The organism is Pseudomonas sp. zfem003, from assembly GCF_032621675.1.
Lineage (GTDB): Bacteria > Pseudomonadota > Gammaproteobacteria > Pseudomonadales > Pseudomonadaceae > Metapseudomonas > Metapseudomonas otitidis.
The window spans coordinates 497,576-553,037 of record NZ_JAVYJG010000003.1 but is presented as its reverse complement, the minus strand read 5'-3'; the positions used below and the strand labels follow the sequence as shown (position 1 = coordinate 553,037).

Annotated in this window: 52 protein-coding genes and 1 pseudogene (2 of these 53 cut by a window edge); 29 read left to right on the top strand and 24 right to left on the bottom strand. The window is 67.9% G+C overall.

The genetic code is table 11. The features are described from left to right. Nucleotides 1-305 carry the 3' portion of a DEAD/DEAH box helicase gene (locus RTK35_RS08800; RefSeq protein WP_316907801.1) on the top strand. It extends 1,558 nt beyond the left edge of the window, so the window shows 305 of its 1,863 coding nt (coding positions 1,559-1,863); the start codon falls outside the window, past its left edge; it ends in the stop codon at nt 303-305. Nucleotides 306-431: 126 nt separating this feature from the next. On the opposite strand, the gene RTK35_RS08795 is transcribed toward RTK35_RS08800, so the two are convergent. From RTK35_RS08795 to RTK35_RS08785, 3 genes and pseudogenes are all read right to left on the bottom strand, one after another. Then, complete coding sequence (locus RTK35_RS08795) at nt 432-1,007, bottom strand: YceI family protein (protein WP_044403540.1); 576 nt, start codon at nt 1,005-1,007, stop codon at nt 432-434. A 28-nt stretch (nt 1,008-1,035) separates the two neighbouring features. After that, nucleotides 1,036-1,590, bottom strand: a complete 555-nt coding sequence (locus tag RTK35_RS08790) for a cytochrome b (RefSeq protein WP_074967218.1) — start codon at nt 1,588-1,590, stop codon at nt 1,036-1,038. Nucleotides 1,591-1,793: 203 nt separating this feature from the next. After that, a pseudogene (locus tag RTK35_RS08785) lies at nt 1,794-3,269 on the bottom strand (flavin monoamine oxidase family protein); the annotation flags it as partial. A gap of 160 nt (nt 3,270-3,429) precedes the next feature. Here RTK35_RS08785 and RTK35_RS08780 point away from each other — a divergent pair. Both RTK35_RS08780 and RTK35_RS08775 read left to right on the top strand, forming a co-directional pair. After that, entirely contained in the window at nt 3,430-4,836 is a 1,407-nt protein-coding gene (locus RTK35_RS08780; RefSeq protein WP_316907800.1) for an adenosylmethionine--8-amino-7-oxononanoate transaminase, read from the top strand. 68 nt (nt 4,837-4,904) lie between these two features. Next, entirely contained in the window at nt 4,905-5,624 is a 720-nt protein-coding gene (locus RTK35_RS08775) for a 16S rRNA (uracil(1498)-N(3))-methyltransferase (protein WP_074967214.1), read from the top strand. A gap of 22 nt (nt 5,625-5,646) precedes the next feature. On the opposite strand, the gene RTK35_RS08770 is transcribed toward RTK35_RS08775, so the two are convergent. The 8 genes from RTK35_RS08770 to pilG all read right to left on the bottom strand — a co-directional run bounded on the left by RTK35_RS08770 (nt 5,647) and on the right by pilG (nt 19,632). Further along, entirely contained in the window at nt 5,647-6,117 is a 471-nt protein-coding gene (locus tag RTK35_RS08770) for a chemotaxis protein CheW (protein WP_044403550.1), read from the bottom strand. A gap of 41 nt (nt 6,118-6,158) precedes the next feature. Next, nucleotides 6,159-7,178 (bottom strand): chemotaxis protein CheB, encoded by a 1,020-nt coding sequence (locus RTK35_RS08765; protein WP_316907799.1) that lies wholly within the window; start codon nt 7,176-7,178, stop codon nt 6,159-6,161. Continuing rightward, nucleotides 7,171-15,060: an Hpt domain-containing protein gene (locus RTK35_RS08760; protein WP_316907798.1), complete on the bottom strand. Its 7,890-nt coding sequence runs from the start codon at nt 15,058-15,060 to the stop codon at nt 7,171-7,173. The genes RTK35_RS08765 and RTK35_RS08760 overlap by 8 nt, the downstream gene beginning before the upstream one ends. 9 nt (nt 15,061-15,069) lie before the next feature. Beyond that, a complete protein-coding gene (locus tag RTK35_RS08755) occupies nt 15,070-15,930 on the bottom strand; it encodes a CheR family methyltransferase (RefSeq protein WP_044403650.1) in 861 nt (286 codons plus the stop codon). Between the two features lie 62 nt (nt 15,931-15,992). Further along, nucleotides 15,993-18,038 (bottom strand): methyl-accepting chemotaxis protein, encoded by a 2,046-nt coding sequence (locus tag RTK35_RS08750; protein WP_044403555.1) that lies wholly within the window; start codon nt 18,036-18,038, stop codon nt 15,993-15,995. A 193-nt stretch (nt 18,039-18,231) separates the two neighbouring features. After that, nucleotides 18,232-18,768: a chemotaxis protein CheW gene (locus RTK35_RS08745; RefSeq protein ID WP_044403557.1), complete on the bottom strand. Its 537-nt coding sequence runs from the start codon at nt 18,766-18,768 to the stop codon at nt 18,232-18,234. A gap of 43 nt (nt 18,769-18,811) precedes the next feature. Continuing rightward, nucleotides 18,812-19,177: a twitching motility response regulator PilH gene (gene pilH / locus RTK35_RS08740; RefSeq protein WP_003458790.1), complete on the bottom strand. Its 366-nt coding sequence runs from the start codon at nt 19,175-19,177 to the stop codon at nt 18,812-18,814. 47 nt (nt 19,178-19,224) lie between these two features. Further along, nucleotides 19,225-19,632 (bottom strand): twitching motility response regulator PilG, encoded by a 408-nt coding sequence (gene pilG / locus RTK35_RS08735; RefSeq protein WP_021218373.1) that lies wholly within the window; start codon nt 19,630-19,632, stop codon nt 19,225-19,227. A 266-nt stretch (nt 19,633-19,898) separates the two neighbouring features. On the opposite strand from pilG, the gene gshB reads away from it, so the two are divergent. The 7 genes from gshB to RTK35_RS08700 all read left to right on the top strand — a co-directional run bounded on the left by gshB (nt 19,899) and on the right by RTK35_RS08700 (nt 25,733). Next, nucleotides 19,899-20,870, top strand: a complete 972-nt coding sequence (gene gshB / locus RTK35_RS08730; RefSeq protein WP_316907797.1) for a glutathione synthase — start codon at nt 19,899-19,901, stop codon at nt 20,868-20,870. 87 nt (nt 20,871-20,957) lie between these two features. Further along, nucleotides 20,958-21,851, top strand: a complete 894-nt coding sequence (locus RTK35_RS08725) for an energy transducer TonB (protein ID WP_172432365.1) — start codon at nt 20,958-20,960, stop codon at nt 21,849-21,851. Between the two features lie 46 nt (nt 21,852-21,897). Beyond that, a complete protein-coding gene (locus RTK35_RS08720; protein WP_044403571.1) occupies nt 21,898-22,467 on the top strand; it encodes a YqgE/AlgH family protein in 570 nt (189 codons plus the stop codon). Then, nucleotides 22,467-22,910, top strand: coding sequence for a Holliday junction resolvase RuvX (ruvX, locus tag RTK35_RS08715; protein ID WP_044403573.1), 444 nt, complete (start codon nt 22,467-22,469; stop codon nt 22,908-22,910). Before RTK35_RS08720 ends, ruvX begins: the two co-directional genes overlap by 1 nt. Nucleotides 22,911-22,922: 12 nt before the next feature. Beyond that, complete coding sequence (pyrR, locus tag RTK35_RS08710; protein ID WP_044403576.1) at nt 22,923-23,432, top strand: bifunctional pyr operon transcriptional regulator/uracil phosphoribosyltransferase PyrR; 510 nt, start codon at nt 22,923-22,925, stop codon at nt 23,430-23,432. A gap of 25 nt (nt 23,433-23,457) precedes the next feature. Beyond that, nucleotides 23,458-24,462, top strand: a complete 1,005-nt coding sequence (locus tag RTK35_RS08705; RefSeq protein WP_044403578.1) for an aspartate carbamoyltransferase catalytic subunit — start codon at nt 23,458-23,460, stop codon at nt 24,460-24,462. Then, nucleotides 24,462-25,733, top strand: coding sequence for a dihydroorotase (locus tag RTK35_RS08700; protein WP_172432364.1), 1,272 nt, complete (start codon nt 24,462-24,464; stop codon nt 25,731-25,733). Before RTK35_RS08705 ends, RTK35_RS08700 begins: the two co-directional genes overlap by 1 nt. A gap of 58 nt (nt 25,734-25,791) precedes the next feature. Here RTK35_RS08700 and RTK35_RS08695 read toward each other — a convergent pair whose 3' ends face one another. Beyond that, entirely contained in the window at nt 25,792-26,187 is a 396-nt protein-coding gene (locus RTK35_RS08695) for an NINE protein (protein WP_074967204.1), read from the bottom strand. A 106-nt stretch (nt 26,188-26,293) separates the two neighbouring features. On the opposite strand from RTK35_RS08695, the gene RTK35_RS08690 reads away from it, so the two are divergent. Next, nucleotides 26,294-27,505 carry a putative DNA modification/repair radical SAM protein gene (locus tag RTK35_RS08690; RefSeq protein ID WP_069566424.1) on the top strand — a complete coding sequence of 404 codons (1,212 nt, stop codon included), beginning with the start codon at nt 26,294-26,296 and terminating at the stop codon, nt 27,503-27,505. Continuing rightward, nucleotides 27,505-28,950, top strand: a complete 1,446-nt coding sequence (locus tag RTK35_RS08685; RefSeq protein ID WP_316907796.1) for a TIGR03915 family putative DNA repair protein — start codon at nt 27,505-27,507, stop codon at nt 28,948-28,950. The genes RTK35_RS08690 and RTK35_RS08685 overlap by 1 nt, the downstream gene beginning before the upstream one ends. Here the strand turns inward: RTK35_RS08685 and RTK35_RS08680 are convergent. Together RTK35_RS08680 and pilT are read right to left on the bottom strand one after the other, a co-directional pair. Continuing rightward, nucleotides 28,892-30,037: a PilT/PilU family type 4a pilus ATPase gene (locus tag RTK35_RS08680; protein ID WP_044403589.1), complete on the bottom strand. Its 1,146-nt coding sequence runs from the start codon at nt 30,035-30,037 to the stop codon at nt 28,892-28,894. The genes RTK35_RS08685 and RTK35_RS08680 overlap by 59 nt on opposite strands. 108 nt (nt 30,038-30,145) lie before the next feature. Then, complete coding sequence (pilT, locus tag RTK35_RS08675) at nt 30,146-31,180, bottom strand: type IV pilus twitching motility protein PilT (protein WP_316907795.1); 1,035 nt, start codon at nt 31,178-31,180, stop codon at nt 30,146-30,148. Between the two features lie 68 nt (nt 31,181-31,248). Here pilT and RTK35_RS08670 point away from each other — a divergent pair, with 68 nt between their 5' ends. From RTK35_RS08670 to RTK35_RS08615, 12 genes are all read left to right on the top strand, one after another. Further along, complete coding sequence (locus RTK35_RS08670) at nt 31,249-31,941, top strand: YggS family pyridoxal phosphate-dependent enzyme (RefSeq protein WP_208274795.1); 693 nt, start codon at nt 31,249-31,251, stop codon at nt 31,939-31,941. 17 nt (nt 31,942-31,958) lie between these two features. Further along, nucleotides 31,959-32,777: a pyrroline-5-carboxylate reductase gene (gene proC / locus RTK35_RS08665; protein WP_316907794.1), complete on the top strand. Its 819-nt coding sequence runs from the start codon at nt 31,959-31,961 to the stop codon at nt 32,775-32,777. A 2-nt stretch (nt 32,778-32,779) separates the two neighbouring features. Further along, nucleotides 32,780-33,967 carry a hypothetical protein gene (locus tag RTK35_RS08660; protein ID WP_316907793.1) on the top strand — a complete coding sequence of 396 codons (1,188 nt, stop codon included), beginning with the start codon at nt 32,780-32,782 and terminating at the stop codon, nt 33,965-33,967. A 91-nt stretch (nt 33,968-34,058) separates the two neighbouring features. Then, a complete protein-coding gene (locus RTK35_RS08655; RefSeq protein ID WP_074967194.1) occupies nt 34,059-34,652 on the top strand; it encodes a YggT family protein in 594 nt (197 codons plus the stop codon). After that, complete coding sequence (locus RTK35_RS08650) at nt 34,652-34,948, top strand: DUF167 domain-containing protein (RefSeq protein ID WP_316907792.1); 297 nt, start codon at nt 34,652-34,654, stop codon at nt 34,946-34,948. The genes RTK35_RS08655 and RTK35_RS08650 overlap by 1 nt, the downstream gene beginning before the upstream one ends. Before the next feature lie 172 nt (nt 34,949-35,120). Then, on the top strand, nt 35,121-37,091 hold the full coding sequence (locus tag RTK35_RS08645) for a dynamin-like GTPase family protein (RefSeq protein WP_316907791.1): 1,971 nt from the start codon (nt 35,121-35,123) through the stop codon (nt 37,089-37,091). A 95-nt stretch (nt 37,092-37,186) separates the two neighbouring features. Beyond that, nucleotides 37,187-38,326, top strand: coding sequence for a homoserine O-succinyltransferase MetX (locus RTK35_RS08640; protein ID WP_142012830.1), 1,140 nt, complete (start codon nt 37,187-37,189; stop codon nt 38,324-38,326). 15 nt (nt 38,327-38,341) lie between these two features. After that, on the top strand, nt 38,342-38,962 hold the full coding sequence (metW, locus tag RTK35_RS08635; protein WP_044403603.1) for a methionine biosynthesis protein MetW: 621 nt from the start codon (nt 38,342-38,344) through the stop codon (nt 38,960-38,962). Nucleotides 38,963-38,979: 17 nt separating this feature from the next. Next, nucleotides 38,980-39,399 carry a DUF4426 domain-containing protein gene (locus RTK35_RS08630; protein WP_044403606.1) on the top strand — a complete coding sequence of 140 codons (420 nt, stop codon included), beginning with the start codon at nt 38,980-38,982 and terminating at the stop codon, nt 39,397-39,399. Then, a complete protein-coding gene (gene rdgB, locus RTK35_RS08625; protein WP_142012834.1) occupies nt 39,396-39,989 on the top strand; it encodes an RdgB/HAM1 family non-canonical purine NTP pyrophosphatase in 594 nt (197 codons plus the stop codon). The genes RTK35_RS08630 and rdgB overlap by 4 nt, the downstream gene beginning before the upstream one ends. Then, entirely contained in the window at nt 39,986-41,191 is a 1,206-nt protein-coding gene (gene hemW, locus RTK35_RS08620; RefSeq protein ID WP_316907790.1) for a radical SAM family heme chaperone HemW, read from the top strand. Before rdgB ends, hemW begins: the two co-directional genes overlap by 4 nt. A 16-nt stretch (nt 41,192-41,207) precedes the next feature. Beyond that, complete coding sequence (locus RTK35_RS08615; RefSeq protein WP_044403610.1) at nt 41,208-41,531, top strand: DUF3392 domain-containing protein; 324 nt, start codon at nt 41,208-41,210, stop codon at nt 41,529-41,531. A 134-nt stretch (nt 41,532-41,665) separates the two neighbouring features. Here RTK35_RS08615 and RTK35_RS08610 read toward each other — a convergent pair whose 3' ends face one another. The 5 genes from RTK35_RS08610 to RTK35_RS08590 all read right to left on the bottom strand — a co-directional run bounded on the left by RTK35_RS08610 (nt 41,666) and on the right by RTK35_RS08590 (nt 45,428). Then, nucleotides 41,666-43,009, bottom strand: a complete 1,344-nt coding sequence (locus RTK35_RS08610; protein ID WP_044403613.1) for a DUF1329 domain-containing protein — start codon at nt 43,007-43,009, stop codon at nt 41,666-41,668. Nucleotides 43,010-43,198: 189 nt separating this feature from the next. Then, nucleotides 43,199-43,915: a tRNA (guanosine(46)-N7)-methyltransferase TrmB gene (gene trmB, locus RTK35_RS08605; RefSeq protein ID WP_044403615.1), complete on the bottom strand. Its 717-nt coding sequence runs from the start codon at nt 43,913-43,915 to the stop codon at nt 43,199-43,201. 8 nt (nt 43,916-43,923) lie between these two features. After that, on the bottom strand, nt 43,924-44,718 hold the full coding sequence (locus tag RTK35_RS08600; protein ID WP_044403617.1) for a thiazole synthase: 795 nt from the start codon (nt 44,716-44,718) through the stop codon (nt 43,924-43,926). A gap of 19 nt (nt 44,719-44,737) precedes the next feature. Further along, nucleotides 44,738-44,938 (bottom strand): sulfur carrier protein ThiS, encoded by a 201-nt coding sequence (gene thiS / locus RTK35_RS08595; RefSeq protein ID WP_044403619.1) that lies wholly within the window; start codon nt 44,936-44,938, stop codon nt 44,738-44,740. Between the two features lie 112 nt (nt 44,939-45,050). Next, nucleotides 45,051-45,428: a DUF423 domain-containing protein gene (locus RTK35_RS08590; protein WP_074967184.1), complete on the bottom strand. Its 378-nt coding sequence runs from the start codon at nt 45,426-45,428 to the stop codon at nt 45,051-45,053. 35 nt (nt 45,429-45,463) lie between these two features. Here RTK35_RS08590 and mtgA point away from each other — a divergent pair, with 35 nt between their 5' ends. Next, complete coding sequence (gene mtgA, locus RTK35_RS08585) at nt 45,464-46,207, top strand: monofunctional biosynthetic peptidoglycan transglycosylase (protein WP_232060782.1); 744 nt, start codon at nt 45,464-45,466, stop codon at nt 46,205-46,207. Here mtgA and RTK35_RS08580 read toward each other — a convergent pair whose 3' ends face one another. The 5 genes from RTK35_RS08580 to ftsY form a co-directional block, all read right to left on the bottom strand. Then, the gene (locus RTK35_RS08580; protein ID WP_160480536.1) at nt 46,208-46,813 is read right to left on the bottom strand and encodes a hypothetical protein; all 606 of its coding nucleotides are present in this window, start codon (nt 46,811-46,813) and stop codon (nt 46,208-46,210) included. Between the two features lie 61 nt (nt 46,814-46,874). Then, nucleotides 46,875-47,729, bottom strand: a complete 855-nt coding sequence (gene rpoH / locus RTK35_RS08575; RefSeq protein WP_044403623.1) for an RNA polymerase sigma factor RpoH — start codon at nt 47,727-47,729, stop codon at nt 46,875-46,877. A gap of 114 nt (nt 47,730-47,843) precedes the next feature. Further along, complete coding sequence (gene ftsX, locus RTK35_RS08570) at nt 47,844-48,863, bottom strand: permease-like cell division protein FtsX (protein WP_316907789.1); 1,020 nt, start codon at nt 48,861-48,863, stop codon at nt 47,844-47,846. Then, nucleotides 48,863-49,531 carry a cell division ATP-binding protein FtsE gene (gene ftsE, locus RTK35_RS08565; protein WP_044403625.1) on the bottom strand — a complete coding sequence of 223 codons (669 nt, stop codon included), beginning with the start codon at nt 49,529-49,531 and terminating at the stop codon, nt 48,863-48,865. Before ftsE ends, ftsX begins: the two co-directional genes overlap by 1 nt. Then, nucleotides 49,528-51,027: a signal recognition particle-docking protein FtsY gene (gene ftsY / locus RTK35_RS08560; protein ID WP_316907788.1), complete on the bottom strand. Its 1,500-nt coding sequence runs from the start codon at nt 51,025-51,027 to the stop codon at nt 49,528-49,530. The genes ftsE and ftsY overlap by 4 nt, the downstream gene beginning before the upstream one ends. Nucleotides 51,028-51,168: 141 nt before the next feature. On the opposite strand from ftsY, the gene RTK35_RS08555 reads away from it, so the two are divergent. The 4 genes in view from RTK35_RS08555 to RTK35_RS08540 are tightly spaced (each overlapping or abutting the next) and all read left to right on the top strand, a layout consistent with a single transcriptional unit that may run on beyond the window. Continuing rightward, a complete protein-coding gene (locus tag RTK35_RS08555; protein ID WP_236213348.1) occupies nt 51,169-52,524 on the top strand; it encodes a M16 family metallopeptidase in 1,356 nt (451 codons plus the stop codon). Beyond that, nucleotides 52,517-53,998, top strand: coding sequence for a pitrilysin family protein (locus RTK35_RS08550; RefSeq protein WP_316907787.1), 1,482 nt, complete (start codon nt 52,517-52,519; stop codon nt 53,996-53,998). Before RTK35_RS08555 ends, RTK35_RS08550 begins: the two co-directional genes overlap by 8 nt. Next, the gene (rsmD, locus tag RTK35_RS08545) at nt 53,998-54,594 is read left to right on the top strand and encodes a 16S rRNA (guanine(966)-N(2))-methyltransferase RsmD (RefSeq protein ID WP_074967175.1); all 597 of its coding nucleotides are present in this window, start codon (nt 53,998-54,000) and stop codon (nt 54,592-54,594) included. Before RTK35_RS08550 ends, rsmD begins: the two co-directional genes overlap by 1 nt. Continuing rightward, nucleotides 54,591-55,462, top strand: the 5' portion of a protein-coding gene (locus RTK35_RS08540; RefSeq protein WP_284547659.1) for a hydrolase. It continues 112 nt past the right edge of the window; only the first 872 of its 984 coding nucleotides appear in the window; the start codon lies at nt 54,591-54,593; its stop codon lies beyond the right edge, outside the window. The genes rsmD and RTK35_RS08540 overlap by 4 nt, the downstream gene beginning before the upstream one ends.

The following is a 55,462-nucleotide window of genomic DNA, read 5'->3' as shown; positions in this document are numbered from 1 at the left end:
GCGGCGCTGGCAATGGCGGTCGCTCCCGTAACCAGGGTGGCGCCGGCGGCAGCGGTGGTGGCAATGGCCAGCGCCGTGGCGGCAGTGGCGGCCAGCGCGCCCAGGGCGGCGGCAACCAGGGTCGTCGGGAAGAACCCCGTCGTCGCGAGGAGCCGGCCGTTCAGGAGCCGCGCAAGCCAGCCCCGAAGATCATCCACAAGGAATCCCGCGCCGACCGTTTCCCGACGCCGGAGCAACTGGATGAGCTGAGCAACGGCAACCGGCCGCGCGGTGAGAAGCCCGCCCTGCTGACCCGCAACCGCTGACAGCAAGCCCCATTGAAAACGCCGGCGAAAGCCGGCGTTTTCATGTGCAGTGCCCGGTAACGCCAGGCCAACTGCCAGAAACAGAAACGCCGGCTTGCGCCGGCGCTTCTGTTTCCCTGGGGAAGGTTACTTGCGCACACCTTCGAAGGAGATGATCAGCTCGACTTCCTGGGAAGCCGGGCCGAGGTCCTTCTGGATGTCGAAGTCCTTCAGCTTCAGGGTAGTGGTGCCTTCGAAGCCGGCACGGTAGCCGCCCCACGGGTCGCTGCCTTCGCCGATGAACTTGGCCTTGATCACCACCGGCTTGGTCACGCCGTTGAGGGTCAGGTTGCCGGTCACGTCGGCGGTGCCTTCGCCGGTGGATTTCACACCGGTGGACTCGAAAGTGGCGGTCGGGTGCTTGCTGACGTTCAGGAAGTCACCGCTCTTGATGTGCTTGTCGCGCTCGGCATGGTTGGTGTCGACACTGCCGGTCTTCAGCTCGACCTTCACCTTGCTGGCTTCGGGCGCCTTGGCGTCGAAGCTGAAGGTGCCGTCGAAGTCCTTGAAGGTGCCGTAGAGCCAGCTGTAGCCCAGGTGGCTGATCTTGAAGTTGACGAAGGCGTGCTGGCCCTGCTTGTCGATGACGTAGTCGGCAGCCATGGCCTGGCCAGCGAACAGGGCGGCACCGAGGGTCAGCGCGGCGAGGGATTTCTTCAGCATCGGTGTTTCTCCTTGTGAGGGTGCAGCGTTATTTGGCGGCGCGCCCGAGCATGCGGACCAGGGTGGCGTCGCGATCGATGAAGTGGTGCTTGAGGGCGGCCAGGGCATGCAGGCCGGCGAAGATCACCAGACCCCAGGCGAGGTACTCGTGGACCACACCAGCCACGTCTTCCTGGTCGGGAATGGTTGTCAGGGTGGCGGGCACTTCGAACAGCCCGAACACCTCGATGCCACGGCCATCGGCGGTGGAGATCAGGTAGCCGGAGATCATCAGGGCGAAGAGGCCGGCGTACAGCGCCAGGTGGCCCAGCTTGGAACCCAGGCGGGTCATGCGGCCGTGATTGGCGGGTGCCGGCGGCGGCGGGCTCAGGAAGCGCCACACCAGGCGCAGGCCCATCACCAGGAACAGCAGCACGCCGATGCCCTTGTGGATGTCCGGGGCGGTCTTGTACCAGCTGCTGTAGTAGTCCAGGCCGACCATCCACAGCCCCAGCCCGAACAGGCCGAAGACCACCAGGGCTACGCCCCAGTGCAGGAAAATGCTGATTGCGCCGAAGCGGTCGGAAGTGTTGCGCCACTGCATCAGGAAGGGTCCCTTGAAAACGAATGGCCACAAGCCTAGCGGCAAAAAGATCGAATTAAAGTAGAAAATGTCGCTTTGAAATATCGAGCAATACGATCATTGAAGACGACCCAGCGCGCCGAAAATTTAGCGATAGGACAGGTCTGACAGAGATGTCCGACGGCTGGCACAGCCGCCGGACGGGTGGCGGGGCGGAAGGATCAGAACAGCCAGGAGAAGAAGCCCTTCTTCTCCGGCTTGGCGGCCTCGGCCTTGGCCGGGGACTCAGGTGCAGCGGCGGCGACCGGTTCCACCGGCTCCAGCGGTTTACCGGCGAACAGGTCGCGGGCCTGACCGGCGGCGCGCTGGCCGCTGCGCAGGGCGCCTTCCAGGGTGCCTGGGTAGAGGGCGTCGGTGTGCTCGCCGGCGAAGATCACCCGCTGCAGCGGCTTTTCCCACAGGCGCCAGTACTGGCTGATCTCGCCCGGGCCGTAGGCCAGGTAGGCGCCACCGGCCAACGCATCCTTGCCATAGCGGCGGACCTCGAAGCCCTGGAACTGCTCGCGGGCACCGGGGAAGAACTTGTCCAGGCGGATCAGCACCTGGTCCACCATCTGCCGGTCACCGAAGGCCTGCAGCAGGCGCGCGCTGTCGCCGGAGATGTTCACCAGCAGGTTGGCGCCGCCCTTCAGGGCCGGCTCGACCCACAGCATGCCCAGCCCCTGGTCGCTGTAGACCTCGCCGGAAAGGCGGCTCTTGCCCCAGACGGGCTTCTTGAACTTGAGCAGCAACTGGTCGCGCCAACCGTAGTTGATGTCCTTCAGCGCCTTGAGCTGCAGCGCCGACAGCGCCGGGGTGAGGCTGATCTTGTCCATCGCCGGCAGCGGCACGGCCAGCACCACGTAGTCGGCACGGTAGCCGGCGCCGCCGACCTTCACGGTCACGCCGTCCTTGTCCTGGACGATGGCCGAGACACGGGCGTTGGTCTTCACCGTCTTCAGTTTCTTCGCAACGGCCTGGGCCAGGGCCGCGCTGCCGCCGGGCAGTCGCGCGGCGCGCAGGTCACCTTCCGGCAGCCCCCGGTAGACGCGGGCCTGCTGGGCCAGGTAGAGCAGCGACAAGCGCGACGGCTCGTCGTAGCGGGAGCGGATGCGCTGGTCCACCAGGGCGCGGGCGGTGGGCGGCAGGGCCAGCTTGTCCAGCCAGCGGGACGCGGTGATGGCGTCCAGGCTCTGCAGGGTGTGGTTGACCAGCGGCTTGAGCGGGTCCTCGATGGACGCGGCGAGGTCATCCAGGCTCTTGTCGAAGCGCTTCAGGCCCTCGACGGTGGAAGGCGCCTCCTTCAGCAGGTCGGCCTCGGTGAAGTAGCGGCCATTCACCAGGTAGCCGGGGGCGCGCACGTAGTCCGGCGCCGGGACGGTGCCGAGCTTGAAGTCCTTGAGGTAGGCATGCAGGGTCGGCTGCAGCTTGGCGGAACCGATCCACTCGGTGGTGGCCAGGCCGGAGCGGCCGCCGATGGACGGTTTGGCCTCCAGCAGGGTGACCTGCCAGCCCTGCTGCTGCAGTTCATAGGCCGCCGTCAGGCCGGCCATGCCGCCACCGACGACGATGGCAGCGGGTTGTTTCTCCTTGCCCTGCGCACCGGCGCAGAACAAACCGATCAGGATCAGCGCGCACCCGCGCAGCCAGGCAGCAGACATTGGTTCCCCCAAGGAAAAGCGAGCGTCTTTCAAATGGCGCGCAGGATACGCCAGGCGCCCCCGGCCCACCAGAGAACCCCGTCGGCGATGTGCCGGATCGGCCGGCTTGTCCATCTCACCCCTATTGCATAGGCTTCCCCGACCTTTCCGGAGACCGACCATGGGCCAAAACGCCGACTGGATGCAGCGCGACCTCGCCGTGCTGTGGCACCCCTGTACCCAGATGAAGGACCACGAGCGCCTGCCGGTGGTACCGATCCGCCGTGGCGAGGGCGTGTGGCTGGAGGACTTCGAAGGCAAGCGCTACCTGGACGCGGTCAGCTCCTGGTGGGTCAACGTGTTCGGCCACGCCAACCCGCGCATCAACCAGCGCATCAAGGACCAGGTCGAGCAACTGGAGCACGTCATCCTCGCCGGCTTCAGCCACCAGCCGGTGATCGAGCTGTCCGAGCGCCTGGTGAAGCTCACGCCCCAGGGCCTGGACCGGGTCTTCTATGCCGACAACGGCTCCTCGGGCATCGAGGTGGCGCTGAAGATGAGCTACCACTTCTGGCGCAACCAGGGCCTGGAGCGCAAGAAGCGCTTCGTCACCCTGACCAACAGCTACCACGGTGAAACCGTCGCCGCGATGTCGGTGGGCGATGTGGCGCTGTTCACCGAAACCTACAAATCCCTGCTGATGGACACCCTCAAGGTGCCGACCCCGGACTGCTACCTGCGTCCGGAGGGCGTCAGCTGGGAGGCCCATTCGCGAGCCATGTTCGCCCACATGGAGCAGACCCTCGCCGAGCACCACGAAGAGGTCGCCGCCGTGATCGTCGAGCCGCTGATCCAGGGCGCCGGCGGCATGCGCATGTACCACCCGATCTACCTCACGCTGCTGCGCGAGGCCTGCGACCGCTACGGCGTGCACCTGATCCATGACGAGATCGCCGTCGGCTTCGGCCGCACCGGCACGATGTTCGCCTGCGAGCAGGCCGGCATCGCCCCGGACTTCCTGGTGCTTTCCAAGGCGCTCACCGGCGGCTACCTGCCGATGGCCGCCGTGCTCACCTCGGAGGCCGTCTACCAGGGGTTCTACGACGACTACCAGACCCTGCGCGCCTTCCTCCACTCGCACACCTACACCGGCAACCCGCTGGCCTGCGCCGCCGCCCTGGCGACCCTGGACATCTTCGAGCAGGACAACGTCATCGAGGCCAACCGCGCCCTGGCCACGCGCATGGCCAGCGCCACCGCACACCTGGCCGACCACGCCCACGTCGCCGAGATCCGCCAGACCGGCATGGTGCTGGCCATGGAGATGGTTCAGGACAAGGCCAGCCGCACGCCCTACCCCTGGCAGGAGCGCCGTGGCCTGAAGGTGTTCCAGCACGCCCTGGAGCGCGGCGCCCTGCTGCGCCCGCTGGGCAACGTGGTGTACTTCCTGCCGCCCTACGTGATCACCCCGGAGGAGATCGACTTCCTCGCCGAGGTGGCCAGCGAAGGCATCGACATCGCCACCCGTGACGGGGTGAGCGTGGCCGTCGCCGCCGACCTGCACCCCAATCACCGCGATCCGGGCTAGCAGGCGGTTTAACGGCGGGCGGCGAAGCGGGTAAGCTTGCGGCTTTCCCTCTTCAGCCCGCCGAATCCATGCGCCTTTCCCGCTTTTTCATCGACGCCGCCCTCGCCCTCGGGCAACACGCCCTGCCCGAAGCCCAGGCCCACTACATTGGTCGCGTGCTGCGCCTGGCCGAAGGTGATGCCGTCCAGCTGTTCGACGGCTCGGGCCAGGAATTCATCGGCGAACTGGTGGAGGTCGGCAAGAAAAGCGTCCGCGTCGAACTGCGCGAAGCCTTCGCCGGTCTGGCCGAGTCGCCGCTGCGGGTCCACCTCGGCCAGGGCCTGTCCCGGGGCGAGCGCATGGACTGGGCCATCCAGAAGGCCACCGAGCTGGGCGTGGCGGAAATCACCCCCCTGGTGAGCGAGCGCTGCGAAGTGCGCCTGAAGGATGAGCGCGCCGACAAGCGCCTGGCTCACTGGCGCCAGGTGGCCATCAGCGCCTGCGAGCAATGCGGCCGCTCGGTGCTGCCGGTGATCCACCCGCCGGTGACGCTGGGGGAGTGGCAGAAGCAGGTGGAGGCGGACCTCAAACTGGTCCTGCACCCGGTGGCCGAGCCCCTGGCCAGCCATGCACGACCAGCCACGCTGGCGTTCCTCATCGGCCCGGAGGGCGGGCTGTCCGACGCCGAAGTGGAAGCGGCCCAGCAGCAAGGCTTCCAGGCGGCACGCATGGGCCCACGCGTACTGCGCACGGAAACCGCGCCGGTGGTGGCGCTGAGCGTCGCCCAGCAGTTGTGGGGGGATTTCTAAGGGGACAGGCCGGCTCAGCGGCTCAGATCAGGCCGGCGTCCGCCAGGAGTTGCTCCAGACCGACCAGGTCCGGGATCTTGGCGATGCCGTCCTCCAGCTGCACCGAACCCAGCTCCAGGGGCAGCAGCTCGGCATTGGCCGAGGGCAGGTCGGTGTCGACCTTGAGGGAGCGCGGAATGCCCTGCACCAGCAGGGCGATGAACTTCACATGGGCACGGCTGCCCAGGGCGTTGAGCACCACCACCCGCGCGCTGGAGCCCACCTGGGGCTGGCCACCGCTGGCGGCTTCGAACGACAGCAGGGGCAGGCGCAGATCGCGCCAGGCCACCTGGCCGAGGAACCAGGCCGGCATCCCGGCGGACGCCTGGGGCGCCCGGTAGGGGATCAGCTCCGCCACCGCCACGTTGGGCACCAGCAGGGTGCGGTCGGTCAGCGACAGCAGCAGCCCGGTCAGGCTGTTGGCGCTCTGGGTGTTGGCGACGGCTTGGCTCATGGCGTTTCCTTCAACGATTCTTCAAGACCACCGGCGGCGCGTCAGGCGCACTGCTCGGCCAGGTGGTTCACCAGCGCCTGGGCCAGCTCGCGCGGGTCGGCACTGAAACTGCTGTAGCCGCCTTCACGCAGGCTGTCGGGCATGCTCGAACAGACGCAGCTCTCAGCCCGCTGGGTCCAGATCGGCGCACCCTGGCGACGCACGTAGGCCGCCGCGGCGCTGCCATCGCTGCCCATGCCGCTGAAGGCGATCACGCCGCAATGCTCGCCGAAGTGCTGGGCGAGGTTGAGCATGATCTGGTCGATGGACGGGCTGTAGGGCTCGGGCCAGGGGCGGTTGCCCATGAGCATCGCGCCGTCTTCGGCGAAGGTCAGCTCCTGGGCGATCGGCACCACCACCACCTCGCCGGCGCGCACGTGGTCGCCGGGGCGGGCCAGGTTGACCGGCCACTGGCTGTGGCGGCCGACGGCCTGGGGCAGGATGCTTTCGAAGGCGGGATCGATGTGCTGGGCGTAGAGGAAACCCACCGGCAGGCCGCCGGGCAGTGCATCAAGGAAGGCCTTGACCGCCGCCGGACCTCCAAGGGACGCGGCCAGCAGCCAGACCTGGCGCGCCGGCTCGCCCGCCACCAGCGGGGTGTCCGCCAGGGCACGCGGCAGGTCCAGGCGGGCGGGGCGCTGGGCCTCGGCCATCAGGGCCTCCAGGCTCGGGCCGACCGCCACGGCGGGATCCCCCACCAGGCGCTTGAGCTTGCCGAACAGGCGGCGCTCCCAGCGCGGGTAGTTTTCCGAATGGCGTTCCGGGGCATGCCCTTCGCCGAACAGTACCGGGGCGCTGGCGCGCTCCAACAGGCTGTCCACCAGCGGCGAGTCTTCCGACTGGGCCAGGTCCACCAACCAGAGGTCGGCGTCGCAGGCGCTCAGGGCGTCGTCGTCGAGACGGGCCGGGTCACTGTTGAGGATCACCTGGTAGCCGTTGCCGACCAGCGCCTGCTGCAGCACATGGCGCTGCAGCGAGGTGTCGGCGATGACGGCGATGCGTGCAGAGGTTTTCTCAGTCATGTCCCTTGACCAGTCGCTGGATGGTTTCAAGCAGCAGGGACTCCTGGTACGGCTTGCCCAGGTAGTCGTTCACGCCGATGGCCATCGCCCGCTCGCGGTGTTTCTCGCCGGTACGGGAGGTGATCATGATGATCGGCAGGTCCTTCAGGCTCGCGTCGTGGCGCACCAGGGTGGCCACTTCGAAGCCGTCCATGCGCGGCATCTCGATGTCCAGCAGCATGACGTCGGGGCGGTGCTCCTGAAGCTGGGCGATGGCATCCACCCCATCCTTGGCCGTCAGCACGTTCATGCCGTTGCGTTCCAGCAGGCGGCTGGTGACCTTGCGCACGGTGACCGAGTCGTCCACCACCATGATCACCGGCGGGCGGTCGTGGTCCAGCTCCGCCGGCAGGGCGGCCTGGCTGGTGGTGCGCGGCAGCATTTGCACCTGATGGGCATGGCGGGCGCGGATGGTCGCCAGCAGGTCGAGAATCACCACCACGCGGCCGTCCCCAAGGATGGTGGCACCGGAGATGCCCTGCACCCCGGCGAACTGCGGGCCGAGGCCCTTTACCACGATCTCGCGGGAGCCGGCCAGGGCGTCCACCTGGACGGCCACGGCGTGCTCGGTGGAACGCACCAGGATCACCGGCAGCGGCAGACTCTGGCCCACCAGCTTGGGATGCTGGCCATTGTTCAGCAGGTCGCCCAGGTACTTCAGTTCGTAGGCCTGGCCGGCGTACTCGAAGCGCGGCGCATCCGGCTGGTAGTAGGCCTCCAGCTCGTACGGGGAGACCCGCACGATACCTTCGATGGTGTTCAGCGGGATGGCGTAGAGGTCTTCGCCGGAGAGCACCATCAGCGCACGGTTCACCGACACGGTGAACGGCAGGCGGATGAGGAAGCGCGAGCCCTCGCCCGGGGTCGACTCGATGCTCATGGAGCCACCGAGCTGCTTGACCTCGGAGTGCACCACGTCCATGCCCACGCCACGCCCGGAGATCTGCGTGACTTTCTCAGCGGTGGAGAAGCCGGCCTCGAGGATGAACTGCAGCACCTCGTGGTCGGAGAGCTGGGAGTCGGCATCCATCAGCCCACGCTCGATGGCCTTGCGGCGCACGGCGTCGAGGCGGATGCCGCCACCGTCGTCGGACAGGGTCAGGAGGATGTCGCCACCCTCGCGGCCCAGGGTCAGGCGGATGGTACCGGCGTCTGGCTTGCCGGCGGCGCGGCGCAGTTCGACCGGCTCGATGCCGTGGTCAACGGCGTTGCGCAGCATGTGCTCCAGGGGCGCGACGATGCGCTCGAGCACGGTCCGGTCCATTTCGCCCTCGGCGTTGCCGACGAGGAACTCCACCTGCTTGCCCAACTCGCTGGCCACCTGGCGCACGATGCGGCGCAGGCGCGGTACGAGGCGGTCGAAGGGCACCATGCGGGTCCGCATGAGGCCTTCCTGCAGCTCGGTGTTGACCCGTGCCTGTTGCAGCAGCAGGGTTTCGGCGTCGCGGTTACGCGCGGCCAGGGTTTCCTTCAGGTCCAGCAAGTCGGACGCAGACTCGAACAGCGCGCGGGAGAGCTGCTGCAGCTGGGAGTGGCGGTCCATTTCCAGCGGGTCGAAGTCCTCGTAGCCGGCGCGCTCGGCCTCGGCCTGGTAGCGGCTGAGGATCTGCGCCTGGGTCTCGGTGTCGAGGCGGCGGAGCTGGTCGCGTACCCGCTCGATGGTGGATTCCATCTCGCTCAGGGTGAAGCTGAAGTCGCTCACCTGCTGTTCGACACGGCCCCGGAAGATGGACGTTTCACCCGCCAGGTTGACCAGGCCTTCCAGCAGGTCGGCCGGGACCTTGACCATTTCCTGCGGCGCACGACGTGCGGCGGCATCCTGGGCGGCTTCCTGGGCCTTGAGCACGAACGGCAGGACCTTGTCCTCGGTCACCGCCACCGGCACGGCGCTCGCCGCCACGATGGGGGCTGCGAGGGTCGGCTGGGGCACCGGATCAAAGACCTCGGCAGGTGCTTCGGGCTCGTCCGCCAGGCTGGCATCCAGGCGCTGGCGCAGCTGGTCCAGCTCGGCCTGCAGGCCTTCGAAGCCGGACTGCACGTCGAGGAACAGGCTTTCAGGCCAGGGCGCGCCTTGTTGCAGCGCCTCGGTCAGGTGCTGTTCCAGGTCGTGGCTGAGGTCGCCCAGGCGTTTCTGGCCGGCCAGGCGCGCACCGCCCTTGAGGGTGTGCAGCAGGCGCAGCAGGTCGTCGATCTGGGCGCTGTCGTCGCGGTTCTCTTCCCAGCGGCCGATGGTGCGCTCCATCGCTTCCAGCAGGTCATCGCCCTCTTCGAGGAAGATATCGAGGATGTCGGCTTCCGCCTCATCGTCCTCCACCACGGGCGCGGCGACAGGCTGCAGGTGCACGCTGGAGGGCATGCTCAGCTGTTCGTCGGGGTTGGCACGGAAGCGGCGGATCGCCTCGATCAGCACGCTGCCATCCGGCACCGCGCGCTTGTCGCGCACGGCTTCGAGCATCTCGGCAAGGCGGTCGTGGCAGGACTGCAGCAACCCGAACAGCGTCGGGCTGGCACGCAGGCGGCCGCCACAGAGGCCTTCGTAGAGGAATTCCAGTTCGTGGGCGAGGTCACCGATCTCGCGGATCTCGGCCATGCGCGCACCACCCTTGAGGGTGTGCAGGTCGCGTTGCAGGGCCTCGACTTCCAGCAGGTTGTCGACGTCCTCCATCCAGCGCTGCAGGGCGTTGCCGGCGCTTTCGATGATGTCGAAGCCTTCCTCGAGGAAGATTTCCACCAGTTCGGGATCACGGTCATCGAAGGCGCTGTGGACCGGCTCGCTCACCACGGGAGCCGGTACAACCGGCTCGACCGGGGCGGGCGCCTCGGCCATCTCGGGCAGCACCAGCTCGATGCTCGGCTCGTCGTCCACCTCAGGCAGCGCCGGGGCTTCATCCACCGGCAGCCATTCGGCGTCGGGCTCGGGCTCGGGCTCGGGCTCGGGCTCGGGCTCGGGCTCGGGCTCGGGAGAAAGTGTGTCTTCGGCTTCGGCTTCGGCTTCGGCTTCGGCTTCGGCTTCGGCTTCGGCTTCGGCTTCGGCTTCGGCTTCGGGGGCAGGCGACAGGTCGCCTTCGGTCTCGTCAAGCAGCCAGGCATCGGCCTCGGCGCTTTCCACGAGCGCCGGCTCGTCGGTCTCCGGCAGGGGCAGGTCTTCCAGCACCAGCGGGGCGTCGGCATCGGGTTCGTCGAGGGTCGGCAGCGGCAGGACGTCATCGTCCAGCTCAGGCAGGCCGGCATCCAGTTCGAGGGGCGCTTCGGACACCTCATCCGGCAAGGCAGGCGCTTCCACCTCTGCCTCTGCCTCTGCCGGCGGGGCGATGGCCTCACTCGCCGGAACTTCGGTCACCGGCGCGACGGGCAGGCTTACCGTGCCGCCTTGGCGAAACGCACGAATCGCCTGGATCAGCGCCTCCGGGTTGCGCAGCGGTTGGCGGGCCTGGAGCTGGTCGAGCATCACGGCCAGGTCGTCATGGCTGGCCTGGAGCAGGCCGGCCAATGCCGGGGAATGGTTGAAGCGGCGGTCCACCAGCCCTTCGTAGAGGGATTCGAGTTCGTGGGCGAGGTCGCCGATAGGGGCGATCTCGGCCATGCGCGCGCCACCCTTGAGGGTGTGCAGGTCACGCTGCAGCGAGTGCAGCGGTGCGTGGTTGTCCGGCTCGTCGAGCCAGCGTTCCAGCGCCTGGCCGGAGCTTTCCAGGATGTCCACGGCCTCTTCGAGGAAGATGGAGACCATCTCCTCGTCGAGGTTCTCGTAGGCCAGCGGTGCGGCAGCCGGTTCGACCGCTGCGGCAGGCTCGGCGGCCGGGACGGGCACCGGCTCGACGGCCTCGGTGGGCTCGTCGAGCAGCTCCGGCAGGGTGACCGGTTCAAGGGCCGGCACTTCATCCAGTTCGGGCAGCGGCGGCAGTGCGTCATCGTCCGCGAGCGTCAGCTCGGCTTCTGTGGCGGGCGGCAGCACCTGGTCCGGCTCTTCGACCAGCAGTCCGGTGTCGCGGTCCATGTCCAGCAGCGCGAGGGCTGCCGGATCGACGGCCTGCTGGAGCAGGTCGCGCAGGGCCTGGACCCGCTCCGGCTGGGGCGTGACCTGAAGGGCGGCGGCGACCTGGTCCATCATGCTGATCAGCGCTTCGTGGGCCCGTTCGGCCTCGTCGAAGAAGCGTTCGCTGACCGGCAGGCTGCCTTCCTCGACGGCACCGTAGGTGTCCAGCAGGGCTTCGCAGAGCTCTTCGATCTGCGGCAGCTCGGCCATCTCGGCGCCACGGCCGAGGGTGTTCAGTTCTTCCAGCAGGGCGCCCAGTTCCTGGCGCTCGGAGGGGTGCTCGCGCCAGCGGCGCAGCAGGTCCTCGGCATCCAGGAGGATGTCCATGCCTTCGGCGAGGAAGATGGAGATCAGTTGCGGGTCGCGCCCGGCCTGGCCCTGCTCGCCCAGGCGAGCGGCTTCGGCCGCGCCGATGCGCTCGGCGTGCAGGCGCTGGACGCGTTCGAGGAAGGCCTCGGTCCCGGGGATCGGGCGCAGCGGTGCGGTTTCCAGCTGCTCCAGGCCGATGCGGAACAGTTGCTCGGCATCGCGCAGCAGTTCGGCATCCACCAGGTCCATCTGGATCAGGTTGGTCTTGTATTCCTTGGCCAGCTTCTCCAGCGGCATGGCGATGGCGGCGATCGGCAGGATGCCGGCCATGTGCGCACTGCCCTTGAGGGTGTGCAGGGCGCGCTGGAGGTTGTCGGTCACCGGCTGCGGCAGGGACTGCGCGCAATCGGCGAGGAAGCCGACGAGGGTTTCCAGGTGGGCTTCGGCCTCGTTGCGGAAGATGTCCAGCAACTGCGGGTCGAGCGGCTCTTCATCGGTCGACGCGCTGGAGGCAACGGTCGGCGCGGCCACTTCGGGCTGAGAAGGAAGCTCGCCCACGGGCTCGGCAGCCTGTACGGAGACCGGGGCTTCAGATTTTGGGAGGCGCTGCCCCTTGGCCAGGGCGTGCGCCTCGGCGGCCAGGTGGTCGACATCGTCACGCTGGCGCTGGGCCTTGGCGGCGAATTCGTCCACCAGCTGCGGCAGCAGGGCGACCACGTCGTTGACCACGCCCTTGACGTCCTCGTCCGGCTGGATGCTGCGGTCGAGCACGCGGTTGAGCAGGTTCTCGATGGACCAGGACAGCTCGCCGATGACCAGCGCGCGGACCATGCGGCCGCTGCCCTTGAGGGTGTGGAAGGCACGGCGGACTTCGGTCAGCGCGTCCTTGTCGTCCGTATTGGCGCACCAGCGCGGCAGGTAGTCGCCGATGGTCTCCAGCACTTCGCCGGCTTCTTCGATGAAGACTTCCAGCAGTTCGTCGTCCACCGGCTCTTCGTCGGCAGGCGGCGGCAGCAGGCTGGGCGGGACCTCGCCAGCGGGCGGGTTGATGGGCTGCACCGGGGCGGCCATGACATCGGCCATGGACAGCGCGCGGGGTGCTTCCTCGACCGGGGCAGCGACGGGCTCCAGCGGAGCGGAAGGCAGGTCGACCTCCGGCAGGTCGAGGCCGCTCAGCTCCACGTCGTCCCAGCTGGGGGTGGATTCGGGCAGCGGCTCGAGGCTGAGGGGCTCGTCCAGCATCGGTTCAAGGGGCTCGGCAGCCGGCAGCGGCTCAAGGGCCTCAAGGTCGAAGGAGGCGAAGGGCTCGTCGGCCGGCTTGGGCTGATCGAGGGATTCCAGCTCCAACGGGGCGTCGAGGCTGAAGTCGATGACCTCGGGGGCCTGGACCTCCGGCTCGCCGAGGTTCCAGTTGTCATCGGAGACCAGCAGCGTCGGCGCGTCATCGGCCTTCGGCTCGGTGGTCTCGAAGCTGTCGAGTGTGCCCAGTTCCAGGGGCTCGTCCAGCAGCGGCTGGGCTTCCAGCTCGGGCAGCGGCTCCAGTTCGGGCAGTGCGTCGAAGGCCACCGGCTCGGCGCTGTCCAGCGGTTCGAGCTCCGGCAGGGCATCCAGTGCAGGGGCCTCTTCCACCGGGGCGGAAGGCTCGGCGAAATCGGCATCGAGCGTGATTTCCGGCTCCGCTGGCAGGGGTTCGAAGGCCAGGGGCTCGACCGGCTCGGGCGCTTCCTCGGCGAGGACTTCGATCTCCTCCACCGGGTCGGCCAGCGGAGCGGGCTCTTCGGCCTGGAACTCCGGGAGATCGAGGATGGAGGGCTTGGCCTTGAGCGGGTAGCCCAGGTTCTCCAGGCTCTCCTCGGCCACGTCGAGGATCATGTCGCCTTGGGTGGCGTGGTCCTCGGAGAGGCGCTCCAGGTAGTACTCGACGCTGGTGATGGCGTCGGCCAGGGTGTCCAGGCTCTGCCAGTTGGGCACGGCCTTGCGGGCCAGGAGCTGTTCCTGGATGTAGCGGTTGCAGGCTTCCAGCAGGGCAGCGGCGCGGGCCAGGGGGATCATCGCCAGGCCGCCACGGACCTGGGTCAGCAGGTCGGGCACGCGGGCCAGGTGCTCGTGGTTCCACTGGGAGGCGATGAACTCGATGATCGCGTCCTTGGCCTGTTCGAGGCCATTGCGCGCTTCCTTGATCACCAGTTGGTGGATCTGCGCCACGTCGGTGGTGGGCAGGTGACTCTCTTCGCGGGAACCGTCATCGGCCGGGCCGACCATGCCGGCGAGGGTCGCCTCGACGTACAGCAGGGCGCCGGCGACGTCCATGAGAACGGCGTCGTTGGGCTCGCGCTGGCCGAGGGACAGGCTGTGGATGACGTCGATCTGGTCGAGGATGACCCGGCGCGGTTGGCCGAAGCCGAGCACGGCGAGGGTGTCGGCGATCTGCTTGAGGGGCGCGAGCAGGGCATCCAGCTCGGTGACGCCGCGGCGGTCGCTGCGCACGAAGATGTCGAGGCTGTCCTTGACGCGGACCAGCTCTTCGCAAAGGGCGGTGACCACCGAGCGCATGGCGTCGCGGTCGGGGCCGGCCAGGCGGGCACGTTCCTCGTCCACCACGTCGGTGTCGGGCAGGGCTTCGTCGAGGCGGTACTGTTCCTTGAGGGCACGGATGCGCGGCGACTGGGCCGGGGCCTTGGCGATATAGAACAGCAGGTTCTTGACCAGTTCGTCCGGGGCCGGCTGGTTGATGCCATCGGCGCCCTGGTCGACCAGGCGCTTGAGCTCCTTGTCGATCTGACGCAGCAGGGTGCGGACGGAGGTGCCGTTGACCACGCTGCCATTGGCCAGGCCTTCGACCATGCCGGAGGCGATGGGCCACAGGGTGCCCAGCGGGGCTTCCTTGCACAGCGATTCGAGGCGGGCGAAGACGCGGGCCATGTAGCCGAGGTTGGTGGCCAGGTCCTGGCCACGGATGATCCCCACCAGGGCCATCTGCAGCATCTGCCGCAGCTTGCGCAGCAGTACCGGCAGTTCGGCGGTGCGCATGCGGGCCAGCGCATCCACCGAGAGTGCGGGGGTGCGGCTGGAGAGATCGGGGGAGAACAGGCTGGTTTCGGACAGCAGCTTCTCGCCACGGGCGGCGCGCAGGTCGTTGAGCAGCGGCAGGACGACCATGGGCAGGTCACGGCGCGCGCTCTGGATGCGATCCAGGTAGACCGGCAACTGCAGGATGGCCTGCATGAGCACTTCCAGGGCCTCGCCCTGGTTGGTCACGCGGCCTTCCATCAGTGCCTGGGCGAGCTGCTCCATTTCCTCGGCGAGCAGGGCCGCGCCGTAGAACTCGACCATCTGCAGGGTGCCGTGGACCTGGTGCACGTAGGTCTGGCAGAAACGCATGCGCGTCGGGTCCTGGGTGTTCTCGACGAACGCCTCCAGGGCCTGGCGGGCCTGCTTCAGGGTTTCCGCGATCTCGCCCTTGACCCACTCCAGGGCGACATAATCGTGCCGATCACTCATAGCCGTCTGCTATCCCTTCCGGGTGAATGCCAGAACCTGATCGTCGGCCACCGGCTCCAGGTCCGGATGGTGCCAACCAACCACTTCACCGACGCCGATCACCATGAGCCCACCGGGCGCCAGGCGCTCGGCCAGGCGATTGAGGATTTCACGGCGACGCCAGCGGCGGAAATAGATCAGCAGGTTCTGGCAGAAAATTACGTCCATGCCGGACATTGGCGCCTTCGCCAGTTCCAGCACATTGAGCCGGGCGCAACACACGCGCGCGGCCAGGCTCTCCACAACTTTGAAACGGCCATCGCCCAGAGGCTGGAAGTAGCGCTCGCCCATGTCGCCTTCCAGGTGCTCCAGGCGCCGTGCGCCGTACACCCCCTCGCGGGCCTTGTTCAGGGCGCTGAGGCTGATGTCGGTGCCGGTCACACCAAAATAGTCGGGCCGCTCGCTGCCCGTGAGGGCCTCGGCGGCCGCGATGGCCAGGGAATACGGCTCTTCGCCGCTGGAACAACCGACGCTCCAGAGGGCGAGGGGGCTGTCCAGTCCCTTGGCAACACGCTCGCGCAGATAGGCGCCGAGCAGGTCGAACGAGGGTCCGTGGCGGAAGAAACGGGTTTCCTGAACGGTGAGGCGGTCCAGCAGGGTCGACCATTCGACGGCACCACGCGGCCCGTCGGTGACCTGGCGGAAGTAGAGGGTGTAGTCGTCTACGCCCAGCTCTCGCATCCGCGCGGTGAGGTTGGTCTGCAGGAACGAGCGTCGCTGCTCGTTGATGACCACGCCGGTACGTTCCTCGAGCAGCGATTGCCAGTCATGGAACTGCGCGGGGGTCATGTCGGCCATGGGTTTCAAGGCCCACACGCCGCCAGGCTGCATGCTGTCGTGCCTCTCGCTCATGGCCGTTGCGCCGCAGCCTCAGGCTACGGCACCTCCCTTGGTCAGGCCCGGTCTGCGTCCGGCAGGTTGAAGCCGGATACCGACTTGCGCATCTCGCTCGCCATCTTGGCGAGGTTACCGATGCTCTTGGCGGTTGCCGTGGTACCGGCGGAGGTCTGCGAGGTGATCTCCTGAATGACGTTCATGGTGTTGGAAATGTGGCCCGCGGACGACGCCTGCTGGCGTGCCGCGTTGGAGATGTTCTGGATCAGGGCCGCGAGGGTCTTGGATACCTTCTCGATCTCTTCCAGGGCCACACCGGCGTCCTGTGCGAGGCGGGCACCGCGTACCACTTCGGAGGTGGTCTGCTCCATGGAGATAACCGCTTCGTTGGTGTCGGTCTGAATGGTCTTAACCAGGGCCTCGATCTGCTTGGTTGCGGCAGAGGAGCGTTCTGCGAGGCGCTGTACCTCGTCCGCTACCACGGCGAAGCCTCGACCGGCGTCACCCGCCATGGACGCCTGGATCGCGGCGTTCAGTGCAAGGATGTTGGTCTGGTCGGCAATGTCGTTAATCAGGCTCACGATGTCACCGATCTCCTGGGACGATTCACCGAGACGCTTGATTCGCTTGGAGGTGTCCTGGATCTGCTCGCGGATGTTGTCCATGCCGGTGATGGTGTTGTGCACCACTTCGTTGCCCTTGTTGGCGATGGCTACGGAACGTTCCGCTACCGCGGAGGATTCCGAGGCGTTCGCCGATACCTGGTCAATCGACACGGCCATTTCGTTGATCGCGGCGGACGCACCGGCGATTTCCTGGGCCTGGTGCTCGGAAGCCTCGGCCAGGTGCATGGCGGTGGCCTGGGTTTCCTGGGCAGCGGCGGCTACCTGCACGGCGGTCAGGTTGATGGTCTCTACCAGTTCGCGGAGCTGGTCGATGGAGTAGTTGATCGAGTCCGCGATCGCACCGGTGAAGTCTTCGGTTACGGTCGCCGCTACGGTCAAGTCACCGTCTGCAAGGTCGGCGATTTCGTCGAGCAGTCGCAGAATCGCGGCCTGGTTACGTTCGTTCTTCTCGGCGGTCTCGGCCAGACGCTGGCGGGTGGTCTGAACCATGACCAGGCCGATCAGGATGATCGAGCCCAGTGCCAGGGCACCGAGGATGTAGCCAGCCAGGGTGTTCAGGCTACGGCCGGCGGCCTGCTCTTCGAAGCCGGCGGCCAGCTGGGACGCCTTGTCCAGCAGGGTCTGGGAGCCGGTGAAGATGGTGTTGGCGGATTCACGGACCTGGAAGAGTTCGGGCGAGGTCTCGAGGATCTCGTCCACGGAACCGGAGACGAACTCGAACAGTTCGGAAATCTCCTGCAGGCGCTCCAGGGCTTCGGTGTCGGTCACCTTGGAGATTTCCATAGCGGCGTTGCCTTCGAGCATCGCGTTCAGTACGCGGCCGAACAGGCTGGCGTCGCGGCCGAACATGTCGGCGGCCTGTACGGAGTCCTGGTCACCGGCCAGTACCTTGTTCACGGAGCCGAGGATCCGTTCGGCCAGCAGCGACTGGCGCTGGGCCACGGACACCTGGGCAGCGGGCGCGCCGCTTTCCAGCAGGATGTCCACGACTTCCTCGTACTCGACCTGCAGCTGCGGGATGGTCTCGGCGAGGGTGCCGGCTACCTGGTGCAGGGAGAGTACGGTCTGCTCGCTGGCCAGGATGGCGTCGGAGTTCTGCCGCAGGCTGTTCCAGTCCGCCTGCACGGCGTCCATCTGGGCCTTGACGGCTTCGGGCGCCGGCGGCAGGCCGGTTTCCGCGTCACCGTTGAGCAGAATGTTCCAGCGCTTCTCGAAGTCGTTGCGCGCTTCCTTCAACAGGGCGAAGGCCTCGGGCTTGCCCGCCGCCGCTTCGGTGGCGTTCTTCGCGATACGCTGGGACAAGACCCGCAGCTCACCGGAGTGGCCGAGGTATTCCTGGTCGTGGTTCGCCTGCGTGTTGAGGTACGCGAAGTTGGCGAACAGCAGCACGATGGAGACGATCAGGACCACGAAGAGTCCGGCGATCAACGTACTGCTGCGCGCTCCCGCGAGTAGATTGCCTGCGTTCAGTTTTTTCATTATCGGGCCCCCGCCTGGACCAACTACACAACGATTTCCATGTAACGCCAAGGGCCGGTATAGACCGGCCCAACCTTGGATCAACGGCACACGTTGGTGCCTGGGTCAGCCGGAGACACTGCACTCCGACCGATCGGGCCGCCCCTCCCGGAAACGGCCCTGCGCGCAGGCCCGAAGGCCTGCGCGTTGGGAACTAGACCGCGACGTCCAGGAACACCTGGTGCTGGGCCAGCGCATGAGGGCTGAACACCAGCCAGGGATGCTCACGCTGGAACACGCCGTGGATGAAGGGTTGGATGGTGGCCTCCAGCGGCGGCAGTTCCTCGGAGAACGAGCCCACCGGGAAGTGCTGCATGCCGAAGACTTCGTCGACGATGAGGCCGGCGAAGATTTCCTGGTGGTCGACCACCAGCACCCGGCGCTGCTTGCGCAGGGACGAGAGTTCGCCGCCGAAGAAGCCGCACAGGTCCATGATCGGCAGCAACCGACCACGGACGTTGGCGACTCCCTTGACCCAGGGTTTCACCCCCGGCAGCTGGGTGTAGCGGGGCTCGTGGAGCACTTCGCCCACTTCGCCCATGGACGCCACGAAGAAGCGCTCGCCCATGCGGAAACCGATCCCACTCCAGGTCTGAACCGTTTCCTGCTGGGCGGGCAAGCCCGCCGCCAGGGCGCGGCAGCGCTGGTCGATCTCGAGGAGTATCTGGAATGGGGTCTTTGCGTCCGACATGCGGGGCTGAGCCTTCTTCTAGGACATCACGGTGCTACCGGCATCAGCCGGCCAGCACCGCGTTGAGGGTTTTCAGCAGCGTGTCTTCGTCGATCGGCTTGGTCAGGTAGTCCTTCGCGCCCTGGCGCTTGCCCCAGACCTTGTCGGTTTCCTGATCCTTGGTGGTGACGATGATCACCGGGATATGGCTGGTTTCGGCGTCCTTGGTCAGCTGACGGGTCGCCTGGAAGCCATTGAGGCCGGGCATGACGATGTCCATCAGCACGGCATCGGGTTTTTCCTGGCGAGCCAGGGCGACGCCATCGGCGCCATTTTCCGCCTTCAGTACCTGATGGCCATGTTTTTCGAGCATGGCGGTCAGCTTGTACATTTCGGTCGGCGAGTCATCAACAATCAGAATACGAGCCATGTTTGTCCCCAATACGGAAAGGCACTTCCAGCCACGAGGGCCGGACTTCAGGAGGCTTGTTCCACCGGGGTGAAATCAGGCACGTGGGTCTTGATCGCGCCGAGCAGTTCTTCCTTGCTGAAGGGCTTGGTGAGGTACTGGTCGGAACCGACGATGCGACCCTTGGCCTTGTCGAACAGGCCGTCCTTGGAGGACAGCATGATCACCGGGGTGGACTTGAAAGCACTGTTGTTCTTGATCAGGGCGCAGGTCTGATAACCGTCGAGACGCGGCATCATGATGTCGACAAAGATGATGTTCGGGTGTGTGTCCGCGATCTTGGCCAGGGCATCGAAACCGTCGACAGCCGTGATGACCTCGCAACCCACCTTCTTCAGCAGAGTTTCAGCGGTGCGACGAATCGTCTTCGAATCGTCGATCACCATCACCTTCAAACCCTCGGAATGCTGTTCCATGTTCGCCCTACCATCGCCTCGGTGAGTCGTTATTAGCTTCGTTCAGTGCGCCTGAGGCCCTGTCAGCGACGGGCTGCGACCCAATCGTCGGGCCTTTTTAGCACACTCTCCAGACGCAAGCCAGAAACCGCCTACGCCATGGATTTGCCAGTTCGCACGGCGAGGTTTCCCTTGACCGCAACCGCCTCCAGCGCCACCCTGAGCGCCTCTTCCGGGGCCCGATCGAGGCCCCTTTCTTCACTTCACGAGTTGCGGAGACACCACCCATGAGCGTTCGCCTCGGGATCGTCATGGACCCCATTGCGCAGATCAACTTCAAGAAGGACAGCTCCCTGGCCATGCTTCTCGCGGCCCAGGCTCGCGGCTGGTCCCTCTTCTATATGGAGCAGCAGGATCTTTACCAGGCAGCGGGCGTAGCCCGTGCCCGCATGAAACCGCTCGAGGTGAAGGCCGACCCTGCGGGCTGGTATGTCCTCGGGGATGAGCAGGACACCCCGCTCGCCGACCTCGATGTGATCCTCATGCGCAAGGATCCGCCCTTCGACAACGAGTTCATCTACTCCACCTACCTGCTGGAGCAGGCCGAACGCGCCGGCGTGCTGGTGGTGAACCGTCCGCAGAGTCTGCGCGACTGCAACGAGAAGTTCTTTGCCACGCTCTTCCCGCACCTCACCCCGACGACTCTGGTGAGTCGACGGCCCGACATTCTGCGCGAGTTTGCAAAAGAGCAGCGTGACATCATTCTCAAACCCCTTGATGGCATGGGCGGTTCGATGATTTTTCGTCACCGCGAGGGCGACCCGAACCTTTCGGTGATCCTGGAGACCCTCACCCGCCACGGCGCCGAGCAGATCATGGCGCAGCGCTACCTGTCGGCGATCGTCGACGGGGACAAACGTATCCTGATGATAGACGGCGAACCGGTACCTTACTGCCTGGCACGCATTCCCGCTGCCGGCGAGACCCGTGGCAACCTCGCCGCCGGTGGTCGGGGCGAAGCCCGCCCGTTGACCGAGCGCGACCGCGAGATCGCCGCCACCGTCGGTCCGGTACTGCGGGAGAAGGGCCTGCTGTTCGTCGGCCTCGACGTGATCGGCGACCACCTCACCGAGATCAACGTCACCAGCCCGACCTGCATCCGCGAGATCGACGCGGCGTACGACACCCGCATCGGCGAACGCCTGATGGACGTCATCGCCACCCGCCTGGAGGCGAACCAGAGCAAGCCGCAAGCTTGACGCAGTCAACACCTTGCAGCTTGCGGCTTGCAGCCTGCCGCCCCAGTTCGGCAGACTGCGCGCCACTTTGAGCAGACCCGATGTGCGATGAACGCAGCCGCTGACCTCCCCCGCTTCCCCTCCGCCAGCGTGCGCCCGGCGGACAGGCTCGGCTTCACCCTGTTCCTCGCCGCGGTGCTGCACATCGCGCTCATCCTCGGTGTCGGCTTCACCTTCAGCGACCCCAGCCAGATCAGCAAGACGCTGGAAGTCACCCTCGCCACCTTCAAGAGTGACGAGAAGCCGAAGGAAGCCGACTACCTGGCGCAGAACAACCAGCAAGGCAGCGGCACCCTGGAACACAAGGACACGCCCAAGACCACCGAGCAGGCGATGTTCCAGGACCAGGAGATCCGCAAGGTCACTCCGCCCGCCGCCCCCCAGCAGACCAAGCGCCAGGAAGCCCCCAAGGCGGCCATCGCCACCACGGCACCCAAGCCGCAGAAGACCCCGGTCAAGCGCGAGGAAGCCAAGCCCGAGCCCGAGACACCGCCCGCCCCCGTATTCGACAGTGCCCAGCTCTCCTCCGAGATCGCCAGCCTGGAGGCCGAGCTGTCCCAGGAGCAGCAGCGCTACGCCAAGCGCCCACGCATCCACCGCCTCAACGCGGCCTCGACCATGCGCGACAAGGGTGCCTGGTACAAGGACGAATGGCGCAAGAAGATCGAGCGCGTCGGCAACCTCAACTACCCCGAAGAGGCCCGCCGCCAGCGCATCTACGGCTCGCTGAGGCTGCTGGTGTCGATCAACCGCGACGGCACTCTTTATGAGGTGCAGGTGCTGGAGTCATCCGGCCAGCCGGTACTGGACCAGGCCGCCATGCGCATCGTCCGCCTCGCCGCGCCCTTCGCCCCCTTCACCGGCGACCTGGCCGACATCGACCGCCTGGAGATCATCCGCACCTGGCGTTTTGAGCGGGGCGACAGACTCTCCAGCAACTGAACCGGCACCCTTGAAGCCGACGGCGCGAAGATCGACACTAGCGCCCATGAAAAGCACCGCGCCCAGCTACCTCAAGCACCACTTCCTGATCGCCATGCCGCACATGGACGATCCCAATTTCGCGCAGACCGTCACCTACCTGGTCGAACACAACGACCAGGGCGCCATGGGACTGGTGATCAACCGCCCCAACGGCCTCAACCTCGGTGACGTGCTCGAACAACTGCGCCCCGACGACACCGCCCCCGCCCACTGCCAGAACCTGCCCATCTACGCCGGCGGCCCCGTGCAGACCGACCGCGGCTTCGTCCTGCACCCCAGCGGCCCGCAGTACCAGGCCACCCTGGACCTGGGCGACCTGGCGCTGTCCACCTCCCAGGACGTGCTGTTCGCCATCGCCGACGGCAGCGGCCCGCAGAAGAGCCTCATCGCCCTCGGCTATGCCGGCTGGCAGGCCGGGCAACTGGAGGCCGAGCTGGCCGAAAACGCCTGGCTCACCTGCCCCGCCGACCCGGCCATCCTCTTCGACACCCCCAGCGACCAGCGCCTCGCCGCCGCCGCCGCACGGCTGGGGGTCAACCTCAACCTGCTCACCAGCCAGGCCGGGCACGCCTGATGGCCGGCCCGACAACCGCGCCCCGGCTGCTCCTCGGCTTCGACTACGGCACCCGCCAGATCGGCGTCGCCGTCGGTCAGGCCGTCACCGGCCAGGCCCGCGAACTGTGCGTGCTCAAGGCACAGAACGGCGTACCCGACTGGCAGAAGGTCGAGGCCCTGATCAAGGAGTGGCAGCCCGACGCCATCGTCGTCGGCCTGCCGCTGAACATGGACGGCACCCCCAGCGAGATGAGCGAGCGCGCCGAGAAATTCGGCCGGCGCCTCAATGGCCGCTTCAACCTGCCCGTCTTCACCCACGACGAACGCCTGACCACCTTCGAAGCCAAGGGCCACCGCCTGGCGCAGGGCCAGCGCGGCGGCTACCGCGAACGCCCGGTGGACGCCCTGGCCGCCGCCCTGCTGCTGGAAGGCTGGCTGGCCGAGCACCCCGGACACGACTAGCGAGGAACGCCCATGACATTGCCCAACCCGGCCGAACTGCTGCCGCAGATGGCCCGCGCCCTGACCGACCACCTGGCGGCCCGGCACATCGACACACCGCGCTTCATCGGCATCCGCACCGGCGGCGTCTGGGTCGCCCAGGCCCTGATGGAAGCCCTGGGCCGCGACGACGCCATGGGCGTGCTCGACGTCTCCTTCTACCGCGACGACTTCACCCAGAACGGCCTGCATCCCCAGGTGCAGCCCTCCGAACTGCCCTTCGAGATCGAAGGCCAGCACCTGGTGCTGATCGATGACGTGCTCATGAGCGGGCGCACCGTGCGCGCCGCCCTCAACGAGCTGTTCGACTATGGCCGCCCGGCCAGCGTGACTCTGGTCTGCCTGCTGGACCTCAACGCCCGGGAGCTGCCGATCCGCCCCGACGTGGTCGGCGCCACCCTGTCCCTGGCCACCCACGAGCGGGTAAAATTGCTCGGCCCCGCGCCGCTCGCACTCGAGCGCCAGGTCCTCGCCGCCTCCTGAAAACCCAACCCCCAGGGCCCGCCCCATGCCGAACGCCAAGCGCCCGCTGCAGCTCAACGACCAGGGCCAGCTGCGCCACTTCCTCTCGCTCGACGGCCTGCCCCGTGAGCTGTTGACCGAAATCCTCGACACCGCCGACTCCTTCCTCGAAGTCGGCGCCCGCGCCGTCAAGAAGGTGCCCCTGCTGCGCGGCAAGACGGTGTGCAACGTGTTCTTCGAGAACTCCACGCGCACTCGCACCACCTTCGAGCTGGCGGCCCAGCGCCTCTCCGCCGACGTCATCAGCCTGAACGTCTCCACCTCCTCCACCAGCAAGGGCGAGACGCTGTTCGACACCCTGCGCAACCTGGAGGCCATGGCGGCCGACATGTTCGTGGTCCGCCATGCCGACTCCGGCGCCGCCCACTTCATCGCCGAGCACGTCTGCCCTGACGTCGCCATCATCAACGGCGGCGACGGGCGCCACGCGCACCCTACCCAGGGCATGCTCGACATGCTCACCATCCGCCGTCACAAGGGCAGCTTCGAGAACCTCTCGGTGGCCATCGTCGGCGACATCCTGCACTCGCGCGTCGCCCGCTCCGACATGCTCGCCCTCAAGGCCCTGGGCTGCCCGGACATCCGCGTGATCGCGCCGCGCACCCTGCTGCCCATCGGCATCGAGCAGTACGGCGTCAGCGTCCACACCGACCTGGCCGAAGGGCTCAAGGACGTGGACGTGGTGATCATGCTGCGCCTGCAGCGCGAGCGCATGCAGGGCGGCCTGCTGCCAAGCGAAGGCGAGTTCTACCGCCTCTACGGGCTGACCACCCAACGCCTCAAGCTGGCCAAGCCCGACGCCATCGTCATGCACCCGGGGCCGATCAACCGCGGCGTGGAGATCGAGTCCGCCGTCGCCGACGGCAGCCACTCGGTGATCCTCAACCAGGTCACCTACGGCATCGCCATCCGCATGGCCGTGCTCTCCATGGCCATGAGCGGCCAGAACACCCAACGCCAGATCAATCAGGAAGCCGAGGTGCAGAACTGATGCGTACCCACATCATCGGCGCCCGCCTCATCGATCCCGCCAGCGGCACCGACCAGGTCACCGACCTGTTCCTCCAGGCCGGCAAGGTCACCGCCATCGGCCAGGCACCGGCCGGCTTCGAGGCCGAGACCCGCATCGACGCCCAGGGCCTGGTGGCCGCCCCCGGCCTGGTGGACCTCAACGCCGCCCTGCGCGAGCCCGGCTACAGCCGCAAGGGCAACGTCGACAGCGAGACCCGCGCCGCCGCCGCCGGTGGCGTGACCAGCCTGTGCTGCCCGCCGCTGACCCGCCCGGTGCTGGACACCCCCGCCGTGGCCGAACTGATCCTCGACCGCGCCCGCGAAGCCGGCCACGCCAAGGTCTTCCCCATCGGCGCCCTCACCCGGAACCTCGCCGGCGAGCAGCTGGCCGAGCTGGTCGCCCTGCGTGACACCGGCTGCGTCGCCTTCGGCAACGGCCTGGCGCCCATGAGCAGCAGCCGCACCCTGCGCCGCGCCATGGAGTACGCCGCCACCTTCGACCTGACCCTGGTGCTGCAACCCCAGGACGCCGACCTGGCGGAAGGCGGCCTCGCCCACGAAGGCGCCACCGCCGGCTTCCTCGGCCTGGCCGGGATCCCCGAGAGCGCCGAGACCGTGGCCCTGGCCCGTGACCTGCTGCTGGTGGAGCAGAGCGGCGTGCGCGCGCACTTCAGCCAGATCACCAGCGCCCGTGGTGCCGAAATGATCGCCCAGGCCCAGGCCCGCGGCCTGCCGGTCACCGCCGATGTCGCCATGTACCAGCTGCTGCTGACCGACGACGCCCTCACCGGTTTTTCCAGCCTCTACCACGTGCAGCCGCCGCTGCGCAGCCAGGCGGACCGCGAAGGCCTGCGCCAGGCGGTGAAGAGTGGCGTGATCGGTGCCATCGCCAGCCACCACCAGCCCCACGAAGCCGACGCCAAGCTGGCGCCCTTCGCCGCCACCGAGCCCGGCATCAGCAGCGTCGAACTGCTGCTGCCGCTGGCCATGAGCCTGGTGGAAGACGGCCTGCTGGACCTGCCCACCCTGCTCGCCCGCCTCACCGCCGGCCCGGCCCGCGCCCTGCGCTTGCCGGCTGGCCGCGTGGCGGTCGGCGCCCCGGCAGACCTGGTGCTGTTCGACCCGAAGGGGCGCACCCAGGCCGGCGAGGCCTGGCACTCGCGCGGGCGCAACTGCCCGTTCATCGGCGACTCGCTGCCCGGGCGCGTACGCTACACCTTCATGGACGGCCACCTGACCTTCCAGGGCTGAAGCTGAAACCGCTGCAAACGAAAGGGGCCGTCATCGACGGCCCCTTTTGCTTTCCGGCTCAACGCTGGGCGTTGAGCACCGAGATCTGCGTGTTCAAGGTCCAGAAGTCGTAGAGCACGCCCAGCAGGAAGAACCCACCGGTGAACAGGTAGAGGATGCCGGTGATCCATTTGCCCTGGTACATGCGGTGCACACCGAACACACCGAGGAAGGTCAGCAGCAGCCAGGCCACCGTGTAGTCGTAGGAGCCCGCGTTGAAGCGCAGGGCGGCCTCGCGCTCCATGGACGGGATCAGGAACAGGTCGATGATCCAGCCGATGAAGAACAGCCCCAGGGTGAAGAACCACAGGGTGCCGGTCACCGGCCGGCCGTAGTAGAAGCGGTGCGCCCCGAGGAATCCGAAGATCCACAGGAGGTAGCCGATCAGGGTGCTGTGGGTATCCGGGCGTTGCATGTGATCTCCTGATGACGGGCCGGCGACCGAAGGTCGTCGACGGACTTGCACAGGTTCCGGTCGCCGAAATACTGTATGCACGTACAGTTAATTTCAGAATCCGACCATGGAACTGATCGACAAGCTAACCGTGCTGGCCGACGCCGCCAAGTACGACGTGTCCTGCGCCAGCAGCGGCGCCCCCAAGCGTGGCTCCACCGGCAAGGCCGGCATCGGCTCCACCAACGGCATGGGCATCTGCCACAGTTTCACCCCCGATGGCCGCTGCGTGGCCCTGCTGAAGATCCTGCTCACCAACTTCTGCATCTACGACTGCCAGTACTGCGTCAACCGCCGCTCCAGCGATGTGCCGCGCGCCCGCTTCACCCCGGAAGAAGTGGTCCGGCTGACCCTCGACTTCTACCGGCGCAACTGCATCAGCGGGCTGTTCCTCAGCTCCGGGATCATCCGCTCCGCGGACTACACCATGGAGCAGCTGGTGCGCGTAGCCAGGCTGCTGCGGGAAGAACACCAGTTCCGCGGCTACATCCACCTGAAGACCATCCCCGACGCCAGCCCGGAGCTGATCGCCGAAGCCGGCCTGTACGCCGACCGCCTGAGCGTGAACATCGAGCTGCCCACCGAATCCGGGCTGGTGCGCCTGGCGCCGGAGAAGCGCGTGGCGCCGATCCGGCGCGCGATGGGTCGCATCCGCCTGGGCGTGGAAGAAGCGCAGGAGGAACGGCGTGGACCGGCCTTCGCCCCGGCCGGGCAGAGCACCCAGATGATCGTCGGCGCCGACGCCACCGACGACCGCACCATCCTCGGCACCGCCCAATCGCTCTACAGCGCCTACCGGCTCAAGCGCGTCTACTACTCCGCCTTCAGCCCCATCCCCAGCGCCCCCGGCGGGCTGCCGGCCGAGCCGCCACCGCTCATGCGCGAACACCGCCTGTACCAGGCCGACTTCCTCCTGCGTGGCTACGGCTTCCGCGTCGAGGAGCTGATCAGCAGCCCCGGCAACCTGCCCCTGGACATCGACCCCAAGCTGGCCTGGGCGCTGGCCAACCGCGAACAGTTCCCCCTCGACCTCAACCGCGCCGAGCCGGCGATGATCGCCCGCGTGCCCGGCATCGGCGTGCTCAGCGCCCGGCGCCTGGCGGACCTGCGCCGCGAGCGGCGCATCCGCTACCAGGACGTGGTGCGCCTGCGCTGCGCCATGGACAAGGCCCGGCCGTTCATCATCACCCAGGACTACAGGCCCCGGCTGGCCGACCTCGAATCCACCGCCCTGCGCCGCCAGCTCGGCGACGCCCCGGCACAGATGGCGCTCTGGTGATGCACCGGCCCCGCTTCGACGGCAGCTTCGAAGGCTGGCGCAGCGAAGCCCGGCGCCTGCTGCAGGCCGGGATCGCCCCGCACCAGGTGGACTGGACGCCGGATGCCGGCCTGTTCGACAGCCTCGACCCCGCCCCGGCGGACGCCCCAGGCGGCACGGTGCGCATCCCTCGCGAACTGCCGGAATTGCTGGCCCAGGCTGCACGCTTCCGCCAGCAGGACCGCTGGGGCCTGCTCTACCGCGTGCTCTGGCGGGCTGCCCGGGGTGACCGCAGCGCCATGCTGCCAGGCGACCGCGACGGCGCCGAGCTGCACCGGCGGCTCAAGGCCGTGCGCCGGGAAGCCCACCACCTCCACGCCTTCCTGCGCTTCCGCCTGGGCCAGGCCCAACGCGGCGAGCCGGACTACCTGGCCTGGATCGAACCGGCACACGAGGTGCTCGACCTCGCCGCCGAACACTTCGTCCCGCGCATGGGGCGGCACAGCTGGCTGATCGCCACGCCCGACGGCGTGGCCTGCTTCAATGGCGAGCGCCTGGCCTACCTGCCCCCGGGGCCACCCGGCCTGCAGGCCGCCATCGAGGAGCGCGACGACCCGGATCAATCGCTGTGGCAGGCCTACTACCGCAGCACCTTCAACCCGGCCCGACTCAACCCGAAGGTGATGCGCGGCCACATGCCCGCACGCTTCTGGCGCCACCTGCCGGAAGGGCCGCTGATCCCCGCCCTGGTCAGCGCGGCGCGCACCGGCCAGCAGCGTCTGGCCCAGGCCCCGGCGGTCGGCGCCCAGGACGGCAAGACAGTGCTGATCAGCCCGCTGAAAGCCCAGCCGGTGCGCGAGGCCACCTCAGCCCTGGAGCGTTGCCAGACCTGCACGCGCTGGCACGCCGCGACCTGCGCCGTGGCCGGGCAAGGCCCGGAAACCGCCGACGTAATGGTGCTCGGCAGCCAGCCTTCCGATCAGGACGACCTGAGCGGACAGCCCTTCAGCGACCCCGCCGGCATCCGCCTGCGCGAAGCCCTGGCCAACGCCGGGCTGGCCCGCGAACGCCTGTACTTCACCCACGCCGTGAAGCACTTCGCCTGGCACAGCCAGGGGCTGCGCAGCGAGCGCGAGGCGCTGCCGGTGACGGAAGCCGAACTGACGGCCTGTGCCCCCTGGCTGGAGGCGGAGCTGCAACAGCTCCGGCCACGACTGGTGATCGCCCTGGGCGACGGCGCCCGTGCGGCCCTGCGCGGTTTCATTCCACCGCACCTGGCGGAACACAGTGGCGAGGTGCTGGAAACGAACCAGGCGCCTTTCGGCGCCTGGTTCGCGATTCCCTGGCCTGCGGGGAACGACACACTGGAGGCCTTGGCGCGCCGGGCGGCGCAGTGGCTGGCGCCACTCAGCGGAAGCGACGGCCCGGATCGTCTTCCGAGACTTCCAGGGACAGCCCGCCACTGATGCTGGTCAGGTGTTCGCCATCGGTCTCGGAACCGAGCTTGATCATCAGGCGCAGGTCGTTCGCCGAGTCGGCGTAGAGCAGGGCGTCTTCGTAGGTGATCTCGCCCTGGGAGTAGAGGTTGTACAGCGCCTGGTCGAAGGTCTGCATGCCCTGCTCGGTGGAGCGTTTCATCAGCGGCTTGAGCTCGTGGACCTCGCCCTTGCGGATCAGGTCGGCCACCAGCGGGGTATTGATCAGCACCTCGATCACCGCGCGGCGCCCCTTGCCATCCGGGGTCGGCACCAGTTGCTGGGCGACGATGGCCTTGAGGTTGAGGGACAGGTCCATCCACACCTGCTGCTGACGGTCGGCGGGGAAGAAGTTGATGATCCGGTCCAGCGCCTGGTTGGCGTTGTTGGCGTGCAGGGTGGCCAGGCACAGGTGGCCGGTTTCGGCGAAGGCCACGGCGTGGTCCATGGTCTCGCGGGTCCGCACCTCACCGATGAGGATCACGTCCGGCGCCTGGCGCAGGGTGTTCTTCAGGGCCACTTCGAAGGACTCGGTGTCGATCCCCACTTCACGCTGGGTGACGATGCAGCCCTGGTGCTGGTGGATGTACTCGATGGGGTCTTCGATGGAGATGATGTGGCCGGAGCTGTTCTTGTTGCGGTAGCCGATCATCGCCGCCAGGGACGTGGACTTGCCGGTGCCGGTGGCACCGACGAAGAGCACCAGGCCGCGCTTGGTCATGGCCAGCTTCTTCAGCACCTCGGGCAGCTTGAGCTGCTCCAGGGTGGGGATGTTGGTCTCGATGCGGCGCAGCACCATGCCCACCAGGTTGCGCTGGTAGAAGGCGCTGACGCGGAAACGGCCGATGCCCCGGGCGCTGATGGCGAAGTTGCACTCGTGGTTCTCGGCGAAGTCGCGGCGCTGCTGCTCGTTCATCACCCCCAGCACGGTTTCCCGGGTCTGCTCCGGCGACATGGGGTTCTTGGTGACCGGCATGACCTTGCCGTTGACCTTCATCGACGGCGGCACACCGGCCGTGATGAACAGGTCCGAACCGCCCTTCTCGACCATCAGGCGCAACAGTTTCTCGAATTCCATGGTCTTTCTCGCAATGTGGATGGCCGACCTGTTCGCTCGCGTACAGGCCAGTTCGGGCAGCCGCCCCGTTCAAGCAGACAGGGCGCCTGCCGGGGCGCCCTGTCGGGTCTAGAAGTTTTCCGGCGTCTTGGCCTTTTCGCGCGCGCTTTCGCGGCTGACCAGGCCCTTGGCCACCAGGCCCTTCAGGCAGCTGTCCAGGGTCTGCATGCCCAGGGCGCCGCCGGTCTGGATGGCGGAATACATCTGCGCCACCTTGTCCTCGCGGATCAGGTTACGGATGGCCGGGGTGCCGATCATGATCTCGTGAGCCGCCACCCGGCCGCCGCCGATCTTCTTCAGCAGGGTCTGGGAAATGACCGCCTGCAGCGATTCGGAGAGCATGGAACGGACCATGGATTTTTCCTCGGCCGGGAACACGTCGACCACCCGGTCGATGGTCTTGGCGGCGGAGGTGGTGTGCAGGGTGCCGAACACCAGGTGACCGGTTTCCGCAGCGGTCAGCGCCAGGCGGATGGTCTCCAGGTCGCGCATCTCGCCCACCAGGATGATGTCCGGGTCTTCCCGCAGGGCCGAGCGCAGCGCCTCGTTGAAGCCGAGGGTGTCGCGGTGCACCTCACGCTGGTTGATCAGGCACTTCTTCGACTCGTGGACGAATTCGATCGGGTCTTCCACGGTCAGGATGTGGTGGTACTTGGTGCCGTTGAGGTAGTCGAGCATCGCCGCCAGGGTGGTGGACTTGCCCGAACCGGTGGGGCCGGTGACCAGCACCAGGCCGCGCGGCACGTTGGAGATCTTCTTGAAGATCTCGCCCATGCCCAGGTCCTCCATGGACAGCACCTTGGAGGGAATGGTCCGGAACACGGCGCCGGCGCCGCGGTTCTGGTTGAAGGCGTTGACCCGGAAGCGGGCCACGCCGGGCACCTCGAACGAGAAGTCGGTTTCGAGGAATTCCTCGTAATCCTTGCGCTGCTTGTCGTTCATGATGTCGTAGATCAGCGCGTGCACCTGCTTGTGGTCCAGGGGGGGCAGGTTGATACGGCGAACATCGCCGTCGACGCGGATCATGGGCGGCAGCCCGGCCGAGAGATGCAGGTCCGAAGCGCCCTGCTTGGCGCTGAACGCAAGCAGCTCAGTAATATCCATGGGACTCCCCAATTCCAAGCGGTTAGAATGCCGCAGACCCACTCAGGCCGGGCTGTAGAGCGCAGGTAATGTCCACGATAGCAAAGAATATTGCAAAGGTTCGCGCGCGTATCCGTGAGGCGGCGCAAGCCTCTGGAAGGGATTCATCCACCATCGGCCTGCTGGCCGTGAGCAAGACCAAACCCGCCGACGCCATTCGCGAGGCCCACGCCGAGGGCGTGGCCGATTTCGGCGAGAATTACCTCCAGGAAGCGCTGGCCAAGCAGGCCGAACTCACCGACCTGCCGCTGACCTGGCATTTCATCGGCCCGATCCAGTCGAACAAGACCAAGCCCATCGCCGAGCACTTCCACTGGGTGCACTCGGTGGACCGGCTGAAGATCGCCGAGCGCCTCTCCGCCCAGCGCCCTGCCCACCTGGCGCCGCTTAACATCTGCCTGCAGGTCAACGTCAGCGGCGAAGCCAGCAAGTCGGGCTGCGCACCGGAGGACCTCCCGGCCCTGGCCAAGGCCGTGGCCGGCCTGCCGAACCTGCGCCTGCGCGGGCTGATGGCGATTCCCGAGCCCACCGACGACGTCGCAGCCCAGCACGCTGCCTTCGCCCGCCTGCGCCAGTTGATGACCGACCTGGACCCCGCCCTCGACACCCTGTCCATGGGCATGAGCCACGACCTCGAAGCGGCGATCGCCGAAGGCGCCACCTGGGTGCGCATCGGTACCGCCCTGTTCGGCGCCCGCGACTACGGGCAGCCGGCACCTTAATAAGGAAGGAACACGACATGAGCACTCCCCGCATTGCATTCATCGGCGCCGGCAACATGGCCGCCAGCCTGATCGGTGGCCTGCGCGCCCAGGGCGTTCCGGCCGGCCACATCCGCGCCAGCGACCCCGGCGCCGAGCAGCGTGCCCGCATCGCCGCCGAGCACGGCATCGAGGTGGTCGAGAGCAACGCCGACGCCGTGCGCGGCGCCGATGTGGTGGTCCTGGCCACCAAGCCCCAGGTCATGAAGGCCGTGTGCGAAGCGCTGGCCCCGAGCCTGTCCGCTGGCCAGCTGATCGTGTCCATCGCCGCCGGCATCCCCTGCGCCAGCCTGGCCCGCTGGCTGGGCGTCGACTCCATCGTGCGCTGCATGCCCAACACCCCGGCCCTGCTGGGCGAAGGCGCCAGCGGCCTGTACGCCACCGCCGCCGTCAGCGACGAGCAGCGCCGCCAGGCCGAGCAACTGCTGCAAGCCGTGGGCATCGCCCTGTGGCTCGACGAGGAGAAGCAGATCGACGCCGTCACCGCCGTCTCCGGCAGCGGCCCGGCCTACTTCTTCCTGCTGATGGAAGCCATGACCGCCGCCGGCGAGAAGCTGGGCCTGAGCCCCGAGGTGGCCGCCCGGCTGACCCTGCAGACCGCACTGGGCGCCGCACGCATGGCCGTGGGCAGCGATGTCGGCCCGGCCGAGCTGCGCCGCCGCGTCACCTCCCCCAACGGCACCACCGAGGCGGCCATCAAATCCTTCCAGGGCAATGGCTTCGAATCCCTGGTGGAGCAGGCCCTGGGCGCCGCCGACCGCCGTTCCGCCGAACTGGCCGACCAGCTCGGGCAATGAGCATGCCGCGCCCAGTCGTCTGGTCACTGGCTCCCCTGCTGCTCTCACTGGGCCTGCCGGCGCTGGCGGACACCTGCGCCCTGCAACCAGACCTGGCCCAGGCCACCCGCACCGCCTTCGAGCAGGTCCAGGCCAGCCTGGACGGGCAGGACGAAGACCTGCCCACCGACGTTTCCCCGGCCATCGCCACCGCAGTGGAGGCCCACAAGGACGCCATCACCCGCGCCCTGGATGCGCGCCTGGCGTGCAGCGGTGCCGACCTCGATGCCGACGCCCTGCAGCAGGAAATGGCCCGCGAGCTGATGCCCGTCCAGCCGGCGCCGGAAGGCGAGGAAACCTCGGTGAGCCCCTATGCCGTGGCGCGTCACGACGAGCCGGGGCTACCGCCGATGGTGGTGGTCCAGGCCGCCACCTCCATCCCCTGCGGCGGCGACATCCTGCTGCTCGGCTATGCCCGGGAAGGCGATCGCTGGGTACGCACCCTGGAATGGCGCAGCCCGCCGCTGAAGGAACTCTCCGACGCCTACGGCGACTTCTACCAATACGTGCGCCTGGCCAGCGGGCAGTTCGTCATCGCCCACGGCACCCCCTGGTGCACCTCGCGCTGGAGCCGCTTGGCCGTGGATGTGGTGCAGCCGCGCAATGGCGAGACCGCCCAGCGCACCCTGCACCACCTGCAGCAGGGCTACGTGCGCGACGAAACCGAGCCACGCCTGAAGGCCCGGCCCGATGGCTTCGAACTGCGTGCCGAAGTGGGCAGCCTGGACGCCGACCGCATGACCCGCGCCGGCATCTACCGCTACCGCCTGGATGGCGACACCCTGCAGCGCATCCAGCCGGCCGCCAGCAATGGCCGGGGCTTCGTTGACGAATGGCTGACGGTGGACGATGCGCTGGCCGGCGACTGGAGCGCCCCGGAACAGCGCCAGCAGAACCTGACCGCCCGCGAACAGCTCAAGGCGCAGCGCGCTGAGCCCGGCATCACCCTGCTCTACGGCCCGGTACGTGCCTGCAAGGACGCCGGCCGCTTCCAGGTGGAGATCCAGCTGTACGACAGCAAGAAGGACCTGCACGACCTGGCCTATGCCTACGCCACCATCCTCCAGCGACCCGACGGCTTCACCCTGATGACCCTCGGCGACCATGAGGACACGCGCTGTAACGGACCGGACCTGATGGCCGGGCAGTGACACCCTCCATGCGCACCGGGAATCCCGATAAAGTAGCCCGCATCGCCGGCACCCCCGCTGGCCGTGCGCCCACCTCCACAAGGAACGCCCAATGACCGGACTCGCCTCCGCCGCGATCTATGTGATCCAGACCCTTGGCAGCCTCTACCTGCTGGTCGTACTGCTGCGCTTCATCCTGCAGCTGGTACGGGCCGACTTCTACAACCCCCTCAGCCAGTTCGTGGTGCGGGCCACCAAGCCCCTGCTGAACCCGCTGCGCAAGGTCATCCCCGGCCTCGGCGGGCTCGACCTGGCCTCCCTGGTGCTGGCCGTGCTGCTGCAATGGCTGCTGATGATCGTGGTGGTGCTGCTGATGGGCGCCAACCCCCTGGGCGCGCTGCCGCAGCTGCTGGTGTGGTCGGTGATCAGCATCACCTCGCTGTTCCTCAAGGTGTTCTTCTTCGCCATGATCATCAGCGTGATCCTCTCCTGGGTCTCCCCGGGCAGCTACAACCCCGGCGCCCAGCTGGTGAACCAGATCTGCGAGCCGCTGCTGGCCCCCTTCCGCAAGCTGCTGCCGAACCTGGGCGGGCTGGATATTTCGCCGATCTTCGCCTTCATCGCGCTGAACCTGCTGGATCGCTTCGTCATCGGCGGCCTGGCCGCCATGACCCAGATGCCGCCGCAGCTCAGCCCCTTCCTCTGATGAGCTGGTTCCGCTGGGATGGCGAGGACCTGATCCTCGCCTGCCACCTGCAGCCCAAGGCGAGCCGCGACGAGTTCGCCGGGCTGCACGGGGATCGCCTGAAGATCCGCCTCACCGCGCCGCCCATCGAAGGCCGGGCCAATGCCCACCTGATGGCCTTCCTCGCCGACGCCTTCGGCGTCGCCAAGAGCCAGGTGAGCCTGGAAGGCGGCGAGCTGAACCGCCAGAAGCGCGTGCGCATCCGCACCCCGCACACCCTGCCGGAGTTGCCCGGCCTGACCGCTCGGCAACCCTGACAGACCTTAAGGCGGGACTGTGAAGCCGCTCGATTGACGGCCAGCCGGGACGGCGGATAATTGCCCAACGCCCGCCCAGGCATCGGCCCGCTGTCGAGACGGCCGTACCATCGTTGTCGAGTTCCCCCCTTAGTTTCTGAACGCAGGACGCGTGAGCGGAAGGAGAGCCAGGATGAGCATGGAACGACTGAGTCAGCAGGTGGACGCCTACGTCGCCTGGAAGCGCGAGCTGATGCGGGAAATCACCCGCTACCGCAGCTGGCTGGAACACAGCCGCCTGAGCACCGCCGCCGTGCAGGACAAGCTCGAGCGCGCCCTGCGCCTGCTGCGCACCGACCACATCACCCTGGCCTTCGTCGGTGAGTTCTCCCGCGGCAAGACCGAGCTGATCAACAGCCTGTTCTTCTCCGAGTACGGCCAGCGCATGCTGCCGTCCCAGGCCGGGCGCACCACCATGTGCCCCACCGAGCTGTTCCACGACCCGCGCTCGGAACGTCCCTACATCCGCCTGCTGCCCATCGAGACCCGCACCGCCTCGGCCAGCGTCGCCCAGTTCAAGCGCATCCCCCGCCACTGGGTGAACATCCCCCTGGACACCAGCGACCCGGACAACATGGTCCAGGCCTTCACCCAGGTGGCCAAGACCAAGCCGATGCCGGTGGAGCAGGCCATCCAGCTCGGCTTCCACCCCGACACCCTGGAACCCGCCGGCCGTCCCGGCATGGTGCTGGTACCCGCCTGGCGCCACGCCATGGTCAACTTCGACCACCCGCTGCTGCGCCAGGGCCTGCGCATCCTCGACACCCCCGGCCTGAACGCCCTGGGTGCCGAACCCGAACTCACCCTGTCCATGCTGCCCGCCGCCCAGGCGGTGATCTTCCTGCTGTCCGCCGACACCGGCGTGACCGCCAGCGACATGGACATCTGGCTGCAACACATCCGCCAGCTGGATGACGACACCCAGACCAGCCTGTTCGCCGTGCTGAACAAGATCGACGTGCTCTGGGACGACCTGGCCGGCGAGACCTTCGTGCAGAACGCCATCCGCCAGATCCAGGACGCCACCGCCCGCCAGCTCGGCATCCGCCGCGAGGACGTGCTGCCGCTCTCGGCCAAGCAGGCCCTGCTGGCCAAGGTGCGCAAGGACGACGAACTGCTTGCCCGCAGCCAGATGGCCAACCTCGAGCGCCTGCTCTGCGAGCGCATCGTCGCCCAGAAGGAACGCCTGCTGGAGACCCGCGTGGTCAACCAGGTCCTGGCGCTGCTGCAGAACAGCCAGCACGTGCTCAACCTGCGCCTGGAGAAGGTCCGCGAGCAGCAGGCGCTGCTCAGCACCCACCAGAACGACAACGGCCAGCTGCTGTTCGAGCTGACCGCCCGCACCAAGGAAGACCACGCCCGGCACCATCGCCGGCTGCTGGGTCTGAAGACCAACCAGCGCCTGGTCAAGCGCCAAGGCGAGCTGCTGCGCGCCGCCGTGCGCCCCGAGCGCCTGGAGGAACACCTGGCGCGCGTGCGCCGCGACCTGACCGGCAGCTGGACCACCGTCGGCATCAACAAGGCCATCCTGCACTTCTTCCGTGCCGTGGAGACCGACCTGCACGCCCTCGACCACGAGGCCGATGCCGCCAACCGCATGGTCGCCGCGCTGTACCGCCGGCATAACGAGGAAAGCCCGCTGCAGGGCGTCGACGCGCCACAGTTCGACCTCACCCGCTACTACCGCGAACTGGGGCAACTGCGGCAGAAGGGCGATCAGTTCCGCCTGCACCTGAAGACCCTGCTCACCGAGCAGCGCCTGCTGACCCGGCGTTTCTTCTCCACCTTGGTGCAGGAAGTGATCGGCCTGCACCAGCGCCTGCGGCAGGAGGTCGGCCAATGGGCCGCCGAAGCGCTGATGCCGCTGATGCAGAACACCCTGGAGCACAAGCAGCTGCTGGAAACCCACATGCTGCGCCTCAAGGCCCTCGCCCAGGACACCCAGCAGGCCCGCCAGCGCGTGCTCCAGCTGACCCGCTACGTGGACGAACTGGAACGCCAGCTCAGCCAGGCCAACGACATGCTCCGCGCCCTGCGCCGCCCGGCGCCGATCCAGCGCCAGGGCAAGGTGGTCACCCTGCCGCGAGTGGCCCGCCAGCAGTGATCCAACCCCCTCCCGGCACGCGCAGCCGCGCGCTTGCCGGGTGCTGCGGTGCTCTTTAGACTGGCGCCCTTCCTGAAAAAAGAGCAGCGGTTGCGATGCCCACCGTCATTCCCGAAGACTCCGTCGGCCTGGTGACGCCCCAGGTGCAGCGCTTCAGCGAGCCGCTGTCGCTGGCCTGCGGCCGCACCCTCACCGACTACGAACTGGTCTACGAGACCTACGGCGAACTCAACGCCAGCCGCAGCAACGCGGTCCTCATCTGCCATGCGCTGTCCGGCCACCACCACGCCGCCGGCTACCACAGCATGGAAGACCGCAAGCCCGGCTGGTGGGACAGCTGCATCGGCCCCGGCAAGGCCATCGACACCCGACGCTTCTTCGTCGTCAGCCTCAACAACCTCGGCGGCTGCAACGGTTCCACCGGCCCTTCCAGCCTCAACCCGGCCACCGGCAAGCCCTATGGCGCCGACTTCCCGGTGATGACGGTGGAAGACTGGGTGCACAGCCAGGCCCGCCTCGCCGACGCCCTGGGCATCGGCCAGTGGGCCGCGGTGGTAGGTGGCAGCCTCGGTGGCATGCAGGCGCTGCAGTGGACCATCAGCTACCCGGACCGCGTCCGCCACTGCCTGGCCATCGCCTCGGCGCCCAAGCTGTCGGCCCAGAACATCGCCTTCAACGAGGTGGCCCGCCAGGCCATCCTCACCGACCCGGAATTCCACGGCGGGCACTTCCAGGAACAGGGCGTGATCCCCAAGCGCGGCCTGATGCTGGCGCGCATGGTCGGCCACATCACCTACCTCTCCGACGACGCCATGGGCGAGAAATTCGGCCGTGGCCTGAAGAGCGAGAAGCTCAACTACGACTTCCACAGCGTCGAGTTCCAGGTGGAAAGCTACCTGCGCTACCAGGGCGAGGAGTTTTCCGGGCGCTTCGACGCCAACACCTACCTGCTGATGACCAAGGCGCTGGACTACTTCGACCCCGCCGCCGCCCATGGCGGTGACCTGGCGCGTACCCTGTCGGCGGCCAAGGCGAACTTCCTGGTGATGTCCTTCACCACCGACTGGCGCTTCTCCCCGGCCCGCTCGCGGGAGATCGTCGACGCCCTGACCGCCGCGCGGAAGAACGTCAGCTACCTGGAAATCGACGCGCCCCAGGGCCACGACGCCTTCCTCATACCGATCCCGCGTTATCTGCAGGCCTTCAGCGGCTACATGAACCGCATCGCCCTCTGACTAGGAAGCCCTCCCGTGCGAGCCGACCTCGAAATCATCAAGGACTGGATCCCCGCCGGCAGCCGCGTGCTCGACCTGGGCTGCGGCGACGGCGACCTGCTGGCCTGGCTGCGTGACCACAAGGAGGTCACCGGCTACGGCCTGGAGATCGACCCGGACAACATCGCCCGCTGCCTGCAGAACGGCGTCAACGTCATCGAACAGGACCTGGACAAGGGCCTCGGCAACTTCGCCAGCAACAGCTTCGACGTGGTGGTCATGACCCAGGCCCTGCAGGCCGTGCACTACCCGGACAAGCTGCTGGAGGAAATGCTCCGCGTCGGCCGCGAGTGCATCATCACCTTCCCCAACTTCGGCCACTGGCGCTGCCGCTGGTACCTGGCGCGCAACGGGCGGATGCCGGTTTCCGACTTCCTGCCCTACACCTGGTACAACACGCCGAACATCCACTTCTGCACCTTCCATGACTTCGAGGCCCTCTGTCAGGACCTCAGGGTGCGGGTGCTGGATCGCCTGGCCGTCGACCGCCTGCACAGGCACAATCTGCCGAGCCGGCTGTGGCCCAACCTGCTGGGCGAAATCGGCATCTATCGAGTCAGTGGCCCCGGCCTGCCTGAAAGCCGCATCGCGATCTGACCTGGAGGACCTTCACCATGCGCCGCCTCATCTTCTGCCTCTTCGCCCTCTGCCTGTCCCTGCCCGCCGTCGCGGAGCGCAAACAGACCTTCGGCGAGCTCGACGTGCACTACAGCGCCTTCAACTCCGGCTTCCTGCAGCCGGACATCGCCGCCGCAGCCGGCCTGGTGCGCAGCAAGACCCAGGGCGTGGTGAACATCGCCGTGCTCAAGGCCGGCAAGCCCAGCACCGCCCAGGTCAGCGGCCAGGTCAAGGACCTGCTCGGCAAGGTCACGCCCCTGGCCTTCCGCCAGGTCAGCGAAGGGGGCGCCATCTACTACCTGGCGCAGTTCCCCTTCACCCAGCGCGAAATGCTCAACTTCTCCCTCACGGTGCAGCAGGGCGACGGCGCCCCGCACACCTTCACCTTCGACCAGGAATTCTTCCCAGACGAATGATGCCCTTCAAGGAACTGGTGCTGGCCAGTCACAACGCCGGCAAGCTCAAGGAACTCCAGGCCATGCTGGGTGACAGCGTGCGCGTGCGCTCCATCGGCGAGTTCAGCGACGTCGAACCCGAGGAAACCGGCCTGACCTTCGTCGAGAACGCCATCCTCAAGGCCCGCAACGCCGCGCGCGTCTCGGGCCTGCCGGCCCTGGCGGACGACTCCGGCCTGGCGGTGGACGTCCTCGGCGGCGCGCCGGGCATCTACTCCGCGCGCTACGCCGGTGGCCAGGGCGATGCCGCCAACAACGCCAAACTGCTGGACGCCCTGAAGGACGTACCGGAAGCCGGCCGTGGTGCGCAGTTCATCTGCTCCCTGGCGCTGATGCGCCACGCCGACGACCCGTTGCCGATCCTCTGCGAGGGCCTCTGGCGCGGCAGCATCCTCTTCGAGGCACGCGGCGAGCACGGCTTCGGCTACGACCCGCTGTTCTGGGTCGCCGAATGCAACGCCTCCGCCGCCGAACTGGCCCCGGCGGACAAGAACCGCCTGAGCCACCGTGCCCGCGCCATGGCCCTGCTCAAGCAGCGGTTGGGGATATGAAGCCGGACGCCGGAAGCCCCGCGTCGCACGCCACACCCGACGCACCGGAGCACCTGCCCCAGGGCTTCCAGCTACCGCCCCTGGCGGCCTACGTGCACATCCCCTGGTGCGTGCGCAAATGCCCGTACTGCGACTTCAACTCCCACGCCGCCGGCCCGGAGCTGCCTGAGACGGACTACGTCGACGCCGTGCTGGCGGACCTGGAACAGGACCTCGTCCACGTCCACGGCCGCCCGCTGACCTCGATCTTCTTCGGCGGCGGCACCCCCAGCCTGTTCAGCGCCGCGGCCCTGGGCCGGCTGCTGGAAGGCATCGAGCGCCGGGTGCCCTTCGCCCCTGACATCGAGATCACCCTGGAAGCCAACCCGGGCACCTTCGAGCAAGCCAAGTTCTCCGCCTACCGCCAGCTCGGCATCAACCGCCTGTCCATCGGCGTGCAGAGCTTTCAGGGCGACAAGCTCAAGGCCCTGGGACGCATCCACGACGGCAGCGAGGCGATCCGCGCCGCCGACATGGCGCGCAACGCCGGCTTCGACAACTTCAACCTGGACCTGATGCACGGCCTGCCGGACCAGAGCCTGGAGGACGCGCTGTACGACCTGCGCACCGCCATCGCCCAGGGGCCGACCCACCTCTCCTGGTACCAGCTGACCATGGAGCCGAACACGGTGTTCTGGTCCCAGCCGCCCCAGTTGCCGGAAGACGACCTGCTGTGGGACATCCAGGAAGCCGGCCAGGCCCTCCTGGCCGAGGCCGGCTACGCCCAGTACGAGGTGTCCGCCTACGCCCGCGCCGGGCGCCAGGCCCGGCACAACCTCAACTACTGGACCTTCGGCGACTTCCTCGGCATCGGCGCTGGCGCCCACGCCAAGCTGAGCAGCCCCGAGGGCCGCATCCAGCGCACCTGGAAGACCCGCCTGCCCAAGGACTACCTCGACCCGGCCAAGGCCTTCCAGGCCGGCGCACGGGAGCTGGACGCCGACGAGCTGCCCTTCGAGTTCCTGATGAACGCCCTGCGCCTCACCGACGGCGTTCCCGCCGGGCTCTACCCCCAGCGCACCGGGCTGCCCCTGGCCGACCTGGCAGCTTCACGCCGCGAGGCCGAGGCCCAGGGCCTGCTCCAGGCCGACCCCGCGCGCCTGGCGGCCACGCCCAAGGGCCAGCTGTTTCTCAACGACCTGCTGCAACGCTTCCTGCCCTGAGGGCTAAGGACGATCGATGGACCTGATCCTGGACCTGGTAGCCACCCTCTCGCGCTGGAGCCGTGGCCACCTCTACGACATCTCCCTGGCCATCATGGCCACCCTGCTGGTGCTGCTCGGCCCGGGCATCAACGCCTGGATCCAGCAGCGCATCGGCGGGCTCAACTTCCTCTTCCGCACCCTGCTGTTCGTCACCCTCTGCGCACTGGGCTACGGGCTGGCGATGATCTTCCTCACGCCCTGGCTGGCCAAGGGCCTGGGCTACTTCAACAACTACACCCTGGCCCCCGTGCTGCTCCTGGTGTTCTTCCTGATCGGCGTCCTGGCTGATCGGAGCTGAGTCCGGGCCCTGCCTGCCAGGCAGGGTGCATCCCAAAGCGCCCAACGAAGTCGACGGCCCTTCGCCCCGGGAATCAGCGGCAATAAAAAACCGCCCCGAAGGGCGGTTGGAGCGTGGCCAGGCAGGCCGGAATATCAGTTGCCTTCGCGGCGCAGGGCCTGGGGCGTGAAGTCACGCGGGCCGAGGGGCGCCTTGAAGTCGTACATCGGTTCGTTGTTGTCCAGGCCATCGGCGAAATAGCGCGAGCCGGCGAAGTCGTAGATGGTCTCCAGGGTGCTGCCGAACATGGGGACATCGTAGTAGCTGATCGGGTGACTTTCCTGCAGACCGGTCAGTTTTCCGTCCTTGTCGTACAGGTCCACCGCGAGGATCTGCCAGCTGTCCTCGTCGATGTAGAAACGGCGCTTGGCGTAGGGGTGGGTGAAGCCCTTGCGCAGCGAGGCTTCGACGATCCAGACGCGGTGCAGCTCGTAGCGCAGCAGGTCCGGGTTGACGAACTTGGTCTTGAGGATCTGATCGTAGGGGATGCCCTTCTGGTGCACGGCGTAGCTGTTGTACGGCACGAGCATTTCCTGCTTGCCCACCAGCGTCCAGTCGTAGCGTTCCGGCGCGCCGTTGTAGGAGTCGACCACATCGGCGGTGGCCATTCCGTTGGTGTCCGGCTGCAGGGTGTCGTAGGCCAGCATCGGCAGGCGGCGGACGCGACGCTCGCCCCGGTTGAAGCGCCAGGCCTTGCGGATGGACAGCACCTGGTCGAGGGTTTCCTGCACCACCAGCGCCGAGCCCGCGAGCTTGGCCGGGGCCACCACCGCGTACTTGTAATAGAAGATGGTGTTTTCCAGGTCCTTCGGGGTCACGCCGTCGCGGCCGTAGACGAAGTAGATGTTGCGATCCAGCTTCAGCAGGTTGTAGCTGCCGTTGGCCAGCACCGCCGCCTGGTTGGTGACGAAATGGATCTGGTCACCGCGGTAGCGCAGGATGTGGTTCCAGATCACCTCCAGCCCGCTGGCCGGGATCGGGAACGGGATGCCCGCCGCCACGCCCTGCACGCCGTTGCCGCCGGCGATCAGTTCGCCATTGAGGGCGTTGAGGCGAGTCGCGTCGTAGATGCGCTGGGGGGCGGCCGCACTGCGGTGGGTCGGGAAGACCCGGATGGAATAGTCGGGGTAGGTCTCCACCAGCGCTTTCAGGCCGGCAGGCAGGTGCGCGGCGTACTGGCTGGCATTGCGGGCCGTGATCACGTACTTGGGCGATTCGCCGGCGTAGGGATCGGGGTGGTGCATGCCCGGCTGGTAGCTGGCGGGCGGGGTGGACAGGCCGCCGTCCCAGGCGGGAATGGAACCCTCGGCGTTGCCGGCGCGCTGGCCGCCCAGCGGCGTCAGCTCCCCTCCCAAACGCGCGGCCTGGTCGGCGTCGACCTTGGCCTGGGCCTGCAGGGCGCAGGACGCCAGCAGCAGAATTGCTAACTTTCTCAACACAGCCTTCTCCTCGCGGCGCTCACGGGTGGCGTCGCTCTTGTTCTTGTGCCACCGCCGGCGGGGCGGGGCCTGTTCAGTGTCGGATCAGGTGAGGGGTGCCGTCCTGGCGGCCGGGTGGTCCCGGTCTGTGTATGGGGTCGTTCCTGGATGCCCCGTGCTGCCAGGGCACGGGGCGGGTACTGCGGTGGATCAGTCGATGCGCTGGAACTTCAGGTCCCAGACACCGTGACCGAGGCGCTCGCCACGGCGTTCGAACTTGGTCACCGGGCGCTCTTCGGGGCGCGGCACGTAGCGGCCGTCCTCGGCGAGGTTGCGGTAGCCCGGGGCGGCGTTCATCACCTCGAGCATGTGCTCGGCGTAGTGTTCCCAGTCGGTGGCCATGTGCAGCACGCCGCCGACCTTGAGCTTGCTACGCACCAGCTCGGCGAAGCTGGGCTGGACGATACGGCGCTTGTGATGGCGGGCCTTGTGCCACGGGTCCGGGAAGAACAGCAGGACGCGGTCGAGGCTGGCGTCGGCGACGCAGTCCCGCAGGACTTCGAGGGCATCGCAGGTGTAGACGCGGATGTTGTCGAGGTTCTGGGTCAGCATGCCGTTGAGCAGCGCGCCGACGCCGGGGCGGTGCACCTCGACGCCAATGAAGTCCTCGTCCCGCGAGGCAGCGGCCATTTCCAGGGTCGAGTGCCCCATGCCGAAGCCGATCTCGAAGGTGCGCGGTGCGCGGCGTCCGAACACCGCGTCGAAGTCCTGCAGGCCGTCGGCCAGCTCCAGGCCGAAGCGCGGCAGGCCCTGGTCGAGCCCGCGCTGCTGGCCGTCGGTCATGCGGCCGGCGCGCATCACGAAGCTCTTGATGGTGCGGTGGCGTACTTCGCCGTTCTCGTTCGGCGAATCCAGCTGTTCAGTCATGGAGGTTCTCAGCGAATCAGACCATCCAGCGGCGAGGAGGCGCTGGCGTAGAGCTTGCGGGGCATGCGGCCGGCCAGGTAGGCCAGGCGGCCGGCGACGATGGCGTGCTTCATGGCCTCGCCCATCATCACCGGGTCCTGGGCGTGGGCGATGGCGCTGTTCATCAGTACCGCGTCGCAGCCCATCTCCATGGCGATGGTGGCGTCGGAGGCGGTGCCGACACCGGCGTCGACCAGCACGGGCACGCGGGTCTCCTCGAGGATGATCCGCAGGTTGTAGGGGTTGCAGATGCCAAGGCCGGAGCCGATCAGGCCGGCCAGGGGCATGATGGCGATGCAGCCGATCTCGGCCAGCTGGCGGGCGACGATGGGGTCGTCGCTGGTGTACACCATCACGTCGAAACCTTCCTTGACCAGCACTTCGGCGGCCTTGAGGGTCTCGATGACGTTGGGGAAGAGGGTCTTCTGGTCGGCCAGGACTTCCAGCTTCACCAGGTTGTGGCCATCCAGCAGCTCACGGGCCAGGCGGCAGGTGCGCACGGCCTCGATGGCGTCGTAGCAGCCAGCGGTGTTCGGCAGGATGGTGTAGCGGCTGGGCGGAATCACGTCGAGCAGGTTGGGCTCGCCGGGGTTCTGGCCGATGTTGGTGCGGCGCACCGCCACGGTGACGATCTCGGCGCCGGAGGCCTCGATGGCCAGACGGGTCTCGTCGAGGTCCTTGTACTTGCCGGTGCCGACCAGCAGGCGCGACTCATAGGTCCGACCTGCCAGGGTGAATGGCTTGTCGATCGGCTTCTGACTCATGTGGACTCCTTGCGGGCGGCTAGCCGCCTCCGATGGCGTGTACCACTTCCACCTGGTCGCCATCGCGCAGGACGGTGGCGGCATGCTGGCTGCGCGGCACGATGTCGAGGTTGAGCTCGACCGCGACACGGCGGCCAGCCAGGTCGAGTCGGACGATCAGGTCCGCGACGGTCAGGCCGTCGGGCAGTTCGTGGGATTCGCCGTTCAACTGGATGCGCATGACGGGACGGTCACAACATTGGGGGGCCAGCATTCTAGCCCCGAACCCTGGGGATGACCAAGGCTGAATGACGCCATTCGTCCTGCTTTTTGACGCCAGGGTCAGGCCTGCTTCAGCGCGCGGCGAGGCGCCACGCAGCGAGCCCCAGGCACAGCCAGCCGGCCAGGAAGGACACGCCGCCGAAGGGGGTGATGATGCCCAGCTTGCCGATGCCGCTGAGGGTGAGCAGGTAGAGGCTGCCGGAGAACAGCAGGATGCCGAGGGCGAAGCAGCCGCCGGCCGCGTTCACCAGGCGCCCCGGTGCGTGGAGGCTGAGCAGGGCGACGCCGAACAGCGCCAGGGCGTGGATCAGCTGGTAGTGGGTGCCGGTCTGGAACACCGCCAGGTGCTCCGGGCTCAGCCGGGCCTTGAGGCCGTGGGCAGCGAAGGCGCCGAGGGCGACGCCGGTGAAGCCGGTGAAGGCGGCGAGCAGCAGGAACAACCGGGCCATTGGGCACTCCAGACAGGATGAGAGCGGCCGCTATAATGGCGCGCCAACCCGCCCAGGCCAAGCCACGCATGATCCGATCCCTGAGTCGTCGCCTGTTCAAGCTGCTGATCTGGTTCGCCGCCGGTTCCGTCCTGCTGGTGCTGCTGTTCCGCTGGGTGCCGCCGCCCGGCAGCATGATCATGGTGGAGCGCAAGGTGGAGTCGTGGTTCGATGGCGAACCCATCGACCTGCAGCGCACCTGGCGCCCCTGGAAGGAACTGCCCGACGACCTGAAGGTGGCGGTGATCGCCGCCGAGGATCAGAAGTTCGCCGAGCACTGGGGCTTCGACGTACCCGCCATCCGTGCTGCCCTGGCACACAACGAGCGCGGCGGCTCCCTGCGCGGGGCCAGCACCCTGAGCCAGCAGGTGGCCAAGAACCTGTTCCTCTGGTCCGGCCGCAGCTGGCTACGCAAGGGGCTGGAAGCCTGGTTCACGGTGCTGATCGAGACGCTCTGGCCGAAGCAGCGCATCCTCGAGGTCTACCTCAACAGTGTGGAATGGGGTGATGGCGTGTTCGGTGCCGAGGCCGCCGCGCGCCACCACTTCGGCATCGGCGCGCCCTACCTGTCACGGCGCCAGGCCAGCCTGCTGGCCGCCGTGCTGCCCAACCCCCGGGAATGGAATGCCGGGCGCCCGGGTAGCTACGTCGCCCGCCGCGCCGGCTGGATCCGCCAGCAGATGAGCCAGCTGGGGGGCAGCCAGTACCTGGAGCAGCTCAAGCCGGCCGTACCGTTCTGATCACTGCTTGAGTGTGGCGCGTGGCACCACGCGGATGCGGTGCACCTGGCCATCCACCACCTGGGCAGTCAGGCCTTCCACCGGGTAGACCCAGGCTTCTCCCACCCCCAACTGGAGCCGCAGGCGGGGCTGGCCGACGCTGGCCACCAGCCGCTCCGCGTCCGGCAGCTGCTGAGGGCGGACTTCCAGGGCTGACAAGCGGTGCTGCCCCAGTTGGTCGAGCATCTGCCGGCTGAGGGGCTGCTCGCCCTCCGGAGAGTGTCCGCCCAGGGCCTTGAGCAGGCTCGCGCGCTCGGCGTCGTCCAGGGCCAGCTCACCTTCCAGGTTGCAGGCATCCTCGCCTTCCCCTTCGCTGCGGAACAGCAGTTGCGGCCCCTCGCCGGCGTTACGCAGCCAAAGCTCGCCGTGAGCCTGGCCGTCCAGCGCCGCCAGGGTCAGCGTGCCTTCGGCCATGGGTTCCAGCAGCGGCGATTGCCAGGCTTCCAGGCAGGCCAGGGGGGCGGCGGGCTCGCCACCCCGCTGCATCCACATCGCCAGGCCGAAGAACAACACGGCTACCAGCACAAACAGCACGCCGTGGGCGGGGCGCAGGGACGGCATCGCCATGGTCGATTTCTCCGGGCAGAAAAAAGCCGCCCGTTGGGGCGGCTTTCGATCATGCGACGGCTCAGGCCTGGATGAAGCCCTTGAGCTTGTTCATCGCGTTCTTCTCCAGCTGGCGAATACGCTCGGCGGAGACGTTGTACTTGGCGGCCAGGTCGTGCAGCGTGGCCTTCTCCTCGGCCAGCCAGCGCTGGTAGAGGATGTCGCGGCTGCGCTCGTCCAGACCTTCCAGCGCTTCGTGCAGGTTGGCGGTGGAGCTGTCGCTCCAGTCCGCTTCCTCCAGCTGACGCGCCGGGTCGTAGCGGTGGTCTTCCAGGTAGTGCGCGGGGGACTGGTAGGCCGCGTCGTCGTCGGCATCAGCCGCCGGGTCGAAGGCCATGTCATGGCCGGTCAGCCGGCTTTCCATCTCGCGTACTTCATGGGGTTCCACGCCCAGGCTCTGGGCCACGGCATGGACTTCTTCGTTGTTCAGCCAGGACAGGCGCTTCTTCTGGCTGCGCAGGTTGAAGAACAGCTTGCGCTGCGCCTTGGTGGTGGCGACCTTGACGATGCGCCAGTTGCGCAGGATGAACTCGTGGATCTCGGCCTTGATCCAGTGCACCGCGAAGGACACCAGGCGCACACCCATCTCGGGGTTGAAGCGCTTCACGGCCTTCATCAGGCCGACGTTGCCTTCCTGGATCAGGTCGGCCTGGGCCAGGCCGTAACCGGAATAACTCTTGGCGATGTGTACAACGAAGCGCAGGTGCGCCAACACCATTTGCCGCGCCGCTTCCAGATCCTGTTGGTAGAAGAGGCGTTCGGCCAGTTCGCGCTCCTGTTCGACCGTCAGCAGCGGGATGCCGTTGACTGCATGCACGTAGGCATCCAGGTTCGCACCGGGGGCCAGGGCATAGACAGGTTGCAGGGAAGTGGTCATGCGAATCCTCCGATTCACTAAGCTCGCGCAGTGTAGCACTGGCCTTTATGACTGCAAGGGGGCGTAAAAGTTTCGTTACACCCCTCGTTTCCGCCCCGTCCCGGGGCGGTTCTGCTAGCGCGGCGCCAGCTCGCTGAGGTGGCGCGCCACCGCCAGCCAGGCGCCGATGTAGCCCAGCAGGATGGCGCCGAGCAACAGCGACAATCCGTCGCCCAGCGGCACGCCGGCAAGGGCGAAGTCACTGCCGTACAAACCGGCCAGGCGCACCACGGCGTCGTTCAGCCAGTCCAGCCCGTAGGCCAGCACCAGCCAGGCCAGCAGACCGGCCCCCACGCCATACAGCGCGCCCATATAAAGGAAGGGACGCCGCACGTAGCTGTCGGTTCCGCCCACCAGCTTGATCACTTCGATCTCGATCCGGCGGTTCTCGATGTGCAGGCGGATGGTGTTGCCGATCACCAGCAACAGCGCCAGCACCAGCAGCACGGTGAGCCCGAAGATGAAACGCTCGCCCAGCTTGAGGATGGCGCTCAGGCGCTCGACCCACACCAGGTCGAGCTGGGCCTGCTGCACCCGGGACAGCTCGGCCAGGCGCAGGCGCAGGGCTTCCAGGGTGGTCTTGTCGACTTCCTTGGGCGTCACCAGGATCACGCCGGGCAAGGGGTTCTCCGGCAGCTCCTTGAGTGCCTGGCCCAGGCCGGTCTGCTGCTGGAACTCTTCCAGCGCCTGCTCGCGGCTGATCCACTCGGCTTCGGCCACGTCGGGCATGCCGGCAATCTCGTCGCGCAGCTTGCGGCCGTCGGCTTCGCTGGCGTCCATCTGCAGGAACAGGGAGATCTGCGCCGCGCGCTGCCAGGAGCCGCCCAGGCGTTCGACGTTGTTGAGCAGCAGCGACAGCCCCATGGGCAGGCTCAGGGCAATGGCCATCACCAGGCTGGTGAAGAAGCTGCCGATGGGCTGCCGGCCCAGGCGGCGCAGGCTGTCCATCAGGCTGGCACGGTGGCTTTCCAGCCAGGCCGCCAGCAGGGTGCGGAAATCCGGGCCGTCATCGCCGTCTTTCTGCGGCTCCTCGGGACGGGCCGTGGCGCCCACGCGCTCGGCGGGCTTGGGCGGCGGCATGCGGGATGCGCTCATCAGCCGGCCTCCCCGTCGCCGATCAGGCGGCCGCGTTGCAGGGTCAGCATGCGGTGGCGCATGCGGGCGATCAGTGCCAGGTCGTGGCTGGCGATCAGAACCGTGGTGCCCAAGCGGTTGATGTCCTCGAAAACGCCCATGATCTCGGCGGCCAGGCGCGGGTCCAGGTTGCCGGTGGGTTCATCCGCCAGCAGCAGGGCCGGGCGATGCACCACGGCGCGGGCGATGCCCACGCGCTGTTGCTGGCCGGTGGACAGGTCGGCCGGGAACAGCTCGGCCTTGTCCGACAGGGACACGCGCTCCAGGGCGATGCCCACGCGCTTGGCGATCTCCGGCTTGGACAGGCCGTGGATCTGCAGCGGCAGCGCCACGTTGTCGAACACGGTGCGGTCGAACAGCAGTTGGTGGTTCTGGAACACCACGCCGATCTGCCGGCGCAGGAAGGGGATCTGGGAGTTGGTGATGGTGGAAAGGTCCTGCCCGGCCAGCAGCAGCTTGCCGGTGGTGGGACGCTCCATGGCCAGCAGCAGCCGCAGCAGGGTGCTCTTGCCGGCGCCGGAGTGGCCGGTGACGAAGAGGAACTCGCCCCGGCGGACGCGGAAACTCAGTTCATGCAGGCCGACATGGCCATTGGGATAGCGCTTGCCGACCTGCTCGAAGCGGATCATGCGCGCTCCTGCTCGGCGAACAGGGCGCGGACGAAGGCCTCGGCCTCGAAGTCGCGCAGGTCGTCGATGCCCTCGCCGACGCCGATGTAGCGGATCGGCAGGGCGAACTGCTTGGCCAGGGCGAAGATCACGCCGCCCTTGGCGGTGCCGTCCAGCTTGGTCAGCGCCAGGCCCGACAGGCTCACCGCCTGGTGGAACTGCTTGGCCTGGTTGATGGCGTTCTGGCCGGTGCCGGCGTCCAGCACCAGCAGCACTTCGTGGGGAGCGGTCTCGTCCAGCTTGCCGATCACGCGGCGCACCTTCTTCAGCTCCTCCATGAGGTTGTCCTTGGTGTGCAGGCGCCCGGCGGTGTCGGCGATCAGCACATCCACACCACGGGCCTTGGCGGCCTGCACGGCATCGAAGATCACCGAGGCGGAGTCGGCGCCGGTGTGCTGGGCGATGACGGCGATGTTGTTGCGCTCGCCCCACACCTGCAGCTGCTCGACGGCAGCGGCGCGGAAGGTGTCACCGGCGGCGAGCATGACCTTCTTGCCCTCCAGCTGCAGCTTCTTGGCCAGCTTGCCGATGGTGGTGGTCTTGCCGACGCCGTTCACGCCGACCACGAGGATCACGTAGGGGCGCTTGGCGCTGTCGATCACCAGCTTCTGCTCGACGGGCTTGAGCAGGCTGGCCAGCTCGTCCTGCAGCGCCTTGTACAGCGCATCGGCGTCGGCCAGCTGCTTGCGCGCGACCTTCTGGGTCAGGCTCTGGACGATGGCGGTGGTGGCCTCGACGCCGACGTCGGCGGTCAGCAGGCGGGTCTCGATCTCGTCCAGCAGGTCGTCATCGATGGCCTTGCGCCCGAGGAACAGGCTGGCCATGCCCTCGCCGATGCTGGCGCTGGTCTTCGACAGGCCCTGCTTGAGGCGGGCGAAGAAGCCGGCGCGGGCCGGCTCGGCGGCCACCGGTGCAGCCGCCTCGGGGACGGCCTCGGCCACGGGCTGAGCCTCGGCAGCCGGAACGACCGCCGCCACCTCGGGCAGCGGCTCCACCGGCACGGCAACCGGCGCCGGCGAGGGCTCTACGGCGGGGGCCTCTGCAGCGGGCTGCTCGGCCTGGGCCACGACGGGCTCGACCGGCGCAACCGGTTCGACGGGCACTGTAGGCTCGGCGGGGGCGACCACTTCCGGTGCAGGTGCAGGTGCAGGTGCAGGTGCAGGTGCAGGTGCAGGTGCAGGTGCAGGTGCAGGTGCAGGTGCAGGTGCAGGTGCAGGTGCAGCAGGCTCGGGGACGATGGGCGCGGGCGCAACCGGCTCGGGCTGGGCGGCGCTCACCGACTCGAGCGCCGGAGCGGGCGTCGGAACCTCGGCGGCTTCGACGGCCGGTGCGGCCTCAGGGGTGGGCTCGGGCTGGGCCGGCGCCGCGTCCTGGGACTTGCGGCGGAACCAGCCGAACAGGGATTTTTTCTCGGCCGACTCGGCCGGCGTCTTCTTGTCGTCGTTGGAACCAAACATGGGTAGCTTGCATCTCAAGGAGCGGCCGCTGCGGGCCTGGCCCGACAGCTTGGCCGCGCCGGAAAAGGATGGAGTATCCTAGCACCTCTTCGCCCGCAGGCGGTACGCCCCGCGGGCCCGTCGGACAGGTCCCCAGTATTGATGAAAGCGATCACCCGCCAGGCCACCGGCCTGCTGCTCGGCAGCCTGTTGCTGCCCATGGCGGCCTTCGCCGCCGAGACCCAACCCACCCATGAATACACCCTCGAAAACGGCCTGAAAGTCATCGTCAGAGAAGACCACAGGGCCCCCGTGGTGGTTTCACAACTTTGGTACAAGGTCGGCTCCAGCTACGAAACGCCCGGCCAGACCGGCCTCTCCCACGCCCTCGAACACATGATGTTCAAGGGCAGCAGCAAGCTCGGCCCCGGCGAGGCGTCCCTCGTCCTGCGCGACCTCGGCGCGGAGGAGAACGCCTTCACCAGCGACGACTACACCGCCTACTACCAGGTGCTGGCCAAGGACCGCCTCGGCGTGGCCTTCGAGCTGGAGGCCGACCGCATGGCCAGCCTCCGCCTGCCGCCCGAGGAGTTCCAGCGCGAGATCGAGGTGATCAAGGAAGAGCGTCGCCTGCGCACCGACGACCGCCCCGGCGCCAAGGCCTTCGAACGCTTCAAGGCCATGGCCTACCCGGCCAGCGGCTACCACACCCCGACCATCGGCTGGATGGCCGACCTCGAACGCATGAAGGTCGAGGAACTGCGCCATTGGTACGAGGCCTGGTACGTGCCCAACAACGCCACCCTGGTGGTGGTCGGCGACGTCACCGGTGACGAGGTCAAGGCCCTGGCTCAGCGCTGGTTCGGCGCCATCCCCGCGCGCCCGGTGCCGCCGGCGAAGCAGCCCCTGGAGCTGCCCGCGCCCGGCGAGCGACGCCTCGTCGTGCACGTGAAGACCCAGCTGCCCAGCCTGCTGATGGCCTTCAACGTGCCCAGCCTCGCCACCGCCAAGGACGCCCGCCAGGTGCATGCCCTGCGCCTGGCCTCGGCCCTGCTCGACGGCGGCTACAGCGCGCGCCTGCCCAGCCACCTGGAGCGCGGCGAAGAACTGGTGAGCGGCGCATCCGCCAGCTACGACGGCTACAGCCGGGGCGACAGCCTGTTCACCCTCAGCGCCACCCCCAACGCCCAGAAGGGCAAGACCCTGGAGCAGGCCGAAGCCGGCCTCTGGCGCGAGCTGGAGGCCCTCAAGCAGACGCCGCCCAGCGAGGACGAGCTCCAGCGCGTGCGCGCCCAGGTGATCGCCGGCCTGGTCTACGAGCGCGACTCCATCACCAGCCAGGCCTCCACCATCGGCCAGTTGGAGACCGTCGGCCTGTCCTGGCGCCTGATGGAGCAGGATCTCGCTGCCCTGGAAGCCGTCACCCCGGCGGATATCCAGGCCGCTGCCCGCACCTTCTTTACCCGCGACCGCCTCAGCGTCGCCCACGTACTGCCCGAGGAACCCCGCCATGAGTGAGCGCAACGGCCTGCGTTACGGCCTGCTCGGCCTGGCCCTGATCGCCCTGCTGGGCGTGCTCGTCCTGATCGTCAACCGCCCCGGGGAGGCCGTGGCCGCCACCGAGGCGAGCGACGCCCCCAAGCTGGCCTCCATCGCCGAACTCGATGGCAAGGCCCCGGCCAGCCGCAAGCTGGACATCCAGCAGTGGGAAACCGCCGAAGGCGCCCGGGTGCTGTTCGTCGCCGCCCCCGAGCTGCCGATGTTCGACCTGCGCCTGACCTTCGCCGCCGGCAGCAGCCAGGACGGTGACACCCCCGGCCTGGCCACCCTGACCAACGCCATGCTCAACGAAGGCGTGAAGGGCAAGGACGTCACCGCCATCGCCCAGGGCTTCGAAGGCCTGGGCGCGGACTTCAGCAACGGTGCCTACCGCGACATGGCCATCGCCGGCCTGCGCAGCCTCACCGACCCGGCCCAGCGCGAGCCGGCCCTGGAGCTGTTCACCCAGGTGGTGGGCGCGCCGACCTTCCCCGAGGACTCCCTGGCCCGCATCAAGAACCAGATGCTCGCCGGCTTCGAGTACCAGAAGCAGAACCCCGGCAAGCTCGCCGGCCTCGCCCTGTTCGAGAAGCTCTACGGCCAGCACCCCTACGCCCACCCCAGCGAAGGCGACGCGAAGAGCGTGCCGGGCATCACCGTCGCCCAGCTCAAGGCCTTCCACCAGAAGGGCTACGCCGCCGGCAACGTGGTGATCGCCCTGGTCGGCGACCTCTCCCGCGAGGAAGCCGAGGCCATCGCCAACCGCGTTTCCCAGGCGCTGCCCAAGGGCCCGCGCCTGGCCAGGACCGAGGCGCCCAAGGTGCCGGAGCCCGGCACCACCCACATCGAGTTCCCCTCGGCGCAGACCCACCTGCTGCTGGCCCAGCTCGGCATCGACCGCGCCGAGCCGGACTACGCCGCGCTCTACCTGGGCAACCAGATCCTCGGTGGCGGCGGCTTCGGCACCCGCCTGATGGAGGAAGTGCGGGAGAAGCGCGGCCTCACCTACGGCGTCAGCTCCGGCTTCACCGCCATGCAGGTGCGGGGCCCGTTCATGATCGGCCTGCAGACCCGCGCCGAACTCAGCGACGGCACCCTCAAGCTGGTCAAGGACATCGTCCGCGACTACCTGGCCCAGGGCCCGACCCAGAAGGAACTGGACGACGCCAAGCGCGAACTGGCCGGCAGCTTCCCACTGTCCACCGCCAGCAACGCCGACATCGTCGGCCAACTGGGCGCCATCGGCTTCTACGGCCTGCCGCTGACCTACCTGGAGGACTTCATGAAGCAGGTCCAGGGCCTCAGCGTCGAACAGGTGAAGGCGGCCATGGCCCGCCACCTCGACCCGGACCGCTTCATCATCGTCACCGCCGGCCCCACGGTTCCCCAGAAGGAACTGCCGGCACCGACCGAGAAGCGCTTCAAACCCAGCTTTGGCATCCCGGAGCACTGATGGCCACACGTACCCCGAAGAAGCCCTCGGCCCATGGCGGCCAGGGCCAGCTGCGCATCATCGGCGGCGAGTGGCGTTCGCGCCGCTTCGCCTTCCCCGACGGTCCCGGCCTGCGCCCGACGCCTGACCGCGTCCGCGAAACGCTGTTCAACTGGCTCGCCCCCTATATAGAAGGCGCGCGGGTGCTGGACCCCTTCACCGGCAGCGGCGCGCTCTACCTGGAGGCACTCTCCCGAGGGGCCCGCGAAGCCCTGGCGCTGGACCTCAATCCCGACTCGGTGGCCGCCCTGCGCGGCACCCTGGACACCCTGCGCTGCGGCACCGGCCAACTGCTGCAGGCCGACGCCCTGCGCTACCTGGCCAACCAGGCCGCGACGCCCTACGACCTGGTGTTCCTCGACCCGCCGTTCAACCTCGGCCTGCTGCAACCGGTGTGCACGTTGCTGGAAGAACGCGGCTGGCTGGCCAACGACGCCTGGGTCTACACCGAAAGCGAAGCCGCACCTTCCTCCCTCGGCCTGCCCGGCAACTGGCGGCTGCACCGGGAGAAGAAGACCGGCAACGTCCACTACGCCCTCTGGCACCGCACCGCGTGAACGACTTCCGCCCCGCCTGGTGGCTGCCCGGCCCGCACCTGCAGACGCTGTGGTCGCCCTTCTTCCGCCACCCGCCCCGGCTGGAACGCCAGCGCGAGCGCCTGTGGCTGGAGGATGGCGACTTCATCGACCTGGACTGGTACGGCCCCCATGACGCCCATGCCCCTCTGGTGCTGGTGCTTCACGGGCTGACCGGCTCGTCCAGCTCGCTCTACGTGCTCGGCCTGCAGCAGCGCCTGGCGGAGCAGGGCTGGGCCAGCGTGGCGATCAACTGGCGCGGCTGCTCCGGCGAGCCCAACCTGCTGCCCCGGGGCTACCACTCCGGCGCCAGCGAGGACCTGGCCGCCACCGTGGAACACCTGCGCCGCACCCGCCCCCTGGCGCCGCTCCATGCGGTGGGCTACTCCCTGGGCGGCAACGTGCTGCTGAAGTACCTGGGGGAGTCCGGCGAGACCTGCCCACTGCAAGGTGCGGTGGCGGTGTCGGTGCCGTTCCGCCTGGACCAGTGCGCCGACCGCATCGGCCTGGGCTTCTCCAGGGTCTACCAGCGGCACTTCATGCGGGAGATGGTCGCCTACGTGCGCGACAAGCAGCGCCTGTTCGCCCACCAGGGCATGGCCGACCGCCTGTCGGTGCTGGAGCAGCTCGGCCCGCTGGACGGCCTGCGCACCTTCTGGGACTTCGACGGGCGCATCACCGCGCCGCTGCACGGCTACGCCGATGCCGACGACTACTACCGGCGCGCCTCCAGCCGCTTTTTCCTCGGTGCCATCCGCGTGCCGACGCTGCTGATCCAGTCGGCGGACGACCCCTTCGTGTTCCGCCACAGCGTGCCGGAGGCCCACGAGCTGTCCGCCAGCACCCGGCT

What these genes read in the sequence shown, in the direction of transcription:
- rpoH (WP_044403623.1), bottom strand. Translation starts at nt 47,729, where the DNA reads ATGACCACTTCCCTGCAACCTGTCTATGCCCTGGCCCCCGGTGCGAAC.
- RTK35_RS08790 (WP_074967218.1), bottom strand. Translation starts at nt 1,590, where the DNA reads ATGCAGTGGCGCAACACTTCCGACCGCTTCGGCGCAATCAGCATTTTC.
- ruvX (WP_044403573.1), top strand. Translation starts at nt 22,467, where the DNA reads ATGGCCGGCCCGACAACCGCGCCCCGGCTGCTCCTCGGCTTCGACTAC.
- trmB (WP_044403615.1), bottom strand. Translation starts at nt 43,915, where the DNA reads ATGACTGAACAGCTGGATTCGCCGAACGAGAACGGCGAAGTACGCCAC.
- pilT (WP_316907795.1), bottom strand. Translation starts at nt 31,180, where the DNA reads ATGGATATTACTGAGCTGCTTGCGTTCAGCGCCAAGCAGGGCGCTTCG.
- RTK35_RS08650 (WP_316907792.1), top strand. Translation starts at nt 34,652, where the DNA reads ATGAGCTGGTTCCGCTGGGATGGCGAGGACCTGATCCTCGCCTGCCAC.
- RTK35_RS08755 (WP_044403650.1), bottom strand. Translation starts at nt 15,930, where the DNA reads ATGCAGCCTGGCGGCGTGTGGGCCTTGAAACCCATGGCCGACATGACC.
- RTK35_RS08660 (WP_316907793.1), top strand. Translation starts at nt 32,780, where the DNA reads ATGCCGCGCCCAGTCGTCTGGTCACTGGCTCCCCTGCTGCTCTCACTG.
- RTK35_RS08760 (WP_316907798.1), bottom strand. Translation starts at nt 15,060, where the DNA reads ATGAGTGATCGGCACGATTATGTCGCCCTGGAGTGGGTCAAGGGCGAG.
- RTK35_RS08780 (WP_316907800.1), top strand. Translation starts at nt 3,430, where the DNA reads ATGGGCCAAAACGCCGACTGGATGCAGCGCGACCTCGCCGTGCTGTGG.
- RTK35_RS08550 (WP_316907787.1), top strand. Translation starts at nt 52,517, where the DNA reads ATGAGTGAGCGCAACGGCCTGCGTTACGGCCTGCTCGGCCTGGCCCTG.
- RTK35_RS08640 (WP_142012830.1), top strand. Translation starts at nt 37,187, where the DNA reads ATGCCCACCGTCATTCCCGAAGACTCCGTCGGCCTGGTGACGCCCCAG.
- RTK35_RS08685 (WP_316907796.1), top strand. Translation starts at nt 27,505, where the DNA reads ATGCACCGGCCCCGCTTCGACGGCAGCTTCGAAGGCTGGCGCAGCGAA.
- RTK35_RS08750 (WP_044403555.1), bottom strand. Translation starts at nt 18,038, where the DNA reads ATGAAAAAACTGAACGCAGGCAATCTACTCGCGGGAGCGCGCAGCAGT.
- proC (WP_316907794.1), top strand. Translation starts at nt 31,959, where the DNA reads ATGAGCACTCCCCGCATTGCATTCATCGGCGCCGGCAACATGGCCGCC.
- RTK35_RS08645 (WP_316907791.1), top strand. Translation starts at nt 35,121, where the DNA reads ATGAGCATGGAACGACTGAGTCAGCAGGTGGACGCCTACGTCGCCTGG.
- RTK35_RS08655 (WP_074967194.1), top strand. Translation starts at nt 34,059, where the DNA reads ATGACCGGACTCGCCTCCGCCGCGATCTATGTGATCCAGACCCTTGGC.
- gshB (WP_316907797.1), top strand. Translation starts at nt 19,899, where the DNA reads ATGAGCGTTCGCCTCGGGATCGTCATGGACCCCATTGCGCAGATCAAC.
- pilG (WP_021218373.1), bottom strand. Translation starts at nt 19,632, where the DNA reads ATGGAACAGCATTCCGAGGGTTTGAAGGTGATGGTGATCGACGATTCG.
- rsmD (WP_074967175.1), top strand. Translation starts at nt 53,998, where the DNA reads ATGGCCACACGTACCCCGAAGAAGCCCTCGGCCCATGGCGGCCAGGGC.
- pyrR (WP_044403576.1), top strand. Translation starts at nt 22,923, where the DNA reads ATGACATTGCCCAACCCGGCCGAACTGCTGCCGCAGATGGCCCGCGCC.
- mtgA (WP_232060782.1), top strand. Translation starts at nt 45,464, where the DNA reads ATGGCGCGCCAACCCGCCCAGGCCAAGCCACGCATGATCCGATCCCTG.
- pilH (WP_003458790.1), bottom strand. Translation starts at nt 19,177, where the DNA reads ATGGCTCGTATTCTGATTGTTGATGACTCGCCGACCGAAATGTACAAG.
- RTK35_RS08590 (WP_074967184.1), bottom strand. Translation starts at nt 45,428, where the DNA reads ATGGCCCGGTTGTTCCTGCTGCTCGCCGCCTTCACCGGCTTCACCGGC.
- RTK35_RS08705 (WP_044403578.1), top strand. Translation starts at nt 23,458, where the DNA reads ATGCCGAACGCCAAGCGCCCGCTGCAGCTCAACGACCAGGGCCAGCTG.
- RTK35_RS08695 (WP_074967204.1), bottom strand. Translation starts at nt 26,187, where the DNA reads ATGCAACGCCCGGATACCCACAGCACCCTGATCGGCTACCTCCTGTGG.
- RTK35_RS08670 (WP_208274795.1), top strand. Translation starts at nt 31,249, where the DNA reads ATGTCCACGATAGCAAAGAATATTGCAAAGGTTCGCGCGCGTATCCGT.
- rdgB (WP_142012834.1), top strand. Translation starts at nt 39,396, where the DNA reads ATGATGCCCTTCAAGGAACTGGTGCTGGCCAGTCACAACGCCGGCAAG.
- ftsY (WP_316907788.1), bottom strand. Translation starts at nt 51,027, where the DNA reads ATGTTTGGTTCCAACGACGACAAGAAGACGCCGGCCGAGTCGGCCGAG.
- RTK35_RS08795 (WP_044403540.1), bottom strand. Translation starts at nt 1,007, where the DNA reads ATGCTGAAGAAATCCCTCGCCGCGCTGACCCTCGGTGCCGCCCTGTTC.
- RTK35_RS08770 (WP_044403550.1), bottom strand. Translation starts at nt 6,117, where the DNA reads ATGAGCCAAGCCGTCGCCAACACCCAGAGCGCCAACAGCCTGACCGGG.
- RTK35_RS08765 (WP_316907799.1), bottom strand. Translation starts at nt 7,178, where the DNA reads ATGACTGAGAAAACCTCTGCACGCATCGCCGTCATCGCCGACACCTCG.
- RTK35_RS08680 (WP_044403589.1), bottom strand. Translation starts at nt 30,037, where the DNA reads ATGGAATTCGAGAAACTGTTGCGCCTGATGGTCGAGAAGGGCGGTTCG.
- RTK35_RS08775 (WP_074967214.1), top strand. Translation starts at nt 4,905, where the DNA reads ATGCGCCTTTCCCGCTTTTTCATCGACGCCGCCCTCGCCCTCGGGCAA.
- RTK35_RS08725 (WP_172432365.1), top strand. Translation starts at nt 20,958, where the DNA reads ATGAACGCAGCCGCTGACCTCCCCCGCTTCCCCTCCGCCAGCGTGCGC.
- RTK35_RS08630 (WP_044403606.1), top strand. Translation starts at nt 38,980, where the DNA reads ATGCGCCGCCTCATCTTCTGCCTCTTCGCCCTCTGCCTGTCCCTGCCC.
- RTK35_RS08600 (WP_044403617.1), bottom strand. Translation starts at nt 44,718, where the DNA reads ATGAGTCAGAAGCCGATCGACAAGCCATTCACCCTGGCAGGTCGGACC.
- RTK35_RS08555 (WP_236213348.1), top strand. Translation starts at nt 51,169, where the DNA reads ATGAAAGCGATCACCCGCCAGGCCACCGGCCTGCTGCTCGGCAGCCTG.
- hemW (WP_316907790.1), top strand. Translation starts at nt 39,986, where the DNA reads ATGAAGCCGGACGCCGGAAGCCCCGCGTCGCACGCCACACCCGACGCA.
- thiS (WP_044403619.1), bottom strand. Translation starts at nt 44,938, where the DNA reads ATGCGCATCCAGTTGAACGGCGAATCCCACGAACTGCCCGACGGCCTG.
- RTK35_RS08700 (WP_172432364.1), top strand. Translation starts at nt 24,462, where the DNA reads ATGCGTACCCACATCATCGGCGCCCGCCTCATCGATCCCGCCAGCGGC.
- RTK35_RS08720 (WP_044403571.1), top strand. Translation starts at nt 21,898, where the DNA reads ATGAAAAGCACCGCGCCCAGCTACCTCAAGCACCACTTCCTGATCGCC.
- RTK35_RS08690 (WP_069566424.1), top strand. Translation starts at nt 26,294, where the DNA reads ATGGAACTGATCGACAAGCTAACCGTGCTGGCCGACGCCGCCAAGTAC.
- ftsX (WP_316907789.1), bottom strand. Translation starts at nt 48,863, where the DNA reads ATGAGCGCATCCCGCATGCCGCCGCCCAAGCCCGCCGAGCGCGTGGGC.
- RTK35_RS08615 (WP_044403610.1), top strand. Translation starts at nt 41,208, where the DNA reads ATGGACCTGATCCTGGACCTGGTAGCCACCCTCTCGCGCTGGAGCCGT.
- RTK35_RS08580 (WP_160480536.1), bottom strand. Translation starts at nt 46,813, where the DNA reads ATGGCGATGCCGTCCCTGCGCCCCGCCCACGGCGTGCTGTTTGTGCTG.
- RTK35_RS08745 (WP_044403557.1), bottom strand. Translation starts at nt 18,768, where the DNA reads ATGTCGGACGCAAAGACCCCATTCCAGATACTCCTCGAGATCGACCAG.
- ftsE (WP_044403625.1), bottom strand. Translation starts at nt 49,531, where the DNA reads ATGATCCGCTTCGAGCAGGTCGGCAAGCGCTATCCCAATGGCCATGTC.